This window comes from Streptomyces sp. NPDC104096 (assembly GCF_055584385.1).
Genome location: NZ_JBVJMD010000011.1, coordinates 56,738 through 112,395, shown reverse-complemented (window position 1 = coordinate 112,395; position 55,658 = coordinate 56,738). Strand labels below are relative to the sequence as shown.

Genomic DNA, 55,658 nt, shown 5'->3' with positions numbered 1-55,658 from the left:
TCCGGTCTCTACCCGATCGCCGTCATGGCCATCGCGGTCATGGCCTACGCGGCCGGCTCCCTGGCGCACGGCAGCGGCTTCCTGGGCGTCTACCTCGCCTCCATGATCATGGGCAACGCCAAGCTGCCGCACTGGCCCGCCACCCGCGGCTTCGCCGACGGGCTCGGCTGGATCGCCCAGATCGGCATGTTCGTCCTGCTCGGCCTGCTGGTCACCCCGCACGAACTGGGCGACGACGTGTGGCCCGCCCTCGTCATCGGCCTGGTGCTGACGATGGTCGCGCGCCCGCTGAGCGTCGTGCTCTGCCTGACACCGTTCCGGGTGCCCTGGCAGGAGCAGACCCTGATGTCCTGGGCCGGACTGCGCGGCGCCGTGCCCATCATCCTGGCCACGATCCCCATGGTGAACGGCGTCGACGGCAGCCACCGCATCTTCAACATCGTCTTCGTGCTGGTCGTCGTCTACACCCTGATCCAGGGGCCGACGCTGCCCTGGCTGGCCCGCAAGCTGAAACTGGGCGAGGGCTCCGAGGCCGCCGACCTCGGCATCGAGTCCGCGCCCCTGGAGCGGCTGCGCGGACACCTGCTGTCCGTCGAGATCCCGGCCGAGTCGAAGATGCACGGCGTCGAGGTCAACGAACTGAGACTGCCGGCCGGGGCCGCGGTCACCCTCGTCGTACGCGACGGGACCTCGTTCGTGCCGTCGCCGACGACGGTGCTGCGGCGCGGCGACGAACTCCTCGTGGTCGCCACGGACCCGGTCCGCGACGCGGCCGAACAGCGACTGCGCGCGGTCGGCCACGGCGGCAAGCTGGCCGGATGGCTGGGCACGAGCGGGCCCGGCGAGCCGGGCGGGACCGGCAGAGCACGCAGGCGGTAGGGGAGCCGCTTCGGCCCTGTGCGGGGGCCGCCTCAGCCCGCCGCCGTGGCGGGGACGCCCGGCGCGGGGGCCGTCGGTCCCGTCGTGGCTCCGTGCGCCCCCCGGGCACGTTAAGGGCCTGTTTCGTATGGTTCACACCCCAGCCATTCACAGGCGGACGCCCCGACCGTGCTCGCTTTCACAGGTGCACCGGGCGCCGATCCCTGTAGCATGAAGGCTTACCTTGATCGAACCAACTCTGCCTGACGCAGTGCTGGCGCGACCGTATGGCGGCCGGGAAGCCACCCTCAGAACAGGCCCCGGCATCTACCGCAGTTCCGCGCGAGAGGACAGCGCTCGGCGCCCCCGCACGGGCGCGCTACCAGGCGGCAGAAAGGCACGGGCCGTGGCATCCACGGTCACCGACGAGCCGTCGAAGAACTCGCCGGACTCTCCGTCCCGCCCCGGATACGGGTCGCTGCTGCGCACCCGAGGCGCCTGGACGTTCCTGCTTCCGGGCTTCGCCGCGCGCCAGCCGTTCGCGATGCTCACGATCTCCATCGTGCTGCTCGTGCAGCACACCACCGGCTCGTACGGCGTCGCGGGCGCCGCGGCCGCCGCCACCGGCGTCTCCATGGCCCTGTTCGCGCCCTACAGCGGCCGCCTCGCCGACCGCTACGGACAGCGCGCGGTCCTGCTCCCCGGCGTCCTCGTCCACGCGGTCTCCGGACTGACCCTCACGGCGCTCGCGCTGGCCCACGCGCCCCTGTGGGCGCTGTTCGCGGCGGCCGTGCCCACCGGCGCCTCGGTGCCGCAGATCGGGCCCATGGTCCGGGCCCGCTGGGGCGTGAAGCTCAAGGACTCCCCGCTGATGTCGACCGCGGCGGCCTTCGAGTCCGTCACGGACGAGCTGACCTTCGTCCTCGGTCCGCTGCTCGCCACCGCGCTGTGCACCGCCGTGACCCCCTCGGCGGGCCTGGTCGCGGAGGCCTCGCTGACCCTGGTCGGCGGTCTGCTGTTCGCCGCGCGCAAGAGCACCCAGCCTCCCGTGGCCGCCCGGGGGCACGCGCGCGTGGCGCACGAATCCGCCCTGCGCGTGCCCGGCGTGCGCGTGCTGGTCGTCGCCTTCCTGGGCATCGGATCCGTCTTCGGCGGCATGCAGGTCTCGCTGGCCGCGTTCACCGAGTCGATCGGCGAGCCCGGCCTGAACGGCGTCCTGTACGGGGTGTTCGCCGCGGGCAACATGCTCTCCGGCCTGGTCTGCGGCGCGATCGCCTGGCGGGCCGCCCCGCAGCGGCGCCTGGTCGTCGGCTACGCGGCCCTCGCGCTGACCGCCTCCGGCCTCTGGGCCGCGCACTCGGCCCTGGTCCTGGCCGGGCTCGGCCTGCTGGTCGGCATGTGCATCGCGCCCTCCCTGATCACCGGCTACACCCTGGTCGAGAGCCTGGTTCCGGCCGGCGCCCGGACCGAGGCCTTCACCTGGCTGACCGGCGCGGTGGCACTGGGCCAGGCGGCCGCCGTCACGGTCGCCGGACAGCTGGAGGACCGCCTCGGCGACGGGACCGGATTCCTGGTGCCGATGGGCGGCACGGTGCTGGCGCTGGCGACCCTGATCGCCCTGCGCTCACGGCTCGCCGTACACCCACGTGGCCGCACCGTCGCACGTGGCGTCGGTCACCGAGTGCCGATGACGGTGGACTGAACCCCGGGAATACGTCACTATGGACCGTCGTTAGCACTCATCGAGTGAGAGTGCCAGGAGGAAGACAGTGCCGACCTACCAGTACCAGTGCACCGAGTGCGGCGAGGGCCTCGAGGCGGTGCAGAAGTTCACCGACGACGCCCTGACCGTCTGCCCCAACTGCGATGGCCGCCTGAAGAAGGTGTTCTCCGCGGTCGGCATTGTCTTCAAGGGCTCCGGCTTCTACCGGAACGACAGCCGCGGCTCCTCGTCGAGCAGCTCGCCGGCCGCGTCGAAGTCCTCGACGTCCTCGGACTCGAAGTCGACGTCCACCACGTCCTCGTCGTCCTCGGACTCGAAGTCGTCGAGCTCCAGCTCCTCGGCCGGCAGCTCCGCCGCCTAGGACCCCGCGTACCGCACCGGGACCCCGCCGTCGCTGCGACGGCGGGGTCCCGTGCGTCCGCGGCACCGACCGGCGCTCCTCCGCGAGCGCCCGCTACTGTGCTGACCATGGCGAACGCAGAGCTCGACGTCAGCGCGGAGATCGGTGTCATCGGCGGCTCCGGTTTCTACTCGTTCCTCGACGACGTGACCGAGATCCAGGTGGACACGCCCTACGGGCCGCCCAGCGACTCCCTCTTCCTCGGCGAGATCGCGGGCCGTCGGGTGGCCTTCCTGCCCCGGCACGGACGCGGCCACCATCTGCCGCCGCACCGCATCAACTACCGGGCCAACCTGTGGGCCCTGCGTTCGGTGGGTGTCCGGCAGGTCCTCGGCCCGTGCGCGGTGGGCGGACTGCGCCCCGAGTACGGGCCGGGCACCCTGGTCGTGCCCGACCAGTTCGTCGACCGTACGAAGTCCCGGGCCGGAACGTACTTCGACGGACTGCCGCTGCCGGACGGCACGGTGCCGAACGTCGTGCACGTGTCCCTGTCCGACCCCTACTGCCCCGTGGGGCGCGCGGCCGCACTGAAGGCCGCGCGCGGGCGGGACTGGGATCCGGTGGACGGCGGCACGCTCGCCGTGGTCGAGGGGCCGCGCTTCTCGACCCGCGCCGAATCGCTGTGGCACCGGGCCCAGGGCTGGTCCGTGGTGGGCATGACCGGCCACCCCGAGGCGGCGCTCGCCCGTGAACTGGAGCTCTGCTACACGTCCATCAACCTGGTCACGGATCTGGACGCGGGCGCCGAGTCCGGGGAGGGCGTCTCGCACGACGAGGTGCTGCGGGTGTTCGCCGCGAACGTGGACCGGCTGCGCGATGTGCTGTTCGACGCGGTGGCCGCACTGCCCCCGGCCGGGGAGCGCGACTGCCTGTGCACGACGGCACTCGGCGGGATGGATCCGGGGTTCACACTGCCTTAGCCAGGGGCCGGGGGCCGGGGGCCGGGGGCCCGAGTCCGGAGTCCGGAGTCCGGCGGCGGCGGGGAGGCGGTACGGCCGAAGGCGCGGCCGTGGGTGTGCGTAGGGGGGCGGAACGCCTCGTTCGGGTGGGGTAGTTGTCCACAGTCCGCCGGTCGTCCACGGGCGTCGGCGGGCCGTGGCGCGAAGCCTCATCGTGGGAGCACAGGCCGATCCCACGTCGCAGGCGGTGATCCCGATGTCCTCCTCTCCCCCCGGCTCTCCCTTCCCGACACGTCTCCCTTCCCCCGGCTCTCCCCTCCCCTCGCTCCCTTCCTCCCTCCCGACGCTCTCCGCGGGCGTGCCCGCGCCCCGCCCGCCCGGCACCGACGCCCCCGCCACCTGCGAGGTGCCGCACTTCGCTCCGGTGCGCATCCGGGGCGCTCGGCACCGGCTGCACCGGCTCGTACGGCACCGGGAGCGGGCCGTCGCGCTCGGCATCGCCGTCACCGCGGCCGCGCTCGTGGCGGCCGGTCCCCAGGACACCGAGCGGGCCCGCGGCCGTCCGGACCGGACCGTGCCCGGGGAGCCGGCCGACGGCGCTCCCGCCGGACGGCACCGCGCCGTCGAGACGGTGACGGCACCGGTGCGGATCGCCGACGCGGCCACCGTCCGGCTGCTGCGCCCCGGCGACCGCGTCGACGTCATCGCCGCCGGCCCGGCGGCCACGGGCGGGGACGCCCGGGTGGTCGCCCGCGGGGCGCTGGTGACGCGGGTGCCCACGCCGGTGGGCCCCACGGCCGAGGGCGGCGCCCTGGTGGTGCTCTCCGTGGAGCGCGCCACCGCCGCCCGTCTGGTGGGAGCCGCCACGACGCAACGGCTGGCGGTGACGCTGTGCTGAGCCACGCCGTCCGGGGCCAAACCGTTCCAAGTCCCCCTTCCGAGGCACCCGCCGGGACAGGGCGAACCCGCTCTGCCGTAGGTTGCGGAGCGCTTTGTTCCACAGCCTGTGCACGCGAGAAGAGGGGCTTAGGTGAGCAAGAAGAAGGAGACGGGCGTCTGGCAGGGCTTCAAGGCCTTCCTGATGCGCGGAAACGTCGTCGACCTGGCAGTGGCGGTGGTGATCGGCGCCGCCTTCACCAACATCGTCAACTCGCTGGTGAAGGGCATCATCAACCCGCTGGTCGGCGCGGTCGGCACGCAGAACCTCGATGCCTACCGTTCGTGCCTGAGTTCGACCTGCAAGGGCAACCAGGGCATCCAGCTGCTGTGGGGGTCGGTCCTCGGCGCCACTCTGACCTTCCTGATCACCGGCGCGGTCGTGTACTTCCTCATGGTCCTGCCGATGTCGAAGTACCTGGCCCGGCAGGAGGCCCGCAAGAAGGCGCGGCTGGGCACGCACGAGGTCATCGAGGTGACCGAGCTGGAGGTGCTCAAGGAGATCCGCGACGCCCTGGTCGCGCAGCGCGGTTCCGGCTACGACGGACCCTCGCACCGCGGTTACGACGGACGCCAGTAGGGCCGTCCCTCACGCGGACGGCGGCCGGACCGGCCCCGGCTCGGACGGCGACGGCCCGCACCCACCGGGATCAGACGTGGTGGGGCGGCTTCTCGTCGAGGAAGCGCTTCAGGTCGGCCGCGCTGTCGCCGTCCGTGCGCGGCCGTTCGCCCCAACCGCGGTCCGTGTCGTCGGCGGACGGCCGGTCCAGCGGGTCGTCGAAGATCAGCGCGGCCTTCGGGTCGCGGGGTTCGGGGGCGGATCCGGTCGTCATGCCTCCAGGGTACGGCCCTGGAGGCACCCGCCCACCGGGCCCGCGACGCCTGCCGTGCGCGGGGCCGTACGGGAACTTTCCGGACGCATCTGCTGTGCTTGGGCGCATGACCTCCAGCCCCACCCCGCCACCCATGTCCCCAAGACCGCTGAGCGGCCTCGTCGCGCGCGACCGCGCCGAGACCCACCGGGTCGCCTCCCCGCTCGAACTCTTCTTCGACCTGTGCTTCGTCGTGGCCATCGCACAGGCGGGTGCCGGGCTGGTGCACGCCCTGGCGGAGGGGCACGTCGGACAGGGCGTCCTGAACTACGCGATGGTCTTCTTCGCCATCTGGTGGGCCTGGATGAACTTCACCTGGTTCGCCTCGGCCTACGACAACGACGACGCCCTCTACCGGATCGTCACCCTCGTCCAGGTCGCCGGTGTCCTGGTGCTGGCCGCCGGAGTGTCGCAAGCCTTCGAGGACCGTGACTTCACCGTCGTCTACATCGGCTACGTGATCATGCGGCTGGCGATGGCCGCGCAGTGGCTGCGGGTGGCACGGACCGCCGAGGGCGCCGAGCGGGGCACCGCGCTGCGGTACGCGGGAGGCGTGCTGGTCTGCCAGATCGGCTGGACGGGCCTGGTGCTCCTGCCGGAACACATCCGTCTCTGGCTGTTCCTGGTGATGGTGATCGCGGAACTGTGCGTGCCGGTCTACGCGGAGCGGGCCTTCTCCACGAGCTGGCACCCGCACCACATCGCCGAACGGTACGGCCTGTTCACGATCATCGTGCTCGGCGAGACGGTCGCCGCGGCCACGGTCGCGGTGAAGACGGCCGTGCACGAGCACAACGCGCTGGGCGAGTTGCTGCCGATCGCGGCCGGCGGTCTGCTGATCGTGTTCTGCGCGTGGTGGATCTACTTCGTGGTGCCGATCCACGGGCATCTGCACACCAACAGAGAGTCGTTCCTGTGGGGTTACGGCCACTACCTGATCTTCGCCTCGGCGGCCGCGATCGGCGCCGGCCTCGAACTGGCCGTGGAGCAGTCGGTGGGCCAGGCGCACATCTCCGCCCTGGCCGCCTCGGCCGCCGTGACCCTGCCCACGGCCCTCTACCTGGTCACCCTGTGGGCGCTGCACGCACGGCACTTCAAGGTGGGCATCGCCCAGCAGTCGGTCCTGCCCGCCACGGCGCTGCTGGTGATCTGCTGCGCCTTCCTCGGCGAGTGGGCGGTGCTCGCGACCGGTCTGGTGTCGGCGCTGGGGGTGGTGGTCGGCTCGATGCTGACGACCCGAACGCACGCCGGACCGGGCCGGGAGGCGGGGTCCGCCCCGACCGTGTGACGCCCTCGGGCCCGACGACGCGGGACGCCTCGGGCCCGACGACGCGGGACGCCCCGAGCCCGCCGGCGTGTGCGCGGCGGTGCGCGAAGCGGCCCGTGGGACGACGGGCGGAGCGACACTGATCCCCATGACAGTCGACGCTTTGACCGACGTGGCCGGGGTGCGGGTGGGGCACGCGACGCGCACCGGCGAGGGGTGGCTCACCGGCACCACGGTCGTGCTCGCCCCGGAAGGCGGGGCCGTCGCCGCCGTGGACGTGCGCGGCGGCGGCCCCGGCACCAAGGAGACCGACGCCCTCGACCCGCGCAACCTGGTGGAGCGGGTCGACGCGATCGTCCTGACCGGCGGCAGTGCGTACGGGCTCGACGCGGCGTCGGGGGTGATGGCCTGGCTGGAGGAGCAGGGGCGCGGAGTGTCCGTGGGGACGGATCCGGCGCACGTCGTGCCCGTGGTGCCCGCCGCCTGTGTCTTCGACCTGGGCCGGGGCGGCTCCTTCCGGGCCAGGCCGGACGCGGCCACCGGGCGGGCCGCGGTCGAGGCGGCCGCGGCGGCCGCACCCGGCGCTCCCGTGCCCGAAGGGTGCGTGGGCGCCGGCACCGGAGCGGCGGCCGGGGCGCTCAAGGGCGGGGTCGGCACCGCGAGCGCCGTCCTGGAGTCGGGGATCACGGTGGCCGCGCTGGTGGTGGCCAACGCGGCGGGCTCGGTGATGGACCCGGAGACCGGCGTGCTCTACGGGGAGTACTTCCAGGGGCGCGTGGACTATCCGTCGGCGCAGGCGCACCGGGCCGCGGGTCTGCGTCTGGCCGAGGCCGCCCGCAGGAACGCGTCCCCGCCGCTGAACACGACGCTGGCGGTGGTCGCCACCGATGCCCGGCTGTCGAAGGCCCAGGCGCAGAAGCTGGCGGGCACGGCCCACGACGGGATCGCACGCGCCGTACGGCCGGTGCACCTGCTCCACGACGGGGACACCGTGTTCACGCTGGCGACGGGAGCGCGTCCGCTCGACAGCGAGCGCCCGCGCGCGCTGAACGAACTCCTCGAAGCGGGCGCGGACCTCGTGACCCGGGCGATCGTGCGTGCCGTCCGGGCAGCCGAGTCGGTGGACGGACCGGGAGGCGCGTGGCCGTCGTACGGGACGCTGTACGGGGCGGAGGCCGGCCGGGGCGGCGACCGGGAGCGCTGACCGGGGCGACGGCGGCGCCGAAATCCCCCCGTGCCGGAGGAGTTGATGACGGGCACCTCATCGGATTGTCCCTGTTCTGTCACGTGACGCCGTTCCGGGCGGCGGTCGGGAACCCCCGCCACGCCGGGTCGCTCCTTCTCCACGTATGTGAGCGGAACCCGTACACCACACAGACCTGGAGCAGATCGTGACAACGCCGAAGAAGTCAGCGCGGCGCGTACTGGGGGCCTGTGCCGCCCTGATCGTCGGCGCCCTCACCCTCACCGCCTGCGGCGGCGACGCCAACGCCGGGACCGGGGACGACAAGGGCGGCACGAGCACCCCCAGGACGTCCACGGCGAAGATCGCCATCTCGGCCGCGGACGGCTCGACCGGCGCGTCGATCAACTCGACCGGCGTGCGGGTCAGCGGCGGCACCCTGACCGACGTGAAGATGACGGTCGCGGGGACCGGACAGGCCGTGGACGGCTCCCTGTCCGCCGACGGCAGCAGCTGGAAGCCGAAGGACCGGCTGGAGCGCGGGACCAAGTACCGGATATCGGCGACCGCGAAGGACCGGAGCGGCCGTACCGCCGCCGCGAACTCCATCTTCACCACCGTCTCGTCGGCGAACAGCTTCATCGGCACGTACACGCCCGACGACGGCACGACGGTCGGCGTCGGGATGCCGGTGTCGTTCACCTTCGACAAGGCCATCACCGACACGGAGGCCGTCCGGTCGCACATCACGGTCACCTCCAGCAGCGGGCAGCAGGTGGTCGGGCACTGGTTCGGCGCGCAGCGGCTGGACTTCCGCCCCGACCAGTACTGGAAGGCCGGTTCCAAGGTCACGATGAAGATCGACCTGGACGGCGTGCAGGGCGCGAACGGCGTCTTCGGGGTGCAGAAGAAGACCGTCACCTTCACCGTCGGCCGCTCGCAGGTCTCCACGGTCGACGTCGACACGCAGACCATGACGGTGGTCCGCGACGGCCGGACCGTCAAGACGGTCCCGATCTCCTCGGGCAGCCCGGAGCACACCACCTACAACGGGCAGATGGTGATCTCCGAGAAGTTCACGCAGACCCGCATGAACGGATCGACGGTCGGCTACGGCGGCGAGTACGACATCGCGGACGTGCCGCACGCGATGCGCCTGACCAACTCCGGCACCTTCGTCCACGGCAACTACTGGTACAACAAGTCCGCCCCGCCCTTCGGGCAGACCGGCACCAGCCACGGCTGCGTGGGGCTCCAGGACGTGCAGGGCGCCCAGGGCGACACGTCCGCCAAGTGGTTCTACGACAATTCGCTCATCGGGGACGTCGTGGTGGTCCGGAACTCCCCCGACAAGACCGTGGCGCCGGACAACGGACTCAACGGCTGGAACATGCCGTGGGACGAGTGGACCGCGGGCAGCGCCGCCTGACGGCGGGCCTCCCGCCGAGGCCTTTCGCCCGGAACTCCCTTTTGACCAGCGGATTTTGACGATCCGGCGGGCCGTGCGGGAACTTCCCGCGCGGCCCGCGCGTTTTCCCTGTGTACGTTTTCCCGGTTCCCGGACATGATGTCCGACCGAGGGGCTACGGTATGCACCCACAAGGTGACATGCAGCAACGCCAGGAGAAACCTTGAGCGTTCCGTACGAGACCGCAGCGTACGAACCACCCGAGTCGCCCGAGTCTCCGGAAGAGCACCTCGCGCGACTCCTCGGTCGTGCCCTGAACTCCTTCGAGCTGCCCGACGAGGTGATCCGGCGGCTCGACTGCGCGCTGGCGCACGACAGTTCGCTGCACTCCGCGCACCACAGCGCGGGGCTGCATCGCGAGACCTACCGGCACACCTGGCTGCTCGCCGACGGCTCGGCGCTGACGCTGTGGGAGCTCGTCCACAACACCGCGCCGGGCGGCGACCCGCAGCACGAGGTGTACGTCGACGAGGAGGAGCTGCGCGCCGCCACCTCCCGGCTGTCCTTACCGCCCGACACCCCCGACTTCGAACTGCCGGTGATGGTGCAGCTCTCGCCGTTCCCCCAGCCGCGGCACGCGTACACGCCCGACGACTCGGCGGACCACGCGCGCCGGCTGCTGCGCCGGGCGGAGAACCCGGACCGTCCGGGCGCGGACACGGCCGAACTGCTGGCGTCGGCGTTCGCCCACCAGATCACCCAGGCCTTCGGCCGCCCGTGCCGCGCGGGCCGGATCGGCCTGTGCTTCGCGCTCTACGAGCACGCGTTCCTGCTGCGGGACGGCAGGGAGATCGCCCTGTGGGAGGTCGAGCACACGGAGACGCCCGACGGTCGGCACATGTGCGAGGTCTACCCGAGCGAGGACGCGGCCCGCGAGGCGATGGAACGGCGCGCGGCGCGCCGCTCCTGACGGACGCGGCGAAACCCGCCGGGAGCCGCCCCGCCCGCAAGTCATTCCACCCGAGGATGCCCCCCGGGGGATCACCCCGCCCGGGGTTCGACCCGCTCGGTCAGCCGCCCGCGCCGAACCGCTCGACCAGGCCCGCGAAGGCGTCCTCCTCCGCCGGAGTCAGCTCCACGGACTCCTGCTGCGGGCCCGTATGCCGCTGGGCCGGAAGGGCGGACAGCACGGAAGGGGCGGGCAACACCGGGAAAGCGGCCAGGTCGGCAGGGCCGGAACGCCACCCGGAAACCCTGTCGTGGCCGCGGCGCAGGACGCGGGTCAGGCACATCACCCAGACGACCGCCGCCGCCAGAGCAAGGACCGTCAGACCGGCCAGCTGAGGGATCGAGAGGTGCTCAGACATACGGTCCAGTAGACACCAGCGGCCGCACATCAAGCCCGTACCGTGACGCATCTCGCAGATGCGGCAGTTGTGGCGGTTGGGTCAGAGACGGCGATTACGGCAGTCGGGAAAGCCGGGGAAGATCGGGAACGGTCGGCGCATACGGGCGCCGAGCAACTCACAGCGCCCCGGAGGGACATGCGGACGGCCGCAGTCCCGGTCCCCCGGGACTGCGGCCGTCCGCCCTGCGTGGCCGCGCGTCCGCTTACGCGGCCACCGGCTGCTTGCGCTGCGCCTCCGTCGTGGCCGCGCCCTGCGTCTGCGCCGCCGGGTCCTCGGCGACCGGTGCGCGCAGGCCCTTGAGGAGGACGACCAGAGCCGCCGTGACGCAGACACCCGCGGCGAGGGCGACCAGGTACAGGAGCGGGTTGCCGATCAGCGGCACCACGAAGATGCCGCCGTGCGGGGCGCGCAGGGTGGCGCCGAAGGCCATCGACAGCGCGCCGGTGACCGCGCCGCCCGCCATCGCGGACGGGATGACCCGCAGCGGGTCGGCCGCCGCGAACGGGATCGCGCCCTCGGTGATGAAGGAGGCGCCCAGGACCCAGGCGGCCTTGCCGTTCTCCCGCTCGGTCTGGGTGAAGAGCCGGCCGCGCACGGTCGTGGCCAGCGCCATCGCCAGCGGCGGCACCATGCCGGCCGCCATCACGGCCGCCATGATCTTCATGGCCGAGTCGCTCGGGGCGGCGACCGCGATACCGGCGGTGGCGAAGGTGTAGGCGACCTTGTTGACCGGGCCGCCGAGGTCGAAGCACATCATCAGGCCGAGCAGGCCGCCGAGCAGGATGGCGTTGGATCCGGTGAGGTGGTTCAGCCAGTCGGTCATGCCCTTCTGCGCGGCGGCGATGGGCTTGCCGATGACCACGAACATCAGGAATCCGACGATCGCCGCGGAGATCAGCGGGATCACGACCACCGGCATGATGCCGCGCATCGCGGCCGGGACCTTCACCCGCTGGATCGACAGCACCACGCCGCCGGCGATCAGACCGGCCGCGAGGCCGCCGAGGAAGCCCGCGTTGATGGTCAGCGAGATCGCGCCGCCGACGAATCCGGGGACCAGGCCGGGGCGGTCCGCCATGCCGTAGGCGATGTAGCCGGCCAGGACCGGGACCAGGAAGCCGAAGGACACGACGCCGATCTGGAAGAGCAGCGCGGCCCAGCTGTCCGTCTGGGTCCAGACGAAGTGGTCCATGACCGACGGCGCCTTGTTGATCTTGTAGCCGCCGATCGCGAAGCCGAGGGCGATCAGCAGACCGCCCGCGGCGACGAACGGGACCATGTAGCTGACGCCGCTCATCAGCCAGGTGCGCAGCTTGGTGCCGTAGCCCTCGGTGGCGCCGCCGGCCCGCTCGACCGGCGTGCCGGTGCCGGTGCCGTCCGCGGCGGCCGGCGCGGTGACCTCGCCGCGCTCCGCCTTGCCGCGGACCTCGGCGATGAGTTCGGCGGGGCGGTTGATGCCCGCCTTCACGCCGACGTCGACGGTCGGCTTGCCGGCGAAGCGGTCCTTGTCCCGTACGGGGACGTCGTGCGCGAAGATCACGCCGTCCGCCGCGGCGACGACCGCCGGGTCGAGCCGGGCGAAGCCGGCCGAACCCTGGGTCTCGACGACGACCTCGACGCCCGCCTCGCGGCCCGCGCTCTCCAGCGACTCGGCCGCCATGTAGGTGTGCGCGATCCCGGTGGGGCAGGAGGTGACGGCGACGACACGGAAGGGTCGCTCGCCCGCGCCTGCGGGGCCGGCCGTGGCCGCCGGAGCCGAGCCCGTCGTCGTACCGCTGCCCGCCGTGGCGTCGGCGGAGGCCGCCACCGGCGCCACGGCGGTGTCCTGGGAGGTGGGCTCGTCGGCCCCGGCGTCCGCGGGGACGCCGTCGGCCGGCTTCCCGATGTCCGCCGGAGCCTTCTCGCCGCAGATGAGCGCGGCCGCGTCGGCCGCGTCCCCGGCCGACCGCAGCGCGGCGGTGAACTCGTCGTTCATCAGCTGCCTGGCCAGCGAGGACAGGATGGTCAGATGGGCGTCGTCGGCGCCGGCCGGCGCGGCGATCAGGAAGATCAGGTCGGCCGGGCCGTCCGCCGCGCCGAAGTCGACCCCGGCCGGGCTGCGCCCGAAGGCGAGCGTCGGCTCGGTGACGTGCGCGCTGCGGCAGTGCGGGATGCCGATGCCGCCGTCGAGCCCGGTGGGCATCTGCGCCTCGCGGGCGGCGACGTCGGCGAGGAAGCCGTCCAGGTCGGTCACCCGGCCCCGGGCGACCATGCGCTCGGCGAGGGCGCGTGCCGCCGCTTCCTTGGTGTCGGCGGACAGGTCGAGATCGACCAGGTCCGCGGTGATCAGGTCGCTCATCGCGGGCTCCTTCGCACGCGTATCGCCCGGGAGATGAACCGGACGCACAGGGGGACGGGGGTGGTGCTGTGGGGGAAGGCGGGGACGGCGGGGCGGGGGTTCACGACACCGGCTCCGTCAGCTCGCGGTCCGTGGGGACCTCGGTCGCGACCGTCACCGCCGCCGGATCCAGGTCCGCCGGGGTGGGCATGACGCTGCCGGGCAGCCGGACGGCGGCCGCGCCGTGCGCGACGGCCGAGGCGAGCGCCTCCGGACCGCTGCCGCCGGCGATCAGGAAGCCGGCCAGGGAGGCGTCACCGGCGCCCACGTTGCTGCGTACGACGTCGACCCGCGCCTCGGCGAACCAGGCGCCCTCGGCGGCCACGAGGAGCTGCCCGTCGGCGCCGAGGCTCGCGAGCACGGCGCCCGCGCCCAGCGCGCGCAGTTCCTCGGCCGCCTTCAGCGCGTCGCCCACGGTCGACAGGGGGCGCCCGACGGCCTCGGCGAGTTCCTCGGCGTTCGGCTTCACCACGTCGGGCCGCTCGCGCAGCGCCTCCAGCAGCGCGGGGCCCGAGGTGTCCAGTGCGATCCGCACCCCCGCGGCGTGGGCGCGGGCGACCAGGTCGGCGTACCAGGACGGTGTGAGACCGCGGGGCAGGCTCCCGCAGCAGGCGATCCAGTCGGCGTCGCCCGACCGCGCGCGCACCGTCTCCAGCAGCAGTTCCTGCTCGTCGGGCGACAGTTCGGGACCCGGCGCGTTGATCTTCGTCAGGACGCCGTCCGCCTCCGCCAGGGCGATGTTCGAGCGGGTGGCACCGGCGACCGGGACCCGCGCGACCTCGATGCCCTGTGCGTCGAGGAGGCCGGCGACGAGCGCGCCCGGCGCGCCTCCCAGGGGCAGCACGGCGACCGTGCGCCGCCCGGCGGCCGCGACGGCGCGCGAGACGTTCACGCCCTTGCCGCCGGGGTCCACGCGCTCGCCGGTGGCGCGGATGACGTCGCCGCGATCCAGCGAGGGCACCTCGTACGTGCGGTCGAGGGACGGGTTGGGGGTGACGGTGAGAATCATGTGCGCACAACTTCCGTGCCGCCGCGCTCGATGACGGCGGTGTCCTCGGGACTGAGCCCGCTGTCGGTGATCAGCAGATCGACGTCGCCGAGACCGCCGAAGCGGGCGAAGTGCTCCTGCCCGTGCTTGGCGGAGTCGGCCAGCAGCACCACGCGGCGGGCGGCGGCGATCGCGGCCCGCTTCACCGCGGCCTCGGCCAGGTCGGGGGTGGTCAGACCGTGCTCGGCGGAGAAGCCGTTGGCGGCCACGAAGAGGACGTCGGCCCGGATCTCGCCGTACGCGCGCAGCGCCCAGGCGTCGACGGCGGCACGGGTGCGGTGCCGGACGCGCCCTCCGACGAGGTGGAGCTGGATGCCGGGGTGGTCCGCGAGGCGGGCCGCGATCGGCAGGCTGTGGGTGACGACGGTGAGCGAGGCGTCCAGCGGGACGGCCGCGGCGAGGCGGGCGACCGTCGTCCCGGCGTCGAGGATCACCGTTCCCTCGCCCGGCAGTTCCGTGAGGGCCGCCTTGGCGATGAGGTCCTTCTCGTCCGCCGAGGTGGACTCGCGCTCGGCCAGGTCGGGCTCGAAGTCGAGGCGTCCGGCCGGTATGGCGCCACCGTGGACCCGGCGGACCAGGCCCGCGCGGTCGAGGGCCTTCAGATCGCGGCGGATCGTTTCCGCGGTGACCTGGAACTCCTCGGCGAGCGACAGCACGTCCACGCGGCCGCCGTCACGGGCGAGCCGCAGGATCTCCTGCTGTCGCTCCGGTGCGTACATGTCCGTTCGCCTCCGACCGATGCCCGAATCTGTGGTTTCACCAGTACGGTACGTCTGGATTTCCGGAAAGTAAACAGGTTCGGGCATCAGACAGACACAAACGGGCTTTCCCGGCACGCTTCCCCGGCACGTTTTCCGACCGGCCTCCGCGGCGGCGCTCGCCGCCCGGGCCGGAAAAACCGAAACGGCGGCGCCCGCAGGCACCGCCGTCCCGTCCGGATCGAAACCGGTGGCTCAGGACACCAGCTCCGAGGCGGGCGCCGAGGCCGCCGCGGACTCCGATCCCCGCTCCGCCGCGCCCGGGTCCGGCTCCGGCGCGCCCTCCACGTGCTGCGCCGGCCGCTTCGGCAGAGCGAACATCAGCAGGAAGATGACGGCCATCACCACGGCCACCCAGACCAGCGCGTGCTGGAACGCGTTCACGAAGGACGGTCCCACCTGGTCCGCGGTCAGCCGGTCGCCGATCTCTCCGAAGAAGACCACCGACACCAGCCCGAGCCCCAGCGCGTTGCCCATCTGCTGCACGGTGTTGATGAGCCCGGACGCCGAACCGGAGTGCTCGCGCGGCACCTCCGACAGCACCGCGTCGGTCAGCGGGGCGACGATCAGGCCCATGCCCACCCCCATCACGACCAGCGGCAGCGCCATCTGCCAGGAGGCGATGCCGAGCCCGTACCGCTCCGACTCCCCGATGTAGACCAGCACGCCCGCCGCCATCAGCAGCGCGCCCGCCTGGAGCACACCACGCCCGAAGCGCGGCACCAGCTTCTGCACCGACAGGCCCGCGGCCGCCGACACCGCGATCGAGAAGGGCACCCCGGTCAGACCCGCCCGCAGCGGGCTCCAGCCCAGCCCGATCTGCATGTACAGCGTCCAGACCAGGAAGAAGACGCCGAGCGCGACCCCGAAGACCGTCTGCACGGCGATGCCGGCCGCGAAGCTCTTCACCCGGAACAGCGACAGCTCGACCAGCGGGGATCCGTCCCGCGCGGCCTTGCGCCGCTCGTACGCCACCAGCGCCCCGAAGACGACGAGCGAACCCGCCATCGTGACGTACCCCCACACCGGCCAGCCCAGCTCACGCCCGCGGGTCAGCGGGTACAGCAGCATCAGCAGACCCAGCGTCACCAGCACGACCCCGACCAGGTCCAGCTTGAGGGCCCGCGGCGCCTTGGACTCGGTGATGAAGCGCCGGCCGAGGATCAGGCCCACGACGCCGACCGGCAGGTTGATGAGGAAGATCGGGCGCCATTCGAGACCGAAGAGGTTCCACTCCGTCAGCAGCGCGCCGAGCAGCGGCCCGGAGACCGCGCCCAGTCCGACGATCGCGCCGAACAGCCCGAACACCTTGCCCCGCTCATGGGCCGGGAAGGTGGCGTGCACGATGGACAGGACCTGCGGCACCATCATCGCCGCCATGCCGCCCTGGAGGATCCGGGAGGCGACCAGCATCTCCGGGTTCGCGGCGAAGCCGCACAGCGCGGACGCGATCGTGAACCCGCCGATGCCGACGAGGAACAGCCGCTTGCGGCCGTGGATGTCGCCGAGCCGACCGCCCGTGATGAGCCCGGCGGCGAAGGCCAGCGCGTAGCCCGCGGTGATCCACTGGATCTGGCTGAAGGTCGCGCCCGCGTCCTTCTGGATGGACGGGATGGCGATGTTGACGATGGTGACGTCGACAAGGTCCATGAACGCCGCGGTCATCACGATCGCGAGGGCGAACCAGCGGCGCCGGTCGCCCACGGCGGGCTGGGCACTGGGAGGGGTCTCGGTGGAGGTCATACCCGAAACCTAGGCCCGTATTAGGTCAGATCATGTCCTAGTTGTGCGGCATCCTCGAACTCATGACGACGGACACCCCGGCCCGGCTGCTCCAGCTCCTCTCCCTCCTCCAGACGCCCAGGGAGTGGCCCGGCGGCGAGCTCGCCGACCGGCTCGGAGTCTCCCGGCGCACGGTCCGGCGCGACATCGACCGGCTGCGCGAACTCGGCTATCCCGTGCAGGCGAGCAAGGGCGCCGACGGCGGCTACCGGCTGGTCGCCGGCAAGGCGATGCCGCCGCTCGTGCTCGACGACGAGGAGGCGGTGGCGATCGCGGTGGGGCTGCGCGCGGGCGCCGGGCACGCGCTGGAGGGCGTGGACGAGGCATCGGTGCGGGCACTGGCCAAGCTGGAGCAGGTGCTGCCGTCCCGGCTGCGCCACCGGGTGGCCACCCTCCAGGCCGCGACCACTCCGCTGACCAGCGGGGACGGTGCGACCATCGCGCCCGAGACGCTGACCGTCATCGCCTCTACGGTGGCCGGGAGCGAGCGGCTGCGGTTCGCCTACCGGGCCGCGGACGGCACCCAGACCCGGCGCCTCACCGAGCCCTACCGGCTGGTGTCGACGGGACGCCGCTGGTACCTCGTCGCGTACGACCTCGACCGTGCCGACTGGCGTACGTTCCGGGTCGACCGGGTGAGCGAGCCGGTCGCGACGGGAGCGCGGTTCGCTGCGCGGGAGCTGCCGACGGGGAGCGCGGCGGAATACCTGCGCCGGTCGATCCGGCGGCGGCAGGAGACCTACGCCTTCGAGGCCGTCTTCGCCGCACCCGCCGAGGCCGTCGCGGCCCGGCTGCCGGCGTGGTTCGCCCCGCCGGAGCCGACGGAGGCGGGCGGCTGCCGGGTACGGGGCACGACCGGCGATCCGATGGAGTGGCTGGCGATGCGGCTGGCGGTCCTGGGGTACGAGTTCGAGGTCCGCGAACCGGTGGAACTGGCGGCTTTCGTACGAGAGCTGGGCGGACGCCTGAGCCGGGCCGGGGGCGGGTGAACAGGCCCTGGGAGCGGGTGAGCCGGGGCGGGTGGGCGGGGGCAGCCGGGCCCGCCCGCTCTCACCGTCCGTCCTGCCGCACGGCCTACCGCACGTCCTCCCAGGAGAAGCCGCGCAGCACCGTGAGGTTGCCCAGCGCCAGTGCCGCCGGTCCCTCCGCCGAGGCCGGCGCCGCGTTCCCCGTCGCCCAGACCTCGACCGCCACGCGGACCGCGGCACTCGCGGTGGCGGCGGCGAAGCGCAGCCTCGGGGACGCGGCGAGCCGGACGGCAACGATGTCGTCGCCCTGGGCCAGCCGTCGCGCCAGGATCTCGGTCAGCTCGCCCTCCGCGTCGTGGCAGACCTCCGCCCACACCTTCCGCAGCGCCGGGCCGGCCTCGGCCAGCCGGATCAGGGTCCGGGCCCACTCCCAGGAGACCGCCGGCACCCCGGCACCGGGGGTCAGCGTTCCGCGCACCGCGTGTTCGAGTGCCTGCGGCAGCGACAGTTCGGCCGGAGCCTCGCGCACCGCTTCCGCCCAGTGCCGCGCGCCCGCCGCGTACAGCGGGGCGACGGCCTCCTCCTTGGTGGCGAAGTAGCGGTAGAACGTGCGAGGGGCGATCCCGGCGGCCTGGGCGATGTCCTCGGCGCGGGTGGCGCGCAGTCCGCGGGTCGCGAAGAGACGTGCCGCCGCCCGGGCGATCTCCATCCGCGTCGCCGCCTTGCGTCGCTCGGTCAGCGAGGGCGCGGCGGACGCGGAAGAAGCGGTGGAAGAGACGGGGGAAGAGGCAGCAAAAGCGGAACGAGCGGAGGGGGAGGAACAGGAGGAGCCGGGAAGAGCTGGTGCGGGGGTGGTACTCACGCCCGGCAGGCTATGCCCATGTGGCACAATCTGCCATTCGGCGGGCCACCCCGGAGTTCAGGTACGGGGTGCCCCGCCCTTCGAGCGTGCGCGAATGCGGAAGCTGTCCGTCGTGCGCTCGTCCGGACGCTTCCCCTCCGAGGGGGCGAGCCGGGCCCCGGCACCCGGGGGGATGGGCGCCGAAGCCCGACTCTGGGAAAGTCCCGGCGCCGGGGGGGATTGCGTCGGGACATGGCTCATCGGCGCGAGGACGGCCCCCCGGCCGCCCCGCGGGGCCCGAACCCCGGTGCCCGGGAGTCTTGTTCCCGGGGCCCTACGGGTTGAAGCGGCGATACATCGCCATGTTTGCGCGGGCTTTCGCCACCCGGCGTACGACCCCAGCGCATGGCCCTGGGCGTACCCATCGGGTACAGGCCCCGGGCGTACACCGGGCGGTGCATACGCCGACAGGCGAAGGCCCGCACCGCGTCATGCCACCGGCGTCACGCCGCCGCGTCGAACCCGGTGTCGCGCGCCAGCTTCTTCAGTTCGAGGAGCGCGTGCTTCTCGATCTGGCGGATGCGTTCACGCGTCAGACCGTGCTCCTTGCCGACCTCGGTGAGCGTGCGCTCGCGGCCGTCCTCGATGCCGTAACGCATCTTGATGATGGAGGCCGTGCGCTGGTCGAGGCGGCCGATCAGGCCGTCCAGCTCCTCGCTGCGCAGCAGGGTGAGGACGGACTGTTCCGGCGACACGGCCGAGGTGTCCTCCAGGAGGTCGCCGAACTGGGTGTCCCCGTCGTCGTCCACCGACATGTTCAGCGAGACCGGGTCACGGGCCCAGTCGAGCACGTCGATGACACGCTCCGGCGTCGAGCCGAGCTCGGCCGCGATCTCCGCGGGCTCCGGCTCGCGGCCGTTCTCACGGTTGAACTCACGCTGCACGCGCCGGATCCGGCCCAGCTCCTCCACCAGGTGGACGGGCAGCCGGATGGTGCGGGACTGGTCCGCTATCGAGCGCGTGATCGCCTGACGGATCCACCAGGTCGCGTACGTCGAGAACTTGAAGCCCTTGCGGTAGTCGAACTTCTCGACCGCGCGCACCAGGCCGGCGTTGCCTTCCTGGATCAGGTCGAGCAGGGGCAGGCCGCTGCGCGGGTAGCGGCGCGCCACGGCGACGACCAGGCGGAGGTTGGAACGGATGAAGACGTCCTTGGCCCGTTCCCCGGCGGCGTCCAGCGCCTCCAGTTCCTCGCGGGTGGCGTCCGTGTCGGACTCCGCCTCACCGTCGAGGACCTGTCGCGCGAACACACCCGCTTCGATGGTCTGGGACAGGTCGACTTCCTTGGCTGCGTCGAGCAGCGGTGTGCGCGCGATCTCGTCGAGATACATGCCGACCAGGTCGCGGTCGGCGATCTCGCCGCCATGGGTGCGAACACTGCTTGCCGCGTCGGCCGTCTCGCCGGTGGCGGACTTACGACGGGCGACGGCACGGGTTGCCATGCGTGCTCCCTTGCGATGGTGGGTGCGGGTGGTCCTGCGAACGCCTGACACCGCGTCCGGGACTCTCGCGGCTTTCTCCGGACTCTGCTCGGGTGCCCTGCATCCGATGGAAACAACGACTGGAATCAGGACAGAATTCCCAACCCGTCACCCTATTTTTCTGATCATGCAGTACCCTGTGCCGCCACGAAGGGGGACCGATGCCGTCGGAACGTACAGAAGTGCAGGTCAGGCCGGGTATCGAGAGTGATCTCGAAGCCCTCACGGCTCTCTACAACCACTACGTACGCGAGACGTCCATCACCTTCGACACGGCTGTCTTCACTCCGGAAGAGCGCCGCCCTTGGCTGCTCTCCCACCCTGAAGACGGTCCGCACCGCCTGATGGTTGCCACGGAGGCGGCACCGAAAGGGATCTCACAGGAGATTCTGGGTTACGCCACATCCAGCCCCTACCGCGCGAAGGCCGCCTACTCCACCTCCGTCGAGGTCACGGTCTACGTCGCCCCGGGGGCCGGCGGCCGCGGCGTCGGCACGCTCCTGTACGAGGCCCTGTTCGAGGCGCTGGCCGGCGAGGACCTGCACCGTGCCTACGCGGGCATCGCCCAGCCCAACGAAGCGTCCGTGCGGCTGCACGGACGCTTCGGGTTCCGGCACGTGGGCACCTTCCGGGAGGTGGGGCGCAAGTTCGGCCGCCACTGGGACGTGGCCTGGTACGAGAAGGACCTCTGACCGAACCGCACGGATTCAGCCGAACTGCACCGACCGCTTCGCCATGCCCAGCCAGAACCCGTCGATCACGGACCGCTGGTCGTCCAGCTCGCCGGCCATCTCCGCCGCGCCCATGGTCACGAACAGCGGGGCGAAGTGCTCGGTGCGCGGATGGGCGTAGCGGCCGGCCGGGGCCTTGCGGAGGAAGTCCAGCAGCGCGTCCCAGTCACGCGCCTCCAGCGCCCGCCGGCCCCAGTCGTCGAACTCGGACGACCAGGTGGGCACCCCCGGGCCGGTGTGCCGCAGCGCGGCGAGGTTGTGGGTGAAGAAGCCGGAGCCGACGATCAGCACGCCCTCGTCGCGCAGCGGGGCGAGCCTGCGGCCGATCTCCATCAGCCGCACCGGGTCGAGGGTCGGCAGGGAGACCTGGAGGACCGGGATGTCGGCGTCCGGGAACATCTCCACCAGCGGGACGTAGGCGCCGTGGTCGAGGCCCCGGTCAGGGATGTCCTGCACGGGGGTGCCGGGGGCGCGCAGCAGCTTGCGGACCGACTCCGCGAGCTCGGGGGCGCCGGGTGCCTCGTACGTGACCTGGTAGTAGTGCTCCGGGAAGCCCCAGAAGTCGTAGACGAGCGGCACGGTCCGGGTCGCGCCGAGGGCGAGCGGGGCCTCCTCCCAGTGGGCGGAGACCATGAGGATCGCCCTGGGCCGCGGCAGGTCGGCGGACCAGGCGGCGAGCTGACCGGGCCAGACCGGGTCGTCCGCGAGCGGCGGGGCGCCGTGGCTGAGGTAGAGGGCGGGCATGCGCTCCTGGGCGGCGGCGGACATGGCGGGGGCTCCCTCCGGTGGACCGGATGTCGTACGGACCCGACGCCAGGCGCTCGGTGGTCGGCGGCCCGTAGCCGGTGACAGTGCTTGAACTCTAAAGCTAACCGTCTCCCAGACTAACCCTGCTTTGTTTAAACTTCAAGGACAACTCTCGTACAGTGGAGTCCATGAACACGGCATCCGCGGCGCCCCCCGCCTCCCCCGCACCCGCCGACGAGCCCCAGTGGCTGACTCCGCAGGAGCAGCGCGTCTGGCGCTCCTATCTGCACGCCACCACGCTGCTGGAGGACCACCTCGACCGCCAGCTCCAGCGTGACGCGGGCATGCCGCACATCTACTACGGGCTCGTCGTGACGCTCGCCGAGGCGCCGGAGCGCCGGCTGCGGATGACCGAGCTGGCCAAGAAGGCGAAGATCACCCGCTCCCGCCTCTCCCACGCGATCGCCCGCCTGGAGAAGAGCGACTGGGTCCGGCGCGAGGACTGCCCCTCCGACAAGCGGGGCCAGTTCGCGGTACTCACGGACGCGGGACTCGAGGTGCTGCGGCGCACCGCGCCGGGCCATGTGACGGCCGTACGGCAGGCGCTGTTCGACCGGCTGAGCCCGGAACAGCAGAAGTCCCTCGGCGAGATCATGCAGATCGTCGCCGAGGGACTCCAGCCGAACGAAGCAGGCGCGGACCTGCCCTGGCAGCGCTGAGCGACCGGCTACGGCAGCTCGCTCACGGCCGGGGCGGGCCCGCGGGCGTGCGGACGAGACGTCCCCTTCCTCGTCCGCACGCGGGGCCCGAAGAGGTACGACCGGACGGGCGCGGTCAGTGGGCGATCACCGGAACCGGCACCTCGTCCTCGGCACCCTCACCGCTGCCGCGCACCACGGTGGAACCCGGACGGCCGGCGTTCACCAGGGTGAAGGCGATGGCCGCGGAGACCACCAGGATGCCGACGGCGAACCAGATGGCGCTGGTGTAGCCGTGCACCATGCCCTCCAGCTGGACCAGCTGCTGCTGCGGCTTGGACCCGGCGGAGGCGATGTGGTCCTTGATGTAGGACGTGGTGGCCGAGGCGGCGATCGTGTTCAGCAGGGCCGTACCGATCGCGCCGCCCACCTGCTGCGAGGTGTTGACCATCGCGGAGGCGACACCGGCGTCACGCGCCTCGACGCCCTGGGTGGCCAGCGACATGGCCGGCATAAACGCCGTACCCATGCCGAGACCGAGCAGCAGCTGAGCCGGCAGCAGCAGCCCCGCGTACGAGGAGCCGATCTCCATCTGGGTCAGCAGCAGCATGCCGAGCGCGGCGGTCAGGAAGCCGGGGCCCATGAGCAGCCGCGGCGGGACGCGGGTCATCAGGCGGGCGCCGATCTGGGTGGAGCCCGTGATCATGCCCACGATCATCGGAAGGAAGGCGAAGCCGGTCTTGACCGGCGAGAAGCCCTTCACGACCTGGAGGTAGTAGGTGAGGAAGAGGAACAGGCCGAACATCGCGATGACCGCGAGGCCGAGCGAGAGGTAGACGCCACCGCGGTTGCGGTCGGTGACCACGCGCAGGGGCAGCAGCGGGGCCTTGACCTTGGACTCGACGAACACGAAGGACGCGAGCAGCAGCGCCGCGGCGACGAACAGGCCGATCGTCACGGAGTCGCTCCAGCCGTCGGACTCGGCGCGGGTGAAGCCGTAGACGAGGGAGACCAGGCCCAGGGTGGACAGCAGGACGCCCGGGATGTCGAGCGGCGAGCGGTTGCGGCCGCCGGCCGGCTCACGGATGACGAAGTACGCGCCCGCGGCGGCGACGACGGCGAACGGGATGTTCACGAAGAACGTCCAGCGCCAGTCCAGGTACTCGGTGAGGAAACCGCCCAGGATCAGACCGACGGCGCCGCCACCACCGGCGATGGCACCGTAGATGCCGAACGCCTTGGCGCGCTCCTTGGCGTCGACGAACATCACCGCGAGCAGGGAGAGCGCGGCGGGCGCGAGCAGCGCGCCGAAGGCGCCCTGGAGGGCGCGGGCGCCGAGCAGCATGCCCTCGCTCTGCGCGGCACCGCCGAGGGCCGACGCGGCGGCGAAGCCGATCAGGCCGGTGACGAAGGTGCGCTTGCGGCCCCAGATGTCGGCGATCCGGCCGCCGAAGAGCAGCAGGCCGCCGAAGGCGAGCGCGTAGGCGGTGATGACCCACTGGCGGTTGCCGTCGGAGATGCCCAGGTCCTGCTGGGCGGAGGGCAGCGCGATGTTCACGATGGTCGCGTCGAGGACGACCATCAGCTGGGCGAGCGCGATGAAGACGAGCGCTCGCCAGCGGCTGGCGTGTGCGTCGGTCACGTCGGTGACGCGCCGGGCTGTTTCAGACATGGGGGTACCCACTTCGGGACTTCGTGACGGAAAAAGGCAAGGAAAAGGGACGAGCCGTCCGTCCTGCTGCTCGAGACGTGCCTCAGGCTGCGTGTTTCGGACGGTCTTCAGATCAACGGCCCGCGGACCGTCGAGGTACGCGAGGTGTCGGTACGGCTATGGCTCGGCTGTGGCTGTGGCTGTCGCTGTGCGTGTCGGTGTCGCCGTCGGTGCGGCTCAGGCTCGGCGCAGGTCCTCCAAGGTCACGGCGGCGCCCGGCAGGACGGAGCGGGCCGGGGCCCGCAGACCGTCCAGGAACATTTGCAGATGGCGATGGACGAAGCGGTCGACGCTGAGGCACCCCGTCCCGGCCGGCGGCCGGCTGAGCTGGGCCACGGCGACCATCAGATCGCCGACGCCCACGTCGGTACGGAGCTGCCCGGCCGCCCTGGCCCGGTCCATGACCTTCTCGATGACCCCTTCGGCACGCTCCCGCGCGGCCTCCAGGTCGGGATGGTGCTCGTCGAACGTGCTGGAGACCATCGGGCACAGCGCGCCGATCCGCTCGTCGGCGGCGGCGTGCACGAAGCGCTCCAGCGCCGCGAACGCGTCGCCGGTCTCGGCGAGCGCGACCTCACCGGCCCGCACCGTACGGTCCATCACCGAGCAGACGACCTCGCGGACGAGGGCGTCCCGATCGGGGAAGTTCCGGTACAGCGTGGCATTGCCGAGTCCGGCACGGCGGGCGATGTCGTCGAGCGGCACATCCGGCCCGAACTCCACGAACATCTCCCGGGCGGCCGTGACGATCCGCTCCCGGTTGCGCAGCGCGTCGGCGCGGGGCCGGGTGTGCCTGCGCTGCGCCGGGGTCGCGGTCTGCACGGCATGCTCCAGGGGGTCGAAGGCGACTGCGATCCGGGGAAGGTCTCCCCGTTTCGCGCGAACACAGGTCTAAACGGGGAAACGGTCCCCGGATATTTCCGACCCCCGAAGGGTTTTCATGTGACCTGAGTCACATGCCCTCCGACCACCCCTCACCCGCGCTCAATGTGACCGCCGTCACGCGCCAGCGGCCCGCCTACCGGCGAGAAACCCACGATCGGCCCCTCCAGCGCGCGCGTGTCGGGCCACCGAACCAGGGTGATCGCAAGGGTGCAGCCTGGTTCCGGCGGCTGCCTGGAGCGAAGGGCCCACGCATGCAGCCGCAGCCGCCCCGCCGTCGGATACGCCCGCACCGTGTGGCCGCCCTGGCGTCCGTGACCGCCCTGACCTTCGCGCTCAGCACCTCGGCGGGCACCGGCCACCTCGGCCCCTCCACGCCGGCCGGGGCGGGCCCGATATCCCTGGGCCGGGTCCCCGCCGCCCTCGGTCCGTGCATGATCAGCGGGGACCAGTCCATCCAGATGTCGGAGGGCGTCCCGACCATCAGCGGCTACTCCCGCTCCACCGGCACCGTCCACGCCCTGACCCTGATGGTCGACTTCTCCGACGCGCCGGGCCGGGGCAGCGCGATGGACCGCTTCCACGAGTTCTTCCCGCAGACCCAGAAGTGGTTCGACACCAGCTCCTACGGCCGCCTCGACTACCGCCCCGAGACACCGATCACCCACTGGCTGCGCATGCCGAAACCGTTCAAGGCGTACGGAATAGAGCGCGGCGCGCCCTTCGACCCCGGGTACCGCGACCTGGTCCAGGACATCGTGGCCGGCGCCGACCCGAACGTCGACTTCCGCTCGTACGACCTGCTGAACGTACTGGTGACCCCCAACGCCGGCCCCTCCGCCCTGGACACCGTCCTGTCGGTGACCTTCGCCGGCAACAAGGACGCGCCGGTCGCGGACGGCGTCCCGGTCGCCAACGCCTCCTTCGTCTACTCCCGTCAGGACGACGGCTCCGGCTCCTACGACCGCACCGGCTACCGCGTCCTGCCCCACGAGAACGGCCACGTCTTCGGCCTGCCCGACCTCTACACCCAGGAGGGCGGGGGCGCGGTCGGCCACTGGGACATCATGAGCGAGGACTGGGGGGCCGACAACGACCTGCTCGGCTGGCACAAGTGGAAGCTGGGCTGGCTGGACGCCTCACAGGTCAGCTGCGCGGCGCGCCACGGCACCGACGAGTACGAGCTGACCCCGCTGGCGCGCGCGGGCGGCCCGAAGCTCGTCTTCGTCCCCCTGAGCCGGCGCAGCGGCTACGCCGTCGAGCTGCGCACCCGCGGGGGCAACGACGAGGCGGTCTGCCGGCCGGGCGTACTGATCTACAAGATCGACGCGTCGGTCGACACCGGCATGGGGCCGGTCACGGTGTACGACTCCCGGCGCGACTCCGGCGGCTGCACCCGCAGCCCGAACGTCCAGGCCGAACTCTCCGACGCCCCCTTCGTCCCCGGCGAGGAGTTCAAGGACCCCAAGCACGGCATCCGGATCGCGATAGCGTCGGCGGACCTGTCGGGGAACTACCGGATACGGGTGACACGACAGTAGGACCGTTCCCGAAGTCCCCCGACGGCCCGGCAGGGGTCCACGGCACCGCCCGCCACCACCGGACCAGGACCGGGGCTACGGTGGGCCTGCCGCGAACGCCGTACCGGAGAACCGATGCCCGCGAACCCCAGGACCGAGGCCCACGGGGCCACCGGCGCCGACGCCGTCCCCCGCACCGGCGCCGACCCGGCCGCCACCGCCGTACCCGCCGAGGCCGTGACCCCGTTGCTGCGGGGCGTCGCGGTGCTGGGGCGGCTGACGGAGGCGGGCGGGACGCTCAGCCCGAGCGACCTGGAACGCGCCACCGGCCTCGCCCGCTCCACGGTCGACCGGATCACGGCCACTCTGGCCCGTATGGGATACGTCCGCCTCGACGGACGCGACGTGGTCCTCGCCCCCCGCGTGATGGAACTGGGCAACGCCTACCTGGCGGCGCTGCGGCTGCCCGCCCTGCTCGACGCCCGCGCCGACCGGCTGGCCGACGAACTGGACGAGTCCGTCTCCCTCGCGGTGGCCGACCACGACGGCATCCGCTTCATCCACCAGGCCACCCGCCGCCGCGCGATGTCCCTGAGCTTCCGCATCGGCGACCTGCTCCCGGCCGAACGCACCGCGCCGGGCGCGCTGTTCGCCACGGAGTGGGACGCGGCGGACCGCCGACGCCGGCACGAACGCCGGGCGGCGGACCCGCGGGACCGCGCCTTCCCGACCGTACCGCCGCGCTCTCCCGACACCCCGGACGACTTCGAACAGCGCACCGGACGAGCTCGCGCGGACGGCTGGGCCCTGGACGACCAGCTGATCGAACCGGGCCTGGTGGCGGTCTCCGTCCCGGTACGCGACCCGCACACCGGAAAGATCGCCTGCGCGGCGAGCGTGGTCAGCCACACCAGCCGGCACACGGCGGCGGACCTGCGCGACAAGCTCCTGCCCCGGCTGCGTACGGCGGTCGCGGAGATGGAGGACGACCTGCGCACGGCGCCGGCGCCGACACCCGGACCGGCCCCGGCGGGCCTGGCGACCTGGACGGGCGCGTCGAAACAGGAACTGGGCCGGGACTTCGTCGAGTCGCTGGCCCGCGGCCTGACCGTACTGACCGCCTTCGGCGAGGGCCGCGCCCGCCTGACGCTGACGGAGGTCGCGAAGGCGACGGGCCTGGCGCGGGCCACGGCCCGACGGGCGCTGATCACCTACGAACACCTGGGCCTGGTGACGGCGTCCGCCGACCGCACGTTCGCCCTCACCCCCCGGGTCCTGTCGCTCGGCTTCCCGCCCCTGTCGCGTACGTCGCTCCCCCGCATCGCCCGGCCGCACATGGCCGAACTGGCCCACCGCGTGCACGAGTCGACGTCCCTGGCGGTGCTGACCGCCACCGGCACGGAGATCCAGTACACGGCCCGGGTGGCCACCAGCCACGTCATGAGCGTGGACATCACGGTGGGGACGCGGCTGCCCGCGTACGCGACGTCGATGGGCCGCGTCCTGCTGGCGGACGTGCCGGAGCCGGAGGGGGCCCCGGACACCCTGCGCCCCCTCACTCCCCGGACGATCACCGACCCGGCGCTTTTCGCCCGCACCCTGGCCGAGACCCGCGCGCAGGGCTACGCCCTGGTCGACGAGGAACTGGAGGAAGGCCTGCGCTCGCTCGCGGTCCCGGTCCGCGACCGGGCGGGCCGGGTCGTCGCCGCCCTCAACACGGCGACACACGTGGCCCGCCGCACGGTCGACCAGTGTCTGAACGGTCTCCTCCCCGAACTGACCGCCACAGCCCACCGCATCGAGGCCGACCTCCACGTGGCGGGCCGTTTCACCCGCGTCCCCGTGGCCTGACCCCACACTCCCGCCCAACAGATCCGGTACGCTGACGCCTGTGGCCCTGCACGGCCACGATCACGCCTTCGTAGCTCAGGGGATAGAGCACCGCTCTCCTAAAGCGGGTGTCGCAGGTTCGAATCCTGCCGGGGGCACACGAGTAAGGGCCAGTTCAGGGGCATGATCCCCTCGAACTGGCCCTTTGCCGTGATCACGGCCGTGCCACTCACGTGCCAGAAATGCCACTACGGTGCCACATCGCCACGCTCCTTCCGGATCATCGATCCGAGCCGATCGGCGATCTCGCGGTCACGGCCATTGACCATGTGCTGATAGATCAGCGCCGCGCGAGGCGTGCTGTGGCCCATCCGGGTCATCAGTTCGCGCAGGCTCGCGCCGGACGCAGCGAGGGTGTTCCCCGTGTGCCGAAGATCGTGGAAGTGAGCGTCCACCGTGACCCCGGCGTCCTTCTTGGCTTTGATCCAGTCGTCTCGGAAGTTGCTGCGCCGCAGTCGTCCGCCCTGGGGCCCGAGGAAGACATGCCCGTCACGACCACGCCCGGTGTAGGCGTCGAGATGCCGCTTCACGTCCGGCAGGAGTTCGGCGGGGAAGGCCACTGGCCGGACCCCGGCATCGGACTTCGGCGCCTTGTCGAAGAGCGCTCCCGTCTGCATCTCCGCCTGTGAGCGCTGGACCATGAGCGCTGCGTTGTCCGTGTCGACGTCGCGCCGGCGCAGCGATGCCAGCTCCCCGAACCGCAGGCCCGTGAAGGCCGCCAGGAGAACGAGCAGCCTGTAGCGCGGCGCGATCGCGTCGGCCACGGCGAACACCTCGGCCACCGTAAGGACCGGCCGTTCCGGCACGTCGTAGCGGTCAGCGCCCTTGATGCGGCATGGGTTGCGCCGGATCAGCTCATCGTCAACGGCCGTGTTCAGGATCGCCCGCAAGATCTGATACGCCTTGACCACCGTCGGCTCACCGGTCCGCGCCAGGCGCTCCGTGCGCCAGGCCCGGACGCGAGCCGTCGCGATCGAGGACAAGGGCCGGTCACCGAAGGTGGGCAGCAGGTGAAGCCGGATCACCGACTCGTGACGCTCGCGCGAACGATCCGCCAGCTTGCGGTCCTTGAGCCACGCCGTGGCGTACTCGCCGAAGAGAACTTTGCCCGCGTCGGGGTCGCGCCACTGGCCGCGAGTGATGTCCGCCTCGATGTGCGTCAGTGCGACCTCAGCATCTGTCTTGGTCGCGTACGTCTCTTCGGTACTCCGGAGCAAACCGGTGTTCGGATCCGGGTACCGCGCCTGCCAGCGGCCCGACTTGAGTTGCCGAACCGAGCCGAAACGACGTCGCCGCCCCTTGTTGTTGGCCATCAGGCAACCCTCCTGAGGGCGCCACGCCGAACGGTCACCGGCTGCACTGTGTGCTCAGTGATGTAGGCGGACACCGCACTCGCGGGGATGCGGACATGCCGTCCCACCCTGATGAAGGTGATCCGACGTTCCTCGATGAGGCGCCGAGGGAATCGCACTCCGGTGCCGAGGAGGTCGGCGACCTCTTGCACGGTCAGTAAACGGTCTGTCATCACCATTCCCCCTCGATTCCGTGATTCAGCAGGTCTGCCAGGGCTTCGCGGGCGGTTTCGCGGTTGTGCTGAAGGTCGCGGGCGATGGTGGCGGCGAGGGCGGATTCGCCGGGGGTGTGGCCGTGGCCGGCGTACTGCCAGTCGGCGAGGACGAGGACGGTGTCCGGCTCGCGGTCCTCGAGGCCGAGGGCTTCGCGTTCCTGCGCGGCGCGGAAGTCGGCACGGGCCTGACGGAGCTCCCCGAGGGTGGTGGAGTAGCGGCGGGACTTGGAGGAGAAGTGGCCGCGGAAGCCGAGCATGTGAGCCCACGCCCACAGTCGGCGGTCCGGGTAGAGCGGGTCGAGCTGCTTGCAGGCTTCGATGAGGCGGCGGGTGTGGTCGGGGACCTGGTGGCGGTCGAGTTCGGCGAGCTCGCCGATGCGCCGGTCGAGGGTGCCGGTGTTCTCGGCCGCCTTCGTGGCGTACTTGGCGACGTAGGAGGCGACGGCCTGTTCGGTGATGTCGGAGCCGTCCCCGAATGCCTTTACGGGGCGAACGTCGAGTTGGGTGCCCCAGCGGAAGGTACGGGCGGGCTGGTCCTCGGCGGCCGCGACGGAGACCGAGGTGTAGGAGTGCGCCGCGGCGGCGTGGATGGCGTCGGTGAGGAGGTCGACCGTCGCCCAGGCAGGGGGCGGGGTATCGGGCCCTTCGGGTCCGTCGATGCGGATGACGGCATGGAAGTGCAGGGCGCCGCGCTTCTGGAACTCGGCGACCTTGCCGTAGGACAGCCGGGCCGACTCCTTCAGCTCCCGCTGTGACAGGCCGGCGCGGGCGGCGATCTCGCGGCGGAGGCGATTGGTGAAGCGCTGCCAGAGGTCGCCCGCGTGGTTGTTGAACAGGACGGCGCCCGCGTAGTCATACGTGTTCGGGTCGAGCGCCGTGCCGAGCGCGGGGTCATCGGCAGGGTGTCGGGTGCCGCAGCGGCAGACGCCCCGGTCGGGACGGTTGTGGACGGGCCCGAAGGACGGTGCGGTGAGGGTGGCGAAGACGCGAGGGTGGTCCCGGACCGTTTCGGGGATGTCGCGGCGGTCGTCCCCGGCCAGGCCCGCGCGGATGAGGTGGTAGGTGTCGCCCGCGTAGGTGAAGGCGCAGGAGGGGCAGCGGGAGGCCCGTCGGTTGCCGCAGGCGAGGCGTAGCCGTCCGCCCGGCTCGCTCTCGGTGGAGTAGTGGTGCAGGGTCTCGCCGGTGGTCTTGTCCTTGCTGAGGGTCCAGCCGGTGAGGTGGATGGGGTCGGCGCAGCCGCCGGTGCGGCGGATCTGTTCGTGCCAGCGGTCGAAGTCGTCGGCCGCAGCCACCCTCAGCAGGTCGCCGAGGGTGGTCGGGTCGAGCTGGGCTGCGAGGTTCAACGGCGCCATCCCCGCTTCTGAGGGGTGTTGGCGTTGCTGCTGGACGCCTCGTTGGAGGAGCGGCCGGTGCGGGTGGCCTTCGCGGCCCGGTCCTTGTCGTGCAGTTGGTGTGCCTTGACGATCTTCTTCAGGCGGTCGTAGTCGCCGTCGATCGGGTCGGGCGGGATGCGGTCGGCTCCCTTGCTCCAGCGGGACATCAGACGCTCACCGCCTGGCGGAGGGCGGGGCGGGTGCCGGTGCCGTGGCAGGCCGGGCAGTGCGCGGTGATGGTCCGCAGGTGACCGTGCCGGTCGCGGCCGCCGAGGGTGATGGCGGCGGAGGCGAAGCCGTCGCAGTTCGGGCAGATCCGGGCCCGGGGTCGGGTGTGGTGCGTCATGCTGGTGGTTCCTTTCGATTGCGGTTGGAAGGGGCCGGACCGTCCGGGCGGCGGCGATGCTTGGTGGCTTGTGCGCCGTCCGGAGGGCCGGTCAGAAGAGGCGGGGCGTTGCCCGCGGCGAGTGGCGCGTCCCTTGGCCGCGTACATGGCGGCGTCGGCAGCAGCGAGAGCTCCGGGCAGCGTCCGGGTGGGCAGGTCCGCCAGACGGCAGGAGCCCACGGACGCGGCCAGCGGCAGTGTCTGCCCGGCATGGAGGAAGGGCCGGTGCAGCGCCCGGTCCAGTTCGGCGAGGTCCGGGCTACGGGTGTGGTCGGTGACGGCGACGAACTCGTCTCCGCCCAGGCGTCCGGCGATCCCGTGACGGCCGCACCAGGCGGCGAGGCGGGATGCGGCCACGGTGAGCGCGGTGTCTCCGGCGGCGTGGCCGTGGGTGTCGTTGAGGGTCTTGAAGTCGTCCAGGTCGACCAGGACGACGAGAGCGTCCGGGTGCCGGCGGATGAGGCGAGTGGCGCGGGCGGTCCATCCGGCCCGGGTGTGCAGGCCGGTGAGCGGATCGCGGCGGGCAGCTGCGAGCCTGCGGGCGAGGAATCCGGAGTGTGCGGCCCAGCCGACTAACGGCGGTATGACGGCGAGCGCTTGCGTGTCCACGGTTCTCCTTCAAACGCGGTTGGAAGAGGAGTGCGTGAGCCGTTCGGGCGGCGGCGATGCTTGGTGGCTTGTGGCGCCGTCCGAAGGCCGCTCAGCGGCGCCGCTTGTCCGAGGCGACCAGCGAGCGGATGACCAGGGCGCAGACGGCGACGGACGCGGCGGTGACGGCGACCGCAAGGAGCATCGAGACCAGGACGGCGCCGACGACCAGCACCACGGCCGTCCCACCGCCGACGAGGGCGATGACGGCGCCGGAGGTGAGCTGCACCGTCGGCCGCGCCGGTACGGGCACAGGGGAGACGACCGGGGCGGGCACGAAGTGCGGCGGACGCTCCTGAATGACGGAGCTCGGTTCGATGACCACGGCAGCCGGGGTGATGTGCCCGGTGGGCTGCGGCATCGTCGGAACCTTGGGATGGAACACAGCGAATCTCCCTTCGTGAGTGGCTACTTGACGGCGGCGTCGATGGCGGGGGCGAGCAGGCTGTCGGCGAGGAGGTAACCGCCGAGCAGGAGCACCGCGACGAGCCACCAGGGCGGGCGGACGAGCTTGACGCCGAGCCAGCCGACGACCATCAGGGCGAACCAGAGCGGGACCTGCACGGGGTGTCTCCTCAGCGGGCGGCGCAGCGGTGGGTACGGGCGGCGAGCTGCGCGGCGGACTGGCTGGAGTAGTCGGCGGACCAGCCGCAGCGGTCGTTGATGCAGACGGCGGCGTGCTTGGTGTGGCCGTGGCGGTCGCGGTGGGTGCCGATCTGCACGGGGCCGATCCGCATGACGGAGTGGAAGTGGTCGCGGGCGGGCATGACGGGTTCTCCCTTCGGATCAGGCGAGTTGGGCGGCGATGGCATCGGCGAGCTGGGGCGGGACGCCGAGGCGTGCGCGCAGGGTGTCGGTGTCGATGTGGGCGCCGGTGCGGGCCTGGTGGTCGGCGGCGAGCTTGCGGGCGTGGTCGACCAGCGCGGCCGGGACCGACGGAAGAGGCGAAGCCGGGCTCGCGGGAGACAGTGCCGGGGTGTCCTCGGCCGCAGGGAGCGGCGCGGGATCGGGCTGCGGGGCGGAGACGGGTTCCGGCTTGACGTCCGCCGCGGGGACCGGGGCCTCGGAGGCCGGCCGAACCGGCTCCACGTCCTCGTCCTCGGAAGCGTGCGAGTGGGCGAGGAGGGTTCCGCCGAGGAAGGCGAGGGCGGGCCATCCGGCGATGCCGAAGCGCAGCCAGGCCGGGGTGTGGGCGAGGTCGAGGAATCCGGCGGTGGCGACGTTCGCGCCGAGCGAGGCGACCAGGGCGATCAGGAACCAGCACCAGGCCAGCCGGGACGGCCCGTCCGACCGGAGTCGGCGCCAGGCGGCGACCAGGAGCAGATCCACGCTGATGGGGTAGGCCCAGCCCTTCCAGCCGGTCTGCCCGGCAGCGTCGGCGAGCTCGTGCAGGTGGGCGAAGGACAGGGCTCCGGCGATGACGGCCTGGACCAGGACGGCGTCCACACGGAACGCGAGTCGGGCCATCAGACGCCGCCGGGGTAGTCGGGCCCGTCGGACGGGTCGTAGCCGGGCGGGAACATCCCGGTCGGCGGCTCGGGCAGAGACGCAGCCAGCGACGGCGCCACAGCCTCGATGAAGCCCTGATCGGCACCGGATACGTCGGCGTAGAGGGCGAGTTGGCCCAGCAGGAGCACGGTGCGGGCGAAGTCCTCGCAGTCGGGGCACATGGCGTGTTCTCCCTTCAGCAGGCATGGAGGGGGTAGGGACCCGGCGCGAGACGGTCGCGCCGACCGGATTGCGGGAGGGATCAGGCAGTGACGGGCGCGGCCTTCGCGAGCGGCTCAGTGGCCGGGGCCAGGGCGCCGACGAGAGGCCGGAAGGCCGCGAGGGCGGGCAGGTCCGGAGTGCGGTCCGCGTAGCGATTGCAGACGTTGACCGCTGCACGGAGCGAGGTGTGCGGGGCGCGGATACGGGCCCAGCCGCCGGAGGAGTCGCCGGTCACGGCGATACCGGGGGTATCGGTGGGGATCTGGATCGCGGCGAGGACGGCGTCCGGGGAGATGTCCCCGAAGGCCATGTTCGCCGACGATTCGTCGTTGACGCGGTGGGCGGTGCGGCCGGTGAGCTGGGCCCGCAGCATCGTGATGCCCTTGCCCAGCTCTGAGCCGAAACGCTGCCCGCAGATCTCCAGATAGATCCCGGCGGCCCGGCCGAGCTGGGCCAGGCGGACCAGGGCGGTAATGATCCGGTCCCGGCGCTTCTCCTCATCCTTCGTGGCGAAGAGAGCGAGTTCGGCGACCTCGTCCACCAGGACCACGATCGGCACGGGGCGCAGGTGCTCGGGCAGGTCCCAGATGTCGGCGGCGATCTCCGCGTCCGGCACGTTCACCGTGATCCGCTGCTCAGCCCGGATGACCTGGTAAACGTCCGCCATGTGCGAGACGAGGGCTTCGAGGAGGTCGAGGGCGGTGTCGGGGTTGTCGGCGAGCGCGGAGAACCGGCGCGCCAGCGGGAAGAGCTCCACGCCCTGCTTGCAGTCGATGCCGACCAGGGCGACGTCCATCGGGGCGAGGCCGGCCACCAGGTTGCGCTGGTAGACGGACTTCCCGGACTTGGTGGAGCCCAGGTTCAGACCGTGTGGGACGGCCCGGTAGTCGCGGTAGTGCACCGCCCCGTCTTCGCGCAGGGCGACCGGGACCCGCATCGGCGCCGGATCGGCCTTGGCGGGCATGTGGACCCGCTTGAGGACGTCGTAGCCGGTCATCCGAACCTCGACCACCCCGGAGCGCAATTCACGGGAGGTCACGCCGTACATGCCGAACGAGTGGCGAAGCCGGTCAGTGGCCGCGGAGACGTCGAAAGCGTCCTGCCCGGGGCGGAGTTTGAGGCGCAGGACCAGGCCGGTCCGGGTGGGGCGAAGGCGCAGGATGCGCGGGGCCCTCGACTCCGGGACGGGCCGGTTGGTCATCCGGGCCAGGGCCAGGCGCCAGCGCGACGGCGGGACGGTCAGCCTGCACGCGTCCATCACCGAGGTGTAGTGAACCAAGACCCGGACCGTGGCGAAGACGGCGCCGAAGGCCAGCCAGTACCAGGCCGGACACCGCCACCGCAGAACCAGCACGGCAGCAACCACCAGCACCAGCAGGGCGACCGTTAACCCGGTCATGATCAGGCCGCCTTCGACGCCGAGCCGGTGGCGGCGAGCGAGGTGACGGCGACCGCGCGGAACGCGATCCCGTGCCGCTTCTGCCCGTTGAACTCGTTCTCCCAAGCCGAGGCGACCAGGCCGGTCAGCGCGACCGGGGTCCCCATGGCCAGGTCCTCGGAGACGCCCGGCGCGGGAACGGTGAGCTTCAGGATCTCCACCTCGTCCGGCGTGGAGAACATGACCTCCACCGTCATCAGCGTGACGCCGTCCTTGTCCACGGCGATCTCACCGGTGCGACGGTCCTTGATCTTCGGCTGCGGGGCCTTGGCGACCATCACGGTCGCGTTCGTGGTGTCGACGGGAATCTGACGCACAGCGATTCACTCCTCTATAGAGGCTGGACTCCGTCACTCATGTATATGAGTGACATGAAGAAGAGTGCATGACTCCTGTACATGAGTCAACCCGCCGCGATGAAGAACTTGCGGCGGGCTGAGGGCAGTTGAGGGGGTGTCAGTCGATTGCAGGGATCCGGTACTCGAAAACGAACTGGTCAGCGGCCATGAGGGTGTCGCAAACCTCGACCACGCGGCCCTCCGTCGTACGGGCCTCACGGATCAGGTGGATGACCGGAGCGCCGGGGCTGAGAGCCAGCTCTGAGGACTCTGCCTTGGAAGCCGGACGCCCTTGCAACGTCTCGACGAACTCCTCGAACTCGTGCCCGTGGTCTTCCAGCCGGGCATAGATGCCGCCACCGCCGGGATTTTCGGCGAACAGCTCGGGGATGTCCTTCACGACGTCCCACGGGAGGTACGACGTTGCCGTCTCGACGGGCGTGCCGTTGCGGAAGTAGAGGCGGCGCCGGGCGAGCACCTGAGTGCCGGCGGGGATACCCAATCGTTCCGCGGCATCCTCCGGGGCCTCCATCGGCCCGATGTAGAGGACGCTCACCTTGGCTGTGGCGCCGGACTGTTCGGACTCGGCGAGATAGGCAGCCTTGCCGCCCTGTCGAAGTGAGCGCCGGAAGCGGTCGGAGGATCGATGGCGCACTGGCGGCCGATCCTTCACGGTCGAGCCCTTACCGTGCCGCGTCTCGACCAGTCCACTCGCGCGCACCTCGACCATGGCCTTACGGATCGTGCCGCCTGAAACGCCGTAGCGGTCGACCAGCTCGGACTCGCTGGGCACCATGTCGCCTGGCTTGAGGACGCCAGCCCGGATCTGCTGCACGATCTCGTCGGCGATCTGTACGTAGCGAGGTACGGACCGCTCACCTCCTACTGCTGTTCCCATAGTCCTTCTCTTCCTCCTATGCTCCTGCACATGAGTAACAGTGCCCAGGAAGGCGAGTCAACGCCGCTGCACTCTGTGTCTGTAGCCGGAGTGGTGGTCGGTGAAGACGGTCGACTTCTGGCGATCCGCCGTGCGGACAACGGCACTTGGGAGCTCCCGGGTGGCGTGCTTGAACTCGATGAGACCCCCGAGGCGGGCGTCGCCCGCGAGGTCCTGGAGGAGACGGGCATTCACGTCGAGGTGGACCAGCTCACCGGGGTCTACAAGAACACGACCAGGGGCGTCGTCGCCTTGGTCTTCCGGTGCAAGCCATCCGGGGGCACCGAGCGCACGTCAAGCGAATCGACCGCGGTTGACTGGCTCACGCCCGAAGAGGTCAACGAGCGCATGGCAGAGGTCTTCGCGATCCGACTCTTGGACGCCCTGGACGGCAACGGCCCCCATGTGCGGAGCCACGACGGCAAGCGCCTGATCGCAGCGCGGTAGAACTTTCCCTACTTCATCAAGCCCCGGCTGCGCTCCGCTCCGCCGGGCGCGCTCCCGGCTCCGCTGCGGGCGCCGCTCCTGCCTCCGGCCCGCTCCGCCCGCGCTACGCCGACGCGCGCCCACATGTGGATGGGGCCGATGGCCATGAGTCGATCACCGCATAGCGGGGCCACGCTCAAAGCCGATGCCTCCGGCGGGGGATCGGTCGGCACCGGGATGGAAGGGGCGCCGTTCCCGACCGCGGGTCCGTAGTGGCGTGCGCGGGGAGCTCCCATCCCGTCCACCGTCGACCCAGGCAGAGCCGAGCAGACGCGGCCCATGGCGTCCAGGTCGTTCGTACAGTGGCGCGCTCCACCTGGACGCCATGAACCACGCCCGCTCCACGGTGTGTGGGTCGACGGCGGACGGGATGGGAGCTGGGGTAAGTGGTGGGCTGAGGAAGAGCAGCAGGTGCAGGTGCGCGACCGAAGGCAGCGGCTAGGCTCTTCCTCTACGCGGCACCCCTGGTGAAAGCGGTATTCGGCTCACGGCAGCGTTGGCTAACCTGCGGCAATGGCGAAGAAGGCAGAAACCGAGTTGGTCGTTGACCTTCGTGGTCGGCCAATCGAGACGCTCGACGACTTCTGGGACGCGGTGAGCGAGCCGTGCGGACTACCTGAGTGGTTCGGACGGAACCTGGACGCGTGGGCAGACACCATCCAGGCCCGGGGGATCTCCGAGGTCATCGATCGCCACGACGTTCTTGTCATTCACGTGGACAAGCAGGGGATCTTTGCCTCTACGGATCGTGAGGCACGGTCACTGAGGCGTTGTTTCGCGGGTCGGGAGAACCGCTTGGTCGTGCATCAGCCGTCCTGACACACACAGCGGTCGCGTGTGATCTGAGTCTGATGCCGGGCGAACCGTCAAGTGGTGCACTGATGTCCGACACCAGCGGCTGACACCAACAGCGGCGGACGAGGACGTATCCGCGTGGACCTTGGCGACCGCTTCCATGCCTTACGTCAGCCGACTTCCAGTGCCGAGCATCCGCGGTGATCGACCTGATAAGGATGAGGCCACAGCTCAAAACGTGTCAGCCGTCCAAGCGAGTCCCCAACCTCCAACAGTGGCGAAGGAGTTCGCCCAACGGCGGACCGTCGCAGCTGTTCAGAAGCCCGCCGACATCACCGTGAAGCGGTTTCGTCGTTTTGCGCGGCCGCTTCCAGGCAGCGAGGTGGCCGTGCGAAGATCACGGCTGGCGGCCATCGAGTCGCACAGTTGTCGCAAGGGGGACTCGCTGTGGAGAGCATCGACTGGGCTCTGTTGGCGCTCTTTTGGCTCATCACCTTCGTCTCCGGCGCTGCCGCCATCTGTGCCGGATGGATCGCCCCATGGTTCAGGAAGACGGTTTCCTCGCCGCGCCTCGGGGGCTGGGCAGACATTTGCATGGGCATTGGGGGCACACTCGCGGTGGGTCCTGTGCATCGCCACTTGGGATCGATGCCAATGACAGCAATCGCCACAATCGTGGGTTACTGCTTCGTCTTCAGCGCCCTAGGTCTCTACCGACGGTCCCGCTGGCCCGAGCTGTCGGGACTAACGGCATACCGACACCTTGCAGCCTCAGCCGCTGCTGTACAGCAGCGAAGTACAGCAACCTTGGCACCCGTGACCGGCCACCAGCAGACCCAAGCAGCCGACTAGCCTGCGGTACTGACCTCAGCGACCGCCCCGCCCATAATTCGCATCGAGGGGGCCGCAGGGCGTGCCACTTCCGTGCCAGAACGGGCGGGGACTCACGGGGAATCAAGGTTCCCCAAGGCGCGCACGGCCCTACGCCGCCCAAGGCAGGGATTCCCAGGTCAGGCCCAGGGTCCCCCAACCTCGCTCCTAAAGCGGGTGTCGCAGGTTCGAATCCTGCCGGGGGCACTGTGCCTGAACAGGCACGATGCATTGGAAAGGCCCCGGATCGATCATGGTCCGGGGCCTTTGGCATCCACTTCTGGCACGAGGTGGAGCCGGATGTGCGCCTCGTACTTGTCGTCAGGCAGTCTCCTCGATCCGGCCGAGCAGGACGTTGACCGACAAGACGGCCGCAGGTCGCGGCCGCGCGGGGATCAGTCGTGACTGACGTGGCGGCAGGACAATCCGGCTGCGCGTCGGCGGGTGGGCCCGGTGAGGTTATGTGCGGCGAACAACGCCGCACCGGGCTCCCACACCTGGGTCACGAGCAAAGGACCAGGTCAAAGACCCGGGCCTTCCTGTTCATCGAAAGCGTCGGCCGCCGCTGGACCCAACTCCACGACCGCTGACGGCGAGCGTCTCGGGCGACGGTGTATTCGGCGTCCCCGAAGTCCGCGACCACGCGCAGCCGACCGCCGAGCGCTTCCACGTAGGCCCGGAGGGTCGCGAGCTCCGTGCGATCCAGCTCCCCGTGCTCGATCGCGGAGACCCGAGGTGCCGAGACCTCCATCGACGCGGCCACTTGGCGCTGAGTCAGCGCCTGTTCACGCCTGACCTCCGCGAGCTTGTGAGCACGCACTTCAGCGGTCAGCCGGTCCGTTGCCGCTTGCTTCTCCTGGGCCGACCGCATCGGCAGCCCAGCGGTCGCACGCCGCTCGCGCGCCTTGCGCTTGGTCTCCTCCCAGCTCACGGCACTCATTCGTACTCCCTCGTTTCAAGACCGGCCAGATGTGTCCGGTACCGCTCCTCAGCGAGCGGAATGTTGATGTCGTACCAGCGCTGCCAGTTCCCGGCCTCGTCGCCGGCCACCAGCAATACCGCCCGGCGCACCGGATCGAGCGGAGAACAGCGGGGACCATGATGAAAGCGACCGCGCCCGACGAAGCCGCGCCGCGACCTTTCACCTGGACCAGTGGTCGAACCACCCCCAGGTGATCACAGTTTCCCGAGCTGATGGTTCCGGGCTGATTGCTCGCCGCGTGCCACAGTCGCGCGCCAGATACAGAGGTCCGGGCAGTAGCCCATCTCAGTGCCTCGGACCCGGCCAGCCATCCCTGTTGGAGTAGCTCTCGAAGCGGTACCGGGTCGAGCGGTCCCACTCCTTCCCGGTGGCGAGCTCGTACGCCTGATCCGGCACGTACAGCAGCCACTCCCCGTCACACTCGGTGGAGGTGCAGGGGGCGAACTTGTCGGCGTCGAGGAAGACGCCTTCCCATACGGCTCGTCCCGCGGCGACGACAGCACAGCGGGCGTACAGGAACACGTCGGCGGACTGCGGGAAGGACTCGCCGCTCCGGTCCCACATCGCATCAGTGATCACTAACCGGACAGACGCATCCGATCAACCGACCGACCCATCAAACAGACCCGCTCCAGGGCTTCATCCGCGAGCGCTATCCGGCGGAGTGGGGTCCGGCCGTCATGGTCTGGGACGCCAAAGACGCGGAACGCATCGTCCAGGAGCGCGAGTTCGTCGTCTTCACCCAGGACCCGGACCCGATGCCCGTGCCGGGCGGCTGGGAGGACTATGTCGCCCGCCTGACAGTCCTCCCCGAAGGGGACGAGGCGGCCACCCCGCCGCTGGAGGAGCTTCCGACCCGTGTGGTCGATGACCGCGATCAGGGCTGGAGGCTCCGGCGTGCTCTCGGCGGACAGGTGCTCCTCGGTTCGTCGGTGCGCGGTCGGATACCCCCGGGGTCGGGATCAGGCCTGGTGCCGTCCGTCGTACGGGCCCGTACCGCTCCATCGTCACTCCGTCCGTCAGACGGGGAAACCGGGGAAACCGGGGAAAGGGTTGCACAACGGACCGTGCCCGCCCTGGTGACAGGACGGGCACGGCGGGTGACCGGTGGAGCGGGTGCACCCCGCTCACCTGCGGGGTCAGCCGAGGAGGTCGTACTGCTGGAATCCGGTGCCGAGGGAGACCCTTGGGGCGAAGCTCGCAGTTGTGTTGGCGCCGGTGCCCTTGTACAGGTAGAGCGTGCCGCCGGGCGTGCGGGCCAGCAGGTCGGCCTTGCCGTCGCTGTTGAGGTCGCCGACCGTCACGAGCGCGTTGTACGTCGTGCTGGTCCAGGTGGCGACCTTCAGCGCGGGCTGCCAGAGGGCCGTGGAGGCCACGCCCTTGCTGCGGTACAGGTACACGGCGCCGGTGCTCTTGTTGCGGGCGAGCAGGTCGGCGTTGCCGTCGCCGTTGAAGTCGCCGTGGCCGCGCACGAGGTTGAAGTTGTTGAAGCCGACGCCGACCTTGAGGGGGGCGGCGAAGCCTCCGTTGCCCTTGCCCGCGTACAGCCACAGCGCGCCCGTGGAGTCCACGGCCAGCAGGTCGGGCAGGTAGTCGCCGGTCATGTCGCCGGGGGTGACGATGTTCAGGCGGGTCTTCCAGTTGTCGCCGATCAGCTTGCTCGCCCACGAGTCGGTGGCGGGCACGTAGTGCTCCCAGAAGACGTCGCCGTCGGAGGACCGGCGCACGATCAGGTCCTGGTAGCCGTCCCGGTCGAGGTCCGTTTGGAGGATGAGGTTGTAGCCGTTCCAGTTGCCCCAGGACGTGCGGGCGGCCAGCGAGGTGCCCTTGGAGTTGATCTCGTAGGCGGTCTTGGTGGAGGCGTTGCGCACGAACAGGTCGGCGAGGTGGTCACCGTTGAGGTTGGTGTCCTCCACGCGCGGGTAGGCGGCGCCCACGTAGGACGAGACCTTGGTGAAGACGCTGTACGCGCCGCTCGCGACGCAGTCCTCGACGCCCCAGGAGACGACGCCCACGATCCGGCCCTTGACGATCAGCGGGCCGCCGGAGTCGCCGTTGCAGGCGGAGGTGGTGCCCTCGTCGCTGCCGGTGGCGGGGTTGCCCGCGCACACCATGTGGCCCTTGACGAAGTCCGCGCCGTAGGCGCCCGCGCAGGTGGTGTCCGACTGGATCGGCAGGGTCGCCGTCTTCAGCACGTCGGAGATGTCCTGCGTGGTGGAGCTGGTGCGGCCCCAGCCGAACAGCGTGGCCGGGGTGCCGGCGGCGTACGACGCGGTGTCGGTGGCCGTCGTCATCCGGATCGGCGTGGCCTTGATCGGGTTGGGCAGCGTCAGCACGGCGATGTCGTTGTTGATCGTCGCCGGGCTGTACGACGGGTGGTTCCACTGCCGCCAGACGCCGCTGTACGACCCACCGTGCAGGTCGGTGATCTGGCCGTTGCTGTCGACGGTGGGCAGCTGCGCGGTGCCGGTGATGACGATGCCGTGCGCGTACCAGCTGTAGTTCTTGTTGTACTCGTCGCGGACGCAGTGCGCGGCGGTGAGGATCTTCGTCGGGGCCACGACCACGCCGCCGCAGAAGAAGCCGATGTCGTCGGCGGTGGTGGTGGTGCCGCGGTCGTCGCCGTACCACAGCTGCGCCATCCACGGCGCGCTCGTGATGGACGTCGTGGTGCCGCCGATGATCTTCGGGTCGACGGTGCTGGTGCGGGTGCTCCCGCTCAGCGCCTCCTTGCCGGTGTGCCCCGGGGTGTCGTCACCGGCGACGGCGATCGCGAGCCGCTTCTCCAGCTCGGCCTGGGACGGTGCGCTGACCGTCGGCTTCGGCGGGGTCTCGGCCGCCTGCGCGGACGACGTCAGCAGGACGCCTGCGACGGCCGCGGCGATGCCGGCCGCGGCCATGGGCAGGGCGATCCGCACACGGCGTCTGTGACGCCGTCCCCCGGACGTGGGTGTACCCACAAGTCCCCCCTCGGGAAGTGATGCTCTGGGTTACGCGGTCGAACATGCGACCGAAGGGCGTGATCGTACCGTGGACGTGCACATGCAGAAGGGCCGCCCCCCCTCGGAAGGGGGACGGCCCGTACGACGTCGGCGGGGACTAGTACTGCAACGGTGGTTGTTCTGATTGCTGGGCAGTTCAGGGGCTGTGTCCGCGTCGTTCGTAGTGACTGACCCGGGCCTGGTGCCGGCGTCTGCGGCGCCATGTCGACCAGTGCAGGATGTGGTCGACCGGGGCGGGGCGGCGGCCGGTGAGGCGGGTGATCAGTCGTCGGATCTCGGCGAGGCCGAGGTGGACGAGCGGGGAGGATCCGTTTCTGCTTTCTCCGCATCCAGCCGGCGGGCCCTCAGGACGGTCAGGCAGGCGTGGGCGGCCATGGCCAGGGTCATGTGGCGGTGTCAGCCGGGATAGCGGCGGACCTGGTAGTCGTCCAGGCCGCACTCCTGCTTCGCGCTCTGGAAACACTCCTCAACAGCCCATCGGCTGCCTGCGGCACGGATCAGCTGGTCCGGCGTGGTCTCGGCGGGGCAGTAGGCGATGTAGTACGAGATCTCCTCTGGCCTGCTGACGCTGCGGCGGGCGATCACCCAGTGCCGGCGGTCCTCGCGATGGAAGGGCCTCACCTCGACACGGGCCCAGTCGTGGGTCCGCCGGCCGTGGGCGCCTGCGCCGCAGGAGCGGCGCTTCCACTTCTGCCGTGGCAGGCCGGGGAACAGGTCGTGGACCGGGTGGTCGATGGCCCAGCGGGTGACGACGGTGTCGTGCCTCGTAGTGGCCATGACGTGGAAGACGTCCGCCTGCTCCAGCTCGAACCGCCATCCCTTGCTGAAGCCGCAGGCGGCGTCCGCCGTCACCCACCGAAACGGGATCCGGTCCGCGATGGCCTTTTGGACCATCGCCCTGGCCATGGCCACCTTCGTGGCGAAGGCGACCTCGTCGCCGATGCCTGCCCGCCGGCATCGCTCGCGGTCGTCCGTCCAGGACGTGGGCAGATACAGCCGCCGGTCGATCAGCGTGCGTCCACGGCCCGTTGCACAATCGACGATCAGGACCGCCTCGGGATCACCGAGGTTCTCGACCAGGTGACCGCGCACGTCATCGAGAACCTCATCGGCGTCCCACTCGATCCGGTTCAGCATCCGCTGGATGCGGTCCGGGCCGTCGTGACCGGCTTCCTCGGCCGGCGTCCAGCCGTTCTTGCGCTGCAACGGAGCGATGAGTCCCCGCATAGGCCAGAGCCGACTCACGCGGCTCCGACCTGCTGAAACGGTGCACAAACCGCCCATGCACAGCGCTCAGTTCACTCGCCCACAACCTGACATCGGCAAGGTCCCCACCCATGACCAGACCGACGACCGAACCGGCCGGCAGTCACGGTAGGCACCGTTGCAGCATCAGAGGCTGTCTCATGTGGCGAGTTTCGCGAGCTCCTTGTAACAAGTGAGGGCTGCGGCCAGCCCGAGGAAGGCGCGGAAGTGACTGCCCTTTCGCTCGTACCGGACGGTGAGGCGGCGGCATCATGCCGCACGAGCATCACACCACGTGAGACGTCCCCTTCGTGCTCAGAGGCCGGCTCAGGTGAGTACGGCACCCTCGGAGCTCCAACATTTGATTCGAACTGATATTTCATTATGGGACGTCTCAGGGATTTCACGGGACGTCTCAGGGCCGCACAACCAGCGGAAACGGCCCGTGGGCGCCCTAGCGTCGTCAGCGCGTCAGCTCCACCCGACGGAGACGCCCTGACGCACCCACCTCATGGACCGGAGCAGGCATTTGACTCTCAAGACCAAGCTCGCCAAGACCGGCACAGCGCTCGCCCTCGCCGGCGCCGCCGTCCTCGGCGCCACGTCCACCGCGTCCGCCAACCCCAACGCGCCCTATCTCGGCTACGGGCACGTCACCTCCGGCACAGGCGTGTGGTGCATCCAGCACGACATCAACTGGTACATAACCCACGCCGGGTACCCCTCCAAGCCCCCCTACGGGCAGATCACCGAAGACGGCGTCTGGGGCGCGCAGACCGACGCCACCGTCCGCTGGTTCCAACGTCGCTTCAACCTGGAAGATGACGGAGTCGTCGGCCCCGGGACCGGTCAGTACCTGCTCAACTACACCGACGACTACTACAACGGCACGTACTACGGCGGCCACGGCTACTGCTGGGACTACATCCCCGGCGACTACTAAACCCACCCGATGAACAGGAACGACAGCTCGTGAACATCAAGTCCAAGCTCGCCAAGAGCGCCGTAGCCGTGGCCGTCACCGGCGCGGCGCTCCTTGGCACCACCACCGCCGCCGAGGCCAAGCCCGGCGTCCCGTACATCGGCTACAACAACGTCACCTCCGGCACGCCGGTGTGGTGCGTACAGCACAGCCTCAACTACATCATCGACGGGCACAACTGGCCCTCCATGTACGGCAACCCGCCCTACGGCAAGCTGGACGAGGACGGCGCCTGGGGCAACAAGACATACCAGACCGTCAAGTGGTTCCAGGCGTGGGAGGTCGGGGGCACCCCTGACGGCGTCGTCGGCCCGCAGACCGGCCAGCAGATCCTCGACAGGGGTGACCCGTACTACAACGGGTCTTCCTGGAATGGCTGGGGCTACTGCTACGACTACGTCCCCAGCGTGGTCTGAGACCGTCCCCGCGTACGGGCCGTGGCCCCATCCCGCACTGGATGGGGCCACGGCCCGTACGCGGGGACGGCCATGGCGGTCCAACTCGGCCGCCCCGAAGTGCGCATGAGCGATAATCACCCCGTTCTACGCGGTATTTGAGAACCATGTGTAACGGGGGCACTAGGTGACCGACAGTCGGGGGGTCGGCGGCGGAGAGCCGTCGGGCAGAGACGCGCTCGCGGCCGAGATGCGCCAGCTGAAGGAGAAGTCCGGACTCAGCTTCGGGCGTCTTGCCGACAAGACGCATTACAGCCGATCGTCGTGGGAACGCTTCCTCAACGGCAAGCAACTACCCACCCCAGTCGCCCTGGAGGAGTTCGCCACCGTCATGGAGGCGGACGCGGACTTCCTGCTCGGGCTGCTGGAAGGAATCATGGAGGCGGGGGACCCGGCCGGGGCAAAGGCCGGAGCCGAGGCCGAGGCCGAGGCCGAGGCCAGGGCCGCGGAGTCGGCGGAGCCGGTCGGCCCGCCCATAGCCGTACAGCCCATCGCCGTACCGGACTGGAAGCCCGGCGTCCGCAGGGCCGGACTCGTCGCCGCCGGCGCCCTGGTGGGCAGCCTCGTCACCGCGTTCGCCCTCGGCACCGGCACGGAAGGCGGCGCCGCCTCCCGGACGCCCAGAACCGGCGGCAGCTCCTCCGCCGCCGGTGCGGCGAACCTCTCCCGGCAGAACCCGCATCCCCGCTGCTCCGAGGACACCTGCCTGCGGCGCGACCCCCAGGCCATGGACTGCCAGTGGGACGCCACGACCGCCCGCGAGACCTGGCTGCGCGGCATGCACATCGAACTGCGCTACAGCGCCGACTGCGGGTCGGTCTGGGGCCGCATCGAGAACGGCGCGGTGGGCGACTCCGTCACCATCAAGGACAAGTACGACCTCGAACTGTCAGCCACGATCCGCGTGGACCGCGACACCTACACCGGCATGCTCGCCGTCGACTCCGACGCACCGCCCGACACGGTGACCGTCTGCGGCAGAATCCCGAAGTACCACGCGATGGAGTGCTCACCCGAAGGCTCCGTCCAGCCCTGAACTTCGCTTGTGCGGACACCTCTTGCCTCTTACGGCACCTCCCTCTGCGTTAAGAGGTGTCTCACGTGGCGTGATGCTCGTTCGGCATGATGCGGGTCGTGCGTGCCGATCCGTCGAAGCGTCTGGTCCTGATGAACTCTGGCAACTCGTCGCCCCGTTGCTTCCGTCGTTCGCTGCTCGTCCGCAGGGCGGCGGGACTGCTCCGTGTGACGAGCGGGCCGTGTTCACGGCGGTGGTGTACGTGCTGACCAGTGAATGCGCTGGGCGGCATTTGCCGCCGACGTTCGGCACGTCGCCTGCGGCAGCGCATCGCCGGTTCACGGTACGGACCGAGGCCGACGTGTGGCGACGGCCCTTCGGGGGATGACGACGCCCCCAGGAAGGCGCCGTCCAGAGGCAGCTCAGCGAACTGAGAGCCTGAGTCCCGCAGTTGGCCAATCTTTCTCCAGCGAGCGAGACCGCCGGACCCGCAGGTCAGTCCGAGGACCCGTGCCCGGCGCCCGGGTCGGGCAGCAGGCGGGCGCCGAGGCGGTCCGGGCTCGGCCAGCGCACGTCGTGGGCCCAACGAAGCTTCTCGAACACCCAGATGAGGCGGGCCGCCGGGTCGAGCTGGCCCGGCAGCACGCCGTGGCGCGCGGCGGTGGGGTCGGCGTGATGCGAGTTGTGCCAGCTCTCTCCGAAGGAGAGCAGCGCGAGCGGCCAGAAGTTGGTGGCCTTGTCCCGGCCGGCGAAGGGGCGCCTGCCCGCGACGTGGCAGATCGAGTTCACCGACCAGGTGACGTGGTGCAGCAGCGCCATCCGGATCACACCGGCCCAGAAGAACCCGGTCAGCGCGCCCGTCCAGGTGCCGGTGGCCAACCCGCCGATCAACGCCGGGGTCAGGAGCGAGACGGCGGTCAGCGGCCCGAAGAGCCGGCCGACGATCCGCAGATCGGGATCGGCGGCGATGTCGGGGGCGAACCTGGCGCGGTTGCTCAGTTCACGCTTCAGCATCCACCCGATGTGCGCGTGGAGAAGTCCCTTGAGCAGTGCGCGTGTGTCGGTGCCGTAGCGCCAGGGCGAGTGCGGGTCGCCCTCGCGGTCGGCGAAGGCGTGGTGGCGCCGGTGGTTCGCCACCCACTGGACCGGCGGGCCCTCGACCCCCAGCGAACCCGCGACGGCCAGGGCGATCCGCAGGCCCCGCCGCGCCTTGAACGAGCGGTGCGTGAAGAGACGGTGATAGCCGACCGTCAGGCCCGCCAGGGAGACGAGGTAGGAAACCGCGGCCATGCCGAGGTCCAGTGTGGACAGGCCCCGTCCCCACGCGAACGGCACCACGGTGATCAGGGAGACCGGCGGGGCGACGACGAAGATCCACATCGTCACCCCCGCCGCGGCCGACCGGGGGGCGTCGAGCAGCGGCTTGACCCCGGCATCGGCTTGCTGTCCGGCGGCGACGCGATCGGCACGGTCGGCCTGTTCGGCGGCGACGTGATCGGTCCGGTCGACCTGTTGGGCGGCGGTGTGATCGGGACGGTCGACCTGTCCGGCGGCGGTGTGATCGGGACGGTCGATGTCACTCGGGTTCATCGGTTCCTCACCATCGCTCAGCCTTTACGGAGCTGGTGCCGGACCGACCCGGATCACGCGCCCGGGTGCTTTCGAGCGCGATCGGCGGTCCTGGACCCACGATCGCACCGGGGGGCATCCGCGCAGGTCGTCGCCGGTGTCCAGGGCGTGAACGTTTCCGTGCCGGAGCCACGCGGGGCGGACGTCGGACGCGCGGGCCGGCGCCCCGCGTCCGTGGACGTCGACCGAGCCGTGCCGGACGCGGTAGGCGTTCCGGACGGCACCGGTCGTACGGCCGGGGCGATGCGCCGGACTCCGGCGACGTACTACTTGCTGACCGCGAAACGCATCAGGGCGTGCTCGTCGCCCTGCTTGATCTGGCCCGTCGTGTTGATCACTTCCAGCTTCCAACCGTCGCCGACCCGGACCGCCTTGGCCACGGCACAACCGTTGTCCCGGCTGAGCAGGCTCGGCCAGATGTCGGCGACCTGCTGGGAACTGCCCCCGGTCGCGTCGTAGACCTTGATGCTGATGTTGCGCGCCTTCTGGAAGGAACTGCCCTTCTTGTACGCGGCGGCCACGAACACGATCGACGTGACGTGGGGCGGGATCCGGGCGAACTCGACGGTCACCGTCTCGTCGTCACCGTCCCCGTGCCCGCTCTGGTTGTCGCCGCTGTGGACCAGCGAGCCGTTGCCCATCGGGTCGAGCGAGTCGAGACCCGCCAGGCGCACCGGCTCCCGGCCCTGCATGGCTATGGCGATCAGGTCGAGGTCGGTGCCGCTCCTGCGGCGCAGGTTGCCCAGCACTCCGCCGCTGCTGCCGGCGGTGGGATCCCAGGAGACGCCGATGGACAGGTGGGTCACTCCGTCCAGGTCCGCCGGGCCGTCTTCCTTGGTGAGTGTGATCATTTTGTGGGTCATCCTTGTCTCAAAGGGACTACAAGGCAGAGTCTGCCCGACACCTTCGCGGTTCCATTCTTGTTTCCGTGCAGGTCCGGGAAGTCCTCCCCCGGCGCGGACGGCACCACGGTGCGCCGCGATGCCGGACGCGCCGTGCTCGCCGAACTCCTCGGGCAGGCGCAGCGGTTTCGAACCCTGACGCGGGCGCAGGGAAAAGGCCCCGGACCGGTTGTGGTCCGGGGCCTTCGGCGGCCGGTCTCGGCATCGGCGGGCGTCCGGCGAGCGCGGCGTCCCGCCCTCACGCGGCGGTCTCAGGCTCCTCCCGCGATCCTGTCGACTCCTCGTGCGATCCCGTCGGGCCAGTGCCCCGGGTGCGGGGCGCGGTGTCGTCTCACCCGTGGTGCGGGCGGCCCGGCCGGATCGGCAGCAGCGCGTTGTCGGCCACGTACTCGCCGACGTCGGTACCGATCCGCCTTCCGTCCTCGGCGTCCCAGCGGAAGTGCACGCCCAGGTAGAGGCGGCTGAACTCGCCCTCCCGGGCGACCTGGCTGAAGTTCCTCATCAGGCGGAACGCCTGGAGTGTGTGCGGGTCCTCGGAGTGGGCGATGAACGAGACGTCGTCACGGCCGAAGAAGTGCTGCATCGCGGTCGCCCACGCACCCGTGAAGTTGGCGTGCCCGGAGGTCCAGGCGGGGAAGCACGGGGTGAACGGCCGTCCTGCGCGGTCCGCGCTCAGCGGCTGCCAGTACCGGTTCGCGCCGCCCGTCGCCTGGATCGCGGACACCGGGCGCCACAGCTTGATCGGGCTGTCCAACTTGCTGTCCCAGGCCGCGATCCCGGCGTCCGCCAGCGACAGGGCCGACTGCGCGAACAGTCGGGTGGTGTCGTACGTGCCGAGCCGGAACTTCTCGGCGACGATCCCGGTCAGCTCCAGGAGCTGCCCCGGGGGGTGGTAGGTGTCGTCCAGGTCGTGGTCCCAGAACCAGCCGATGACGGTCTGCTCGTAGGTGCGCTCGGTGGAGTCGACGGCGCCGAGCCGTCGCACCTCGTCGCGCTGGCGCGCGTACTCCGGGCTGGCCACCAGATCGGCGTAATCGGTGAAGCCGCGCAGGGTGGGAGGCCGGAACTGCGAGCCGGAGCGGAGCACGAACGGCCGCACCTTGCCCCAGTTCGGGGTCACCGCGTCGCTCTTGGTCCTGCAGTCCTCCTCGCCCGTCGGCCGCCAGGCTCCGGGTGTGGTGGTGTTGCCGTGGTAGGTCGCCGGGTTGTTCGAACCGTCGCCCGCCCGGGACTTGTCGATCTGCCGCACCACCCGGTCGACGACCAGGCGGTCGAGGGGGTCGTAGGCGTAGGGGGAGCGGCCGGTCCGCTCCTTGTACTTGCGGTCGATGTAGGCCCGATCGCCCGGGTAGAGCTGCGAGATCATCCGGTACGCGGTGCGGTCGATCAGCCGCTCCTGCTCATTGGGGCCGGGCCGCGCATGTCTGTCGGCGTACTTGAACGGCTTGTTGAGGTAGGGCTCGTACTTCAAGGTCTTGTACGTGTACTGATAGGCGCTCTCGGCGTTGTAGATCGCCGCGAAGACCATCGCCCCGGACCTGCTGAGCTTGCCGGGCGAGGCGTCCCAGCCCCGCGCGTTGCGGAACGTCTGGAGCAGGACCCTGTTCCAGTACTGCGTCGGATCGTCGTTGTTGTACCGCGTCGTGGCGGCGGCCGGCGCCCCACCGGCCGCCACCGAGGTCACACCGGCTCCGGCGAGCAGGGCACCGGCCACGACGGCGGCCCGCAGCCGTCCTCGGCGTCCGCCGCCCCCGGACCTCAGGCGGGAGAGCACGGACTTCGAGGCCGGTGGACGGCCGTGGTCGAGCGCGGGGGCCATGGCATTCCTTTCGATGTCGCTGATCGACAGCGGCAGCGTAAGATCGGATATGCACAAATAGTGATCAACCACGCCGATATGTAGCACTTCCTGCCTCTTGCTCAGATTTATGCAGAAATGCCCGTCTTGTAGCGATCGGCCGCCGACCGGGCCGTGGCTCGGCGCTTCTAGCGACCTCGGCGGCGGCCCTTGGCGCGGCGCGGATAGGGGAAGAGCCGCGGGCGGCGCTTGGCGGCCACGTCCTCGATCCAGCCGAAGAGCAGGATCGCCAGACAGATCAGCGGGACCGCCAGGGCCAGCGGGGTCCACTGGCTGGCCAGCAGCCACTGGGCGTGGTCGTAGAGGAAGCTGTTGCTCCACAGCGGGTCGATCAGCGGCTCGGTCAGCACCAGCGCGAAGGAGTGCCACAGGTAGACGGTGACCGCGCGGGAGTTGAGCAGGCTGATCACACCGTTGAACCGCTCCAGCGGCTTGGGCCAGTGCTCCCAGGACGGGCTCAGATGCAGCAGCAGCATCACCGCGCCGAACGACCAGATCGCCTGGGCGACCGGCACCGCCTCCAGATCGTGCCCGAGCCGCGGGTTGTCCAGCGGGGACCGCATCAGCCACCAGTAGCCGAACATGAGCACCAGCGGCGCGAGGGACGGCACGACGTACTGCGGGATCCTGCGCAGCAGCCCCTCTCCGTGGGCCATGCCGAGCAGCCAGCAGGAGCCGAAGGTGGTGAAGTCGGTGGTGGCTTCCATCAGCCGGCCGGACTGGTCGATCAGACCGGAGTTGACGACGAACGCGAGCGCCAGCGGCACCAGGAGGGTGACCCAGGGCAGCTTCCGCAGCGCCTTGAGCATGAGCGGCGACAGCAGGACGTACCAGAGGTAGGCGCGCAGGTACCAGAGGGGGACGCAGATCTGTTCGGCCCAGGAGGCCGGCAGGTGTCCGCCGAAGGTGTGCAGCGTGGCCCCGAACGGCGGCTCGCTGAACGGCAGGATCCAGTAGGCCAGGTCGCCCCACCACCAGTTGGGGTGGTGGACGTCGGGCCGCCAGCCCTGGAGGACCATCAGCGGCACCACGACCGCGCCGAACAGCCACATCGGCGGCAGCAGCCGGCGCAGTCGGCCGCGGATCACGCTCAGCGCCGGCCGGTTGAGGGAGCGCACCATCAGCGACCCGGCCAGCGCGAACATGACGCCCATGGAGGGGAAGACGATCGGCAGCCAGTTCCAGCTGAAGTTGTGGTAGACCACCACGCGGACCAGGGCGAGCGCCCTCAGCAGGTCGAGGTAGCGGTCCCGGCCGGGCTTGCGCGCGGGCGCCGGGGCCTCCTCCTCGGGCTCCGGGTCGCGCTGCGTGGGAAACACGGCGGGGTCCAGGACCCGCAGGGCCATGGTCTCGGAGGAATCCCGGGTGCCGTAGGCACCTCGTTCCGCGGTACTCATGAAGACATCGCCCCCGTTGTGACGTCGAGCCCCACCTCACCGGTGCGCTTCAGCTTCTGCCAGCGCAGCCGGCCTCCGGTCAGAGCCGTGATGGCGGACTGCATCAGCACCATGTACATGAGCACCCGGTAGACCACCTGCTGGGCCGGCAGCGTGATCAGATGCCACGCCTTCTCCCGGTCCAGGTGGAAGGACCACCAGGCGCAGACGGCCTGGAGCGCCATCACCGCGAACCAGGCGGCCAGGGTCTTGTACGCGTCGACGAAGACCACGCCGTAGACCATGCCGATGTCGAACGCGGGTGCGAGCAACGGGGTGATCACCATGAACAGGGTGACGAACGGCAGGCCCACCCGGCCGAAGTGACCGGCCGCGCCGCGTTCCAGCACCGCGTGCCGGTGCTTCCACATCGCCTGCATGGTGCCGTAGCTCCAGCGGTACCGCTGGGACCACAGCTGCTTCATGCTGACGGGCGCCTCGGTCCAGGCGCGGGCGTCCTCGGTGTAGACGACCTTCCAGCCGGCCCGGTGCAGGGCCATGGTCACGTCGGTGTCCTCGGCGAGCGTGTCGTCGCTCATGCCGCCCGCCTGCTGGAGCGCGTCCCGGCGGAAGGCGCCGATGGCTCCGGGGATGGTCGGCATGCAGTTGAGCACGTCGTACATCCGGCGGTCGAGGTTGAAGCCCATCACGTACTCGATGTGCTGCCAGGCGCCGATCAGCGTGTCGCGGTTGCCGACCTTGGCGTTGCCGGCCACCGCGCCGACCCGCGGGTTCGCGAAGGGCTGCACCAACTCGCGGACGGTGGACGGCTCGAAGACCGTGTCGCCGTCCATCATGACGATCAGGTCGTACGAGGCCGCGGCCACACCGGTGTTGAGGGCGGTCGGCTTGCCGCTGTTCGGCTGCCGGATCAACCGGACCATCGGCAGGGCGAGTTCCTCCACGATGGCGGACGTGTCGTCGGTCGACCCGTCGTCGACCACGATCACTTCGATGGGATGCTCGCTCGCGGCCAGGGAGAGCAGGGTGTTGGTGATGCACTCCTGCTCGTTGTACGCGGGCACCACCACGGTGACCGGTTCGGTGACCGGGTCGCCCCAGGAGAAGCCCCTTCTGCGCACGCGCCGCACATGGACGGCCGAGAGCACCAGCATCAGCGCGAACCGCGCCATGACCAGCACACCGACGACCGCGAGCAGGCCGACCAGCCACGGCATCAGCCTCACCGAGAAGGTGGTGGCCCGCACGAACGCCTTGCCGACCCACAGGTCGTAGCCGGTGACCTCGGCGTTGGCGGAGCCGGTGCCGAGCGCCTCGGCGGTGGTCTTGAAGGTGTAGCCCTGGGCCTTGAGCTTCTCGATGATGATCGGCAGCGCGGCCAGCGTCTGCGACCGGTTGCCGCCCGCGTCGTGCAGCAGGACCATCTCGCCCTGGCCGGGGAGGTCGGGCATGGCGGACCTGACGATGGCGTCGACGCCGGGGCGCTTCCAGTCGTCGGTGTCCTTGTCGATGAAGGCGGTCAGGTACCCCTCCGACCCGGCCTGCTTGGTCACCGGCCACGACCAGTCGTCCAGCGCGTCCACGGTGGAGGAGTAGGGCGGGCGGAACAGGCTGGAGTGGATGCCGGCGACACCGGCCAGCGCGAGCTGGGTCTCGCCCAGCTCCCAGGTGAGCCGGGTGCCGGAGTGCAGTGCGAGGTCGGGGTGGGTGAAGGTGTGCAGGCCGATCTCATGGCCCTCGGCCACGATCCGACGGATCAGCGCCGGGTTGCGGGTGACCATCGAGCCGGTGACGAAGAAGTCGGCGCGGACGTGCTGTTCCTCCAGCACCTTCAGGATCTTCGGCGTCCACTGGGGGGACGGTCCGTCGTCGAAGGAGAGGACGACGGTCTTGTCCGGGATCGTGTAGTTGACCGGCTTGTTCTGCTTGTCGCCGCGTGCGTCGACGACCGGGCCGCCCTCCAGCACGCCGGTCGGGACGGTGACCTTGTCCACCGAGGTGGCGATCTTGTCGTCGTGGAAGACCTCGTTGTTCGCCATGCCCCGCAGCACCATCAGCGCCAGCAGGGTCGCCAGTACGGTCACCGGCAGGAAGAAGCGCAGGGGAGGTGCGGCGAGCCGGCGCGAGCGCGCGAGGGACTGCCGGGAGCGTTGGCGGCGGGAGCGGGACATGGACTTCCTGGTCGGTCGCGTCGGGACTACTGCGCGGTGACGGTCGCGGAGTCTGCCGCCGCCGTACCGTCCGTCGTGGTCGCGGTAGCCGACGCGGTGGCGTCTGATGCTGCCGTACCGTCCGCCGTCGACGCGGGGTCGGACGCGATGTCGTCGGATCCGGCCGCGGTGGCGGTGGTGCCCTTTCCGGGCCCTGCGGCGCCGGGAGCCGCGGGCAGCGGCGCGTCGAGGTACTGGCCGGGCGGCGTGGTGTTCGCGGTGCCGGGGATCTTCATCGCGGGCGCCTGCGACTGGGTTCCGACCAGGCCGGAGATCATCGCCACCACGCAGCCGGTGCAGACGATGCCGACCAGCCAGCCGAGACCGCGCAGCCGGCGGCCGCGCTGACCGGTCTGGTCGACGAAGACGGGAGCAGGCTCGACCTCCGTGGAGGTACTGGTCATCGAGGCCCCCGAGCCTTCCTACGTCGTGTCACAACTGCCGGTCAGGTGCCACCGAAAGCAGCAAGTAGGGCAGAAAAAGCGAAGAATGCATGAGGAGAGGGAGATTATCCGACCGCTCCCGATCATGTCGTCAGACTAGTATGAAGATTCTGTAAAAGTCACGCGGGTCTCGTAGAGTTCCGGCGACGTCGCCTGCCACTCTGCTTCGAACGGACCCTGACGCATGGCCATAGCCCGCCGCCGCAGCCGCCCGACAGTCGCCGCGATCCTCATGGCCGCCGTCTCGTTGCTGGTGAGCGCCTGCGGCGCGGGCGGCGGGGGCGACGCCCGGGCGGGTACGACCACCGCCCCGGCCGCGCACTTCGACGCCTCGTCGATGCTCAAGCCGTCCGGCCGCGCGCTCGGCGTCGTCGACGACAAGACACCCTGGCAGTACGACATCGTCACCACCTTCGCCGAAGAGGCCGGGCGGGCCCCCGACGTCCGCGAGTACTACGACTCCTGGGGCGACGACTTCGACCCGGAGGGCAACGCCTACCTGTGGCAGCACGGCCAGTTGCCCATGCTGGCGCTGGTGCCCT

General features: G+C 70.8%; 55 protein-coding genes, 1 tRNA gene and 3 pseudogenes (2 of these 59 running past the window's edge). 23 read left to right on the top strand and 36 right to left on the bottom strand.

The window, feature by feature from the left end; genetic code table 11:
* The 6 genes from ACZ60B_RS14905 to mscL all read left to right on the top strand — a co-directional run.
* Positions 1–879, top strand: the 3' portion of a protein-coding gene (locus ACZ60B_RS14905; protein WP_469387034.1) for a potassium/proton antiporter. It extends 684 nt beyond the left edge of the window; only the last 879 of its 1,563 coding nucleotides appear in the window; the start codon falls outside the window, past its left edge; the stop codon is at positions 877–879.
* Between the two features lie 385 nt (positions 880–1,264).
* Complete coding sequence (locus ACZ60B_RS14900) at positions 1,265–2,560, top strand: MFS transporter (protein WP_469386881.1); 1,296 nt, start codon at positions 1,265–1,267, stop codon at positions 2,558–2,560.
* 67 nt (positions 2,561–2,627) lie between these two features.
* Entirely contained in the window at positions 2,628–2,942 is a 315-nt protein-coding gene (locus ACZ60B_RS14895; protein WP_469386879.1) for an FmdB family zinc ribbon protein, read from the top strand.
* A gap of 107 nt (positions 2,943–3,049) precedes the next feature.
* Entirely contained in the window at positions 3,050–3,901 is an 852-nt protein-coding gene (locus ACZ60B_RS14890) for an S-methyl-5'-thioadenosine phosphorylase (RefSeq protein WP_469386877.1), read from the top strand.
* Between the two features lie 235 nt (positions 3,902–4,136).
* On the top strand, positions 4,137–4,778 hold the full coding sequence (locus ACZ60B_RS14885) for a hypothetical protein (RefSeq protein WP_469386875.1): 642 nt from the start codon (positions 4,137–4,139) through the stop codon (positions 4,776–4,778).
* 132 nt (positions 4,779–4,910) lie between these two features.
* The gene (gene mscL / locus ACZ60B_RS14880; protein ID WP_469386873.1) at positions 4,911–5,396 is read left to right on the top strand and encodes a large conductance mechanosensitive channel protein MscL; all 486 of its coding nucleotides are present in this window, start codon (positions 4,911–4,913) and stop codon (positions 5,394–5,396) included.
* A 70-nt stretch (positions 5,397–5,466) separates the two neighbouring features.
* Here mscL and ACZ60B_RS14875 read toward each other — a convergent pair whose 3' ends face one another.
* Positions 5,467–5,649: a hypothetical protein gene (locus tag ACZ60B_RS14875; RefSeq protein ID WP_469386871.1), complete on the bottom strand. Its 183-nt coding sequence runs from the start codon at positions 5,647–5,649 to the stop codon at positions 5,467–5,469.
* A 106-nt stretch (positions 5,650–5,755) separates the two neighbouring features.
* On the opposite strand from ACZ60B_RS14875, the gene ACZ60B_RS14870 reads away from it, so the two are divergent.
* From ACZ60B_RS14870 to ACZ60B_RS14855, 4 genes are all read left to right on the top strand, one after another.
* Positions 5,756–6,976 carry a low temperature requirement protein A gene (locus tag ACZ60B_RS14870; protein WP_469386870.1) on the top strand — a complete coding sequence of 407 codons (1,221 nt, stop codon included), beginning with the start codon at positions 5,756–5,758 and terminating at the stop codon, positions 6,974–6,976.
* Positions 6,977–7,103: 127 nt separating this feature from the next.
* Positions 7,104–8,159 (top strand): P1 family peptidase, encoded by a 1,056-nt coding sequence (locus ACZ60B_RS14865; RefSeq protein WP_469386868.1) that lies wholly within the window; start codon positions 7,104–7,106, stop codon positions 8,157–8,159.
* Between the two features lie 187 nt (positions 8,160–8,346).
* Positions 8,347–9,567: a L,D-transpeptidase gene (locus ACZ60B_RS14860; protein WP_469386867.1), complete on the top strand. Its 1,221-nt coding sequence runs from the start codon at positions 8,347–8,349 to the stop codon at positions 9,565–9,567.
* Positions 9,568–9,769: 202 nt separating this feature from the next.
* Positions 9,770–10,516 carry a DUF6227 family protein gene (locus ACZ60B_RS14855; protein ID WP_469386864.1) on the top strand — a complete coding sequence of 249 codons (747 nt, stop codon included), beginning with the start codon at positions 9,770–9,772 and terminating at the stop codon, positions 10,514–10,516.
* Positions 10,517–10,616: 100 nt separating this feature from the next.
* Here ACZ60B_RS14855 and ACZ60B_RS14850 read toward each other — a convergent pair whose 3' ends face one another.
* The 5 genes from ACZ60B_RS14850 to ACZ60B_RS14830 form a co-directional block, all read right to left on the bottom strand.
* A complete protein-coding gene (locus tag ACZ60B_RS14850) occupies positions 10,617–10,913 on the bottom strand; it encodes a hypothetical protein (protein ID WP_469386862.1) in 297 nt (98 codons plus the stop codon).
* 244 nt (positions 10,914–11,157) lie between these two features.
* Positions 11,158–13,293 (bottom strand): PTS fructose transporter subunit IIABC, encoded by a 2,136-nt coding sequence (locus ACZ60B_RS14845; protein WP_469386860.1) that lies wholly within the window; start codon positions 13,291–13,293, stop codon positions 11,158–11,160.
* Positions 13,294–13,393: 100 nt separating this feature from the next.
* The gene (pfkB, locus tag ACZ60B_RS14840; protein ID WP_469386858.1) at positions 13,394–14,341 is read right to left on the bottom strand and encodes a 1-phosphofructokinase; all 948 of its coding nucleotides are present in this window, start codon (positions 14,339–14,341) and stop codon (positions 13,394–13,396) included.
* Positions 14,338–15,099: a DeoR/GlpR family DNA-binding transcription regulator gene (locus tag ACZ60B_RS14835; RefSeq protein ID WP_469386855.1), complete on the bottom strand. Its 762-nt coding sequence runs from the start codon at positions 15,097–15,099 to the stop codon at positions 14,338–14,340. Before ACZ60B_RS14835 ends, pfkB begins: the two co-directional genes overlap by 4 nt.
* Positions 15,100–15,333: 234 nt before the next feature.
* Positions 15,334–16,881 carry an MFS transporter gene (locus tag ACZ60B_RS14830; RefSeq protein WP_469386853.1) on the bottom strand — a complete coding sequence of 516 codons (1,548 nt, stop codon included), beginning with the start codon at positions 16,879–16,881 and terminating at the stop codon, positions 15,334–15,336.
* A gap of 62 nt (positions 16,882–16,943) precedes the next feature.
* On the opposite strand from ACZ60B_RS14830, the gene ACZ60B_RS14825 reads away from it, so the two are divergent.
* The gene (locus tag ACZ60B_RS14825; protein WP_469386851.1) at positions 16,944–17,909 is read left to right on the top strand and encodes a helix-turn-helix transcriptional regulator; all 966 of its coding nucleotides are present in this window, start codon (positions 16,944–16,946) and stop codon (positions 17,907–17,909) included.
* 85 nt (positions 17,910–17,994) lie between these two features.
* Here the strand turns inward: ACZ60B_RS14825 and ACZ60B_RS14820 are convergent, their stop codons facing one another.
* Positions 17,995–18,627 (bottom strand): TetR/AcrR family transcriptional regulator, encoded by a 633-nt coding sequence (locus ACZ60B_RS14820; protein WP_469387032.1) that lies wholly within the window; start codon positions 18,625–18,627, stop codon positions 17,995–17,997.
* Between the two features lie 605 nt (positions 18,628–19,232).
* Complete coding sequence (locus ACZ60B_RS14815) at positions 19,233–20,231, bottom strand: sigma-70 family RNA polymerase sigma factor (protein ID WP_351614790.1); 999 nt, start codon at positions 20,229–20,231, stop codon at positions 19,233–19,235.
* A gap of 200 nt (positions 20,232–20,431) precedes the next feature.
* On the opposite strand from ACZ60B_RS14815, the gene ACZ60B_RS14810 reads away from it, so the two are divergent.
* A complete protein-coding gene (locus ACZ60B_RS14810; protein ID WP_469386848.1) occupies positions 20,432–20,962 on the top strand; it encodes a GNAT family N-acetyltransferase in 531 nt (176 codons plus the stop codon).
* A 15-nt stretch (positions 20,963–20,977) separates the two neighbouring features.
* On the opposite strand, the gene ACZ60B_RS14805 is transcribed toward ACZ60B_RS14810, so the two are convergent.
* Positions 20,978–21,769 (bottom strand): dioxygenase family protein, encoded by a 792-nt coding sequence (locus ACZ60B_RS14805; RefSeq protein WP_469386847.1) that lies wholly within the window; start codon positions 21,767–21,769, stop codon positions 20,978–20,980.
* Positions 21,770–21,936: 167 nt separating this feature from the next.
* Here ACZ60B_RS14805 and ACZ60B_RS14800 point away from each other — a divergent pair, with 167 nt between their 5' ends.
* Positions 21,937–22,467, top strand: a complete 531-nt coding sequence (locus ACZ60B_RS14800) for a MarR family winged helix-turn-helix transcriptional regulator (RefSeq protein ID WP_469386845.1) — start codon at positions 21,937–21,939, stop codon at positions 22,465–22,467.
* A 115-nt stretch (positions 22,468–22,582) separates the two neighbouring features.
* On the opposite strand, the gene ACZ60B_RS14795 is transcribed toward ACZ60B_RS14800, so the two are convergent.
* Entirely contained in the window at positions 22,583–24,118 is a 1,536-nt protein-coding gene (locus tag ACZ60B_RS14795) for an MFS transporter (protein ID WP_469386843.1), read from the bottom strand.
* Positions 24,119–24,334: 216 nt separating this feature from the next.
* Positions 24,335–24,979: a TetR/AcrR family transcriptional regulator gene (locus ACZ60B_RS14790; RefSeq protein ID WP_469386841.1), complete on the bottom strand. Its 645-nt coding sequence runs from the start codon at positions 24,977–24,979 to the stop codon at positions 24,335–24,337.
* A 314-nt stretch (positions 24,980–25,293) separates the two neighbouring features.
* On the opposite strand from ACZ60B_RS14790, the gene ACZ60B_RS14785 reads away from it, so the two are divergent.
* From ACZ60B_RS14785 to ACZ60B_RS14775, 3 genes are all read left to right on the top strand, one after another.
* Positions 25,294–26,580 carry a M6 family metalloprotease domain-containing protein gene (locus ACZ60B_RS14785; protein ID WP_469386839.1) on the top strand — a complete coding sequence of 429 codons (1,287 nt, stop codon included), beginning with the start codon at positions 25,294–25,296 and terminating at the stop codon, positions 26,578–26,580.
* Between the two features lie 114 nt (positions 26,581–26,694).
* The gene (locus ACZ60B_RS14780; protein ID WP_469386837.1) at positions 26,695–28,410 is read left to right on the top strand and encodes an IclR family transcriptional regulator domain-containing protein; all 1,716 of its coding nucleotides are present in this window, start codon (positions 26,695–26,697) and stop codon (positions 28,408–28,410) included.
* Between the two features lie 64 nt (positions 28,411–28,474).
* Positions 28,475–28,547 (top strand) — tRNA-Arg (locus tag ACZ60B_RS14775).
* Positions 28,548–28,637: 90 nt separating this feature from the next.
* Here the strand turns inward: ACZ60B_RS14775 and ACZ60B_RS14770 are convergent.
* The 13 genes from ACZ60B_RS14770 to ACZ60B_RS14710 all read right to left on the bottom strand — a co-directional run bounded on the left by ACZ60B_RS14770 (position 28,638) and on the right by ACZ60B_RS14710 (position 36,806).
* Positions 28,638–29,762: a tyrosine-type recombinase/integrase gene (locus tag ACZ60B_RS14770; RefSeq protein WP_469386835.1), complete on the bottom strand. Its 1,125-nt coding sequence runs from the start codon at positions 29,760–29,762 to the stop codon at positions 28,638–28,640.
* Complete coding sequence (locus tag ACZ60B_RS14765) at positions 29,762–29,980, bottom strand: helix-turn-helix domain-containing protein (protein WP_469386833.1); 219 nt, start codon at positions 29,978–29,980, stop codon at positions 29,762–29,764. Before ACZ60B_RS14765 ends, ACZ60B_RS14770 begins: the two co-directional genes overlap by 1 nt.
* Complete coding sequence (gene repSA / locus ACZ60B_RS14760; RefSeq protein ID WP_469386831.1) at positions 29,974–31,368, bottom strand: replication initiator protein RepSA; 1,395 nt, start codon at positions 31,366–31,368, stop codon at positions 29,974–29,976. The genes ACZ60B_RS14765 and repSA overlap by 7 nt, the downstream gene beginning before the upstream one ends.
* Positions 31,356–31,556, bottom strand: coding sequence for a hypothetical protein (locus ACZ60B_RS14755; protein WP_469386829.1), 201 nt, complete (start codon positions 31,554–31,556; stop codon positions 31,356–31,358). The genes repSA and ACZ60B_RS14755 overlap by 13 nt, the downstream gene beginning before the upstream one ends.
* A complete protein-coding gene (locus ACZ60B_RS14750; protein ID WP_469386827.1) occupies positions 31,556–32,383 on the bottom strand; it encodes a GGDEF domain-containing protein in 828 nt (275 codons plus the stop codon). The genes ACZ60B_RS14755 and ACZ60B_RS14750 overlap by 1 nt, the downstream gene beginning before the upstream one ends.
* 91 nt (positions 32,384–32,474) lie before the next feature.
* Complete coding sequence (locus ACZ60B_RS14745) at positions 32,475–32,807, bottom strand: SpdD-like protein (RefSeq protein WP_469386825.1); 333 nt, start codon at positions 32,805–32,807, stop codon at positions 32,475–32,477.
* Between the two features lie 23 nt (positions 32,808–32,830).
* The gene (locus ACZ60B_RS14740; protein ID WP_469386823.1) at positions 32,831–32,986 is read right to left on the bottom strand and encodes a hypothetical protein; all 156 of its coding nucleotides are present in this window, start codon (positions 32,984–32,986) and stop codon (positions 32,831–32,833) included.
* Positions 32,987–32,997: 11 nt separating this feature from the next.
* Complete coding sequence (locus ACZ60B_RS14735) at positions 32,998–33,189, bottom strand: mobile element transfer protein (protein WP_469386821.1); 192 nt, start codon at positions 33,187–33,189, stop codon at positions 32,998–33,000.
* Between the two features lie 19 nt (positions 33,190–33,208).
* Positions 33,209–33,889 carry a DUF2637 domain-containing protein gene (locus ACZ60B_RS14730; protein ID WP_469386819.1) on the bottom strand — a complete coding sequence of 227 codons (681 nt, stop codon included), beginning with the start codon at positions 33,887–33,889 and terminating at the stop codon, positions 33,209–33,211.
* Entirely contained in the window at positions 33,889–34,092 is a 204-nt protein-coding gene (locus ACZ60B_RS14725) for a hypothetical protein (protein ID WP_469386817.1), read from the bottom strand. Before ACZ60B_RS14725 ends, ACZ60B_RS14730 begins: the two co-directional genes overlap by 1 nt.
* An 80-nt stretch (positions 34,093–34,172) precedes the next feature.
* Entirely contained in the window at positions 34,173–35,531 is a 1,359-nt protein-coding gene (locus tag ACZ60B_RS14720) for an FtsK/SpoIIIE domain-containing protein (RefSeq protein WP_469386815.1), read from the bottom strand.
* Positions 35,532–35,533: 2 nt separating this feature from the next.
* Entirely contained in the window at positions 35,534–35,887 is a 354-nt protein-coding gene (locus ACZ60B_RS14715; protein WP_469386813.1) for an SCO3933 family regulatory protein, read from the bottom strand.
* A gap of 139 nt (positions 35,888–36,026) precedes the next feature.
* Positions 36,027–36,806, bottom strand: coding sequence for a GntR family transcriptional regulator (locus tag ACZ60B_RS14710; RefSeq protein ID WP_469386811.1), 780 nt, complete (start codon positions 36,804–36,806; stop codon positions 36,027–36,029).
* Between the two features lie 18 nt (positions 36,807–36,824).
* On the opposite strand from ACZ60B_RS14710, the gene ACZ60B_RS14705 reads away from it, so the two are divergent.
* Together ACZ60B_RS14705 and ACZ60B_RS14700 are read left to right on the top strand one after the other, a co-directional pair.
* Positions 36,825–37,292: an NUDIX hydrolase gene (locus tag ACZ60B_RS14705; RefSeq protein WP_469386808.1), complete on the top strand. Its 468-nt coding sequence runs from the start codon at positions 36,825–36,827 to the stop codon at positions 37,290–37,292.
* A 552-nt stretch (positions 37,293–37,844) separates the two neighbouring features.
* The gene (locus ACZ60B_RS14700) at positions 37,845–38,150 is read left to right on the top strand and encodes a barstar family protein (protein WP_469386807.1); all 306 of its coding nucleotides are present in this window, start codon (positions 37,845–37,847) and stop codon (positions 38,148–38,150) included.
* 1,450 nt (positions 38,151–39,600) lie between these two features.
* On the opposite strand, the pseudogene ACZ60B_RS14695 reads toward ACZ60B_RS14700, so the two are convergent.
* The 6 genes and pseudogenes from ACZ60B_RS14695 to ACZ60B_RS14670 form a co-directional block, all read right to left on the bottom strand.
* A pseudogene (locus ACZ60B_RS14695) lies at positions 39,601–39,936 on the bottom strand (XRE family transcriptional regulator); the annotation flags it as partial.
* On the bottom strand, positions 39,933–40,067 hold the full coding sequence (locus ACZ60B_RS14690; RefSeq protein WP_469386805.1) for a hypothetical protein: 135 nt from the start codon (positions 40,065–40,067) through the stop codon (positions 39,933–39,935). The pseudogene ACZ60B_RS14695 and the gene ACZ60B_RS14690, both read right to left, overlap by 4 nt.
* A gap of 196 nt (positions 40,068–40,263) precedes the next feature.
* Positions 40,264–40,542 (bottom strand): DUF4240 domain-containing protein, encoded by a 279-nt coding sequence (locus ACZ60B_RS14685; RefSeq protein WP_469386803.1) that lies wholly within the window; start codon positions 40,540–40,542, stop codon positions 40,264–40,266.
* 575 nt (positions 40,543–41,117) lie between these two features.
* The gene (locus ACZ60B_RS14680; protein WP_469387029.1) at positions 41,118–42,878 is read right to left on the bottom strand and encodes a trypsin-like serine protease; all 1,761 of its coding nucleotides are present in this window, start codon (positions 42,876–42,878) and stop codon (positions 41,118–41,120) included.
* 363 nt (positions 42,879–43,241) lie between these two features.
* A pseudogene (locus ACZ60B_RS14675) lies at positions 43,242–44,319 on the bottom strand (IS701 family transposase).
* A gap of 65 nt (positions 44,320–44,384) precedes the next feature.
* Positions 44,385–44,492 (bottom strand): annotated as a pseudogene (locus ACZ60B_RS14670) (IS5/IS1182 family transposase); the annotation flags it as partial.
* Positions 44,493–44,754: 262 nt separating this feature from the next.
* Here ACZ60B_RS14670 and ACZ60B_RS14665 point away from each other — a divergent pair.
* From ACZ60B_RS14665 to ACZ60B_RS14650, 4 genes are all read left to right on the top strand, one after another.
* Positions 44,755–45,168, top strand: coding sequence for a peptidoglycan-binding domain-containing protein (locus ACZ60B_RS14665; RefSeq protein ID WP_469386800.1), 414 nt, complete (start codon positions 44,755–44,757; stop codon positions 45,166–45,168).
* 29 nt (positions 45,169–45,197) lie between these two features.
* Positions 45,198–45,623 carry a peptidoglycan-binding domain-containing protein gene (locus ACZ60B_RS14660; protein WP_469386798.1) on the top strand — a complete coding sequence of 142 codons (426 nt, stop codon included), beginning with the start codon at positions 45,198–45,200 and terminating at the stop codon, positions 45,621–45,623.
* 166 nt (positions 45,624–45,789) lie between these two features.
* Positions 45,790–46,698: a helix-turn-helix domain-containing protein gene (locus ACZ60B_RS14655; RefSeq protein WP_469386797.1), complete on the top strand. Its 909-nt coding sequence runs from the start codon at positions 45,790–45,792 to the stop codon at positions 46,696–46,698.
* 73 nt (positions 46,699–46,771) lie between these two features.
* Complete coding sequence (locus ACZ60B_RS14650) at positions 46,772–47,065, top strand: transposase (RefSeq protein WP_469387027.1); 294 nt, start codon at positions 46,772–46,774, stop codon at positions 47,063–47,065.
* A gap of 107 nt (positions 47,066–47,172) precedes the next feature.
* Here ACZ60B_RS14650 and ACZ60B_RS14645 read toward each other — a convergent pair whose 3' ends face one another.
* The 6 genes from ACZ60B_RS14645 to ACZ60B_RS14620 form a co-directional block, all read right to left on the bottom strand.
* Entirely contained in the window at positions 47,173–48,267 is a 1,095-nt protein-coding gene (locus tag ACZ60B_RS14645) for an acyl-CoA desaturase (protein ID WP_469386795.1), read from the bottom strand.
* Positions 48,268–48,572: 305 nt separating this feature from the next.
* Positions 48,573–49,157: a TerD family protein gene (locus ACZ60B_RS14640; RefSeq protein ID WP_469386793.1), complete on the bottom strand. Its 585-nt coding sequence runs from the start codon at positions 49,155–49,157 to the stop codon at positions 48,573–48,575.
* Between the two features lie 382 nt (positions 49,158–49,539).
* The gene (locus tag ACZ60B_RS14635; protein ID WP_469386792.1) at positions 49,540–51,027 is read right to left on the bottom strand and encodes a vanadium-dependent haloperoxidase; all 1,488 of its coding nucleotides are present in this window, start codon (positions 51,025–51,027) and stop codon (positions 49,540–49,542) included.
* Between the two features lie 167 nt (positions 51,028–51,194).
* Entirely contained in the window at positions 51,195–52,463 is a 1,269-nt protein-coding gene (locus ACZ60B_RS14630) for an acyltransferase family protein (RefSeq protein ID WP_469386790.1), read from the bottom strand.
* A complete protein-coding gene (locus tag ACZ60B_RS14625) occupies positions 52,460–54,634 on the bottom strand; it encodes a bifunctional polysaccharide deacetylase/glycosyltransferase family 2 protein (RefSeq protein ID WP_469386789.1) in 2,175 nt (724 codons plus the stop codon). Before ACZ60B_RS14625 ends, ACZ60B_RS14630 begins: the two co-directional genes overlap by 4 nt.
* A 26-nt stretch (positions 54,635–54,660) precedes the next feature.
* Positions 54,661–55,077, bottom strand: a complete 417-nt coding sequence (locus tag ACZ60B_RS14620; protein ID WP_469386788.1) for a hypothetical protein — start codon at positions 55,075–55,077, stop codon at positions 54,661–54,663.
* A gap of 223 nt (positions 55,078–55,300) precedes the next feature.
* On the opposite strand from ACZ60B_RS14620, the gene ACZ60B_RS14615 reads away from it, so the two are divergent.
* Positions 55,301–55,658, top strand: the beginning of a protein-coding gene (locus tag ACZ60B_RS14615; protein ID WP_469386786.1) for a glycoside hydrolase family 26 protein. It continues 650 nt past the right edge of the window; only the first 358 of its 1,008 coding nucleotides appear in the window; its start codon is at positions 55,301–55,303; its stop codon lies beyond the right edge, outside the window.

Coding starts and splice junctions, on each gene's coding strand:
- ACZ60B_RS14700 (WP_469386807.1), top strand. CDS start 37,845: ATGGCGAAGAAGGCAGAAACCGAGTTGGTCGTTGACCTTCGTGGTCGG.
- ACZ60B_RS14640 (WP_469386793.1), bottom strand. CDS start 49,157: ATGATCACACTCACCAAGGAAGACGGCCCGGCGGACCTGGACGGAGTG.
- ACZ60B_RS14875 (WP_469386871.1), bottom strand. CDS start 5,649: ATGACGACCGGATCCGCCCCCGAACCCCGCGACCCGAAGGCCGCGCTG.
- repSA (WP_469386831.1), bottom strand. CDS start 31,368: ATGGCGCCGTTGAACCTCGCAGCCCAGCTCGACCCGACCACCCTCGGC.
- ACZ60B_RS14795 (WP_469386843.1), bottom strand. CDS start 24,118: ATGTCTGAAACAGCCCGGCGCGTCACCGACGTGACCGACGCACACGCC.
- ACZ60B_RS14805 (WP_469386847.1), bottom strand. CDS start 21,769: ATGTCCGCCGCCGCCCAGGAGCGCATGCCCGCCCTCTACCTCAGCCAC.
- ACZ60B_RS14830 (WP_469386853.1), bottom strand. CDS start 16,881: ATGACCTCCACCGAGACCCCTCCCAGTGCCCAGCCCGCCGTGGGCGAC.
- ACZ60B_RS14800 (WP_469386845.1), top strand. CDS start 21,937: ATGAACACGGCATCCGCGGCGCCCCCCGCCTCCCCCGCACCCGCCGAC.
- ACZ60B_RS14680 (WP_469387029.1), bottom strand. CDS start 42,878: ATGGCCGCGGCCGGCATCGCCGCGGCCGTCGCAGGCGTCCTGCTGACG.
- ACZ60B_RS14770 (WP_469386835.1), bottom strand. CDS start 29,762: ATGGCCAACAACAAGGGGCGGCGACGTCGTTTCGGCTCGGTTCGGCAA.
- ACZ60B_RS14650 (WP_469387027.1), top strand. CDS start 46,772: ATGCTCGTTCGGCATGATGCGGGTCGTGCGTGCCGATCCGTCGAAGCG.
- ACZ60B_RS14810 (WP_469386848.1), top strand. CDS start 20,432: ATGCCGTCGGAACGTACAGAAGTGCAGGTCAGGCCGGGTATCGAGAGT.
- ACZ60B_RS14705 (WP_469386808.1), top strand. CDS start 36,825: ATGCTCCTGCACATGAGTAACAGTGCCCAGGAAGGCGAGTCAACGCCG.
- ACZ60B_RS14710 (WP_469386811.1), bottom strand. CDS start 36,806: ATGGGAACAGCAGTAGGAGGTGAGCGGTCCGTACCTCGCTACGTACAG.
- ACZ60B_RS14735 (WP_469386821.1), bottom strand. CDS start 33,189: ATGCCCGCCCGCGACCACTTCCACTCCGTCATGCGGATCGGCCCCGTG.
- ACZ60B_RS14850 (WP_469386862.1), bottom strand. CDS start 10,913: ATGTCTGAGCACCTCTCGATCCCTCAGCTGGCCGGTCTGACGGTCCTT.
- ACZ60B_RS14785 (WP_469386839.1), top strand. CDS start 25,294: ATGCAGCCGCAGCCGCCCCGCCGTCGGATACGCCCGCACCGTGTGGCC.
- ACZ60B_RS14625 (WP_469386789.1), bottom strand. CDS start 54,634: ATGTCCCGCTCCCGCCGCCAACGCTCCCGGCAGTCCCTCGCGCGCTCG.
- ACZ60B_RS14865 (WP_469386868.1), top strand. CDS start 7,104: ATGACAGTCGACGCTTTGACCGACGTGGCCGGGGTGCGGGTGGGGCAC.
- ACZ60B_RS14720 (WP_469386815.1), bottom strand. CDS start 35,531: ATGACCGGGTTAACGGTCGCCCTGCTGGTGCTGGTGGTTGCTGCCGTG.
- ACZ60B_RS14815 (WP_351614790.1), bottom strand. CDS start 20,231: ATGGCAACCCGTGCCGTCGCCCGTCGTAAGTCCGCCACCGGCGAGACG.
- ACZ60B_RS14765 (WP_469386833.1), bottom strand. CDS start 29,980: ATGGTGATGACAGACCGTTTACTGACCGTGCAAGAGGTCGCCGACCTC.
- ACZ60B_RS14845 (WP_469386860.1), bottom strand. CDS start 13,293: ATGAGCGACCTGATCACCGCGGACCTGGTCGATCTCGACCTGTCCGCC.
- ACZ60B_RS14835 (WP_469386855.1), bottom strand. CDS start 15,099: ATGTACGCACCGGAGCGACAGCAGGAGATCCTGCGGCTCGCCCGTGAC.
- ACZ60B_RS14885 (WP_469386875.1), top strand. CDS start 4,137: ATGTCCTCCTCTCCCCCCGGCTCTCCCTTCCCGACACGTCTCCCTTCC.
- ACZ60B_RS14730 (WP_469386819.1), bottom strand. CDS start 33,889: ATGGCCCGACTCGCGTTCCGTGTGGACGCCGTCCTGGTCCAGGCCGTC.
- ACZ60B_RS14630 (WP_469386790.1), bottom strand. CDS start 52,463: ATGAGTACCGCGGAACGAGGTGCCTACGGCACCCGGGATTCCTCCGAG.
- ACZ60B_RS14780 (WP_469386837.1), top strand. CDS start 26,695: ATGCCCGCGAACCCCAGGACCGAGGCCCACGGGGCCACCGGCGCCGAC.
- ACZ60B_RS14635 (WP_469386792.1), bottom strand. CDS start 51,027: ATGGCCCCCGCGCTCGACCACGGCCGTCCACCGGCCTCGAAGTCCGTG.
- ACZ60B_RS14620 (WP_469386788.1), bottom strand. CDS start 55,077: ATGACCAGTACCTCCACGGAGGTCGAGCCTGCTCCCGTCTTCGTCGAC.
- ACZ60B_RS14725 (WP_469386817.1), bottom strand. CDS start 34,092: ATGTGCCCCGACTGCGAGGACTTCGCCCGCACCGTGCTCCTGCTGGGC.
- ACZ60B_RS14825 (WP_469386851.1), top strand. CDS start 16,944: ATGACGACGGACACCCCGGCCCGGCTGCTCCAGCTCCTCTCCCTCCTC.
- ACZ60B_RS14645 (WP_469386795.1), bottom strand. CDS start 48,267: ATGAACCCGAGTGACATCGACCGTCCCGATCACACCGCCGCCGGACAG.
- pfkB (WP_469386858.1), bottom strand. CDS start 14,341: ATGATTCTCACCGTCACCCCCAACCCGTCCCTCGACCGCACGTACGAG.
- ACZ60B_RS14890 (WP_469386877.1), top strand. CDS start 3,050: ATGGCGAACGCAGAGCTCGACGTCAGCGCGGAGATCGGTGTCATCGGC.
- ACZ60B_RS14755 (WP_469386829.1), bottom strand. CDS start 31,556: ATGTCCCGCTGGAGCAAGGGAGCCGACCGCATCCCGCCCGACCCGATC.
- ACZ60B_RS14870 (WP_469386870.1), top strand. CDS start 5,756: ATGACCTCCAGCCCCACCCCGCCACCCATGTCCCCAAGACCGCTGAGC.
- ACZ60B_RS14685 (WP_469386803.1), bottom strand. CDS start 40,542: ATGTGGGACCGGAGCGGCGAGTCCTTCCCGCAGTCCGCCGACGTGTTC.